The following is a 57671-nucleotide window of genomic DNA, read 5'->3' on the forward strand; positions in this document are numbered from 1 at the left end:
TGCGCAGCATGCCATCGACCCGCTCATAGAAATAATCCCACAGGTCGGCCGTCGATTCGAGGTGTTCGCGGGCCATCATGGCGCGGCTGGCCGGGGATTGTTCCCAGGCGCCATTGGGCAGTTCGTCGCCGCCCATGTGGATCGTGTGCAGCGGCGCACCGGCTTCGCGGTGCAGCTTCACCACTTCGTCCACCACGTGCTGGACGAACGTGAAGCTCGACTCCAGGCCCGGATTCAGTACGTGATCGTTGTACAGCTGCGGCGACTTGTAGACCGAGCGATCGGCAAAATCATTGAGCAGGTACTTGGCCGCGTCCTTGTCGCCCGCTGCCTTCAGGCGGTGATAGCGCGCTTCCATCGCCTGCACGGCGGCGCGCGCGTGGCCCGGCATTTCGAGCTCGGGGATCACTTCGATGTGACGCGCCGCCGCGTAGCGCAGGATCTCGATGTAGTCGGCGCGCGTGTAGTAGCCGCTGCCGCCCGGATCGCGCGGATCGGGCCCGGAGCCATAGGCCGGCTGCAGGCGCACGCCCGGCCTGGCGCTGTGGCCGCGCACGGCGCCGATCGATGTCAGTTCGGGCAGGCCGGCGATCTCGAGGCGCCAGCCTTCGTCTTCGGTCAGGTGGAAGTGGAACTTGTTCATCTTGTAGCGCGCCATCAGGTCGAGCCACTTGAACACGGTTTCCTTGGTGTGGAAGTTGCGCGATACGTCGAGCATGAAACCACGGTAGGCAAAACGCGGCGCATCGACGATCGTCACTTCGGGCACCGACTGGTCGGCGGCGCCGGGCAACGGCAGCAGGTCGCGCAGGGTCTGCAAGCCATACGCCACGCCGGCCGGGCTGTTGCCGACGATCGTGATGCCGCCGCCGCTGCCGGCGCGCACCGCAAGGCTGTACGCTTCGGGCGAGGTCTGTCCTTCGACCTTGCCCACGCTCAGGCGCAGCGCCGGTCCGCTGCCCTGCAGCGCTGCGGGAAACAGCGAGCGCGCCAGATCGGCTTCGCCTGCCAGCGCCCCTGATGCGGTCACCGCCGGCTTGCCCGTCAGGCGCAACTTGCCGCTGCCCTGCGTCAGTTGCAGGGGCGTCGGCAGCACAAGGGGCACGGCGCTCGCGGGCAGCAGGTCGGCACGCTGGTTGCTGCGGTAGGTATCGGCAGCGGTGACCACGGGCCGGGCGCCCGTATCGCCCTTGTCCAGCTGCTCGGGGCGCGTCACCGGCAGCAGCGCGAAGTCGCTGATCGCCACGCCGACCTCGGGCTGCGCGTCGTACACCAGGTATGGCCCGATGGGCGCGCGCGCCATCTTGATGATCACCTGCGGGTGGTAGTAATCAATGTCGAGCGACTGCCCCGGCGCCAGGCCCGCAAAGTTTGCCTGCGGGCGCAGGCGGTACAGATTGCCGGCAACCTGCTCCATGCGCAGATTGCCCGTCACCGCCCCCGGCACGACACCGTCCATGCTGTTGAAGTACAGCGTCCAGCCCTTGGCCGGCAGGCGCTGGCTGTCGTTGTTGGTCAGGGTCATGCGCGCCTTGGCGCGGCCCTCGGGCATCTGCGGCGTGTACTCGTTGCGCAGCAGTTCCCAGCGCATCTGCAGCCGGGCGCCGCTGGCGACGCCCTCCATGCTGGCCGCAGCGGATGCTGCCAGCGGGGTAGCCGGTGCAGCAGCCATGCCGGCCAGCGGCGTGGCCAGCAGCAGCGACGCCAGGGCGCAGCGTCGAACCAGGTGTGTGGTATGCAAAAGTGTCTCCAATCCAGCCAAAAGTGGGTTCGTCGTTCAGGGTTGCGGGGGCTTGTACCACCGGTCGAAATCACGTTGCAGCCTGGCGGCCGCAGGTTCGGGCGCCAGCGTCCCTTTCAGCACGTCGGCGTTGACACGCCACAGCACGCTTTCCATGCTGGGTTGGCCGCGATGCAGCACCTGCGCATTCAGGCGCACGGTCGACGCGCAGCTGTTGCGCCATTCGACCATCTGCTTGGCCACCGGATCGCGCATCGCAATCAGGTGATTCGACAGCGTGAAAAAGCCGGTCAGCCGGTTGCTGTAGATGTCGGCAAATTCCTGCGAGCCGACCCAGGCCAGGAACTTGAAAGCGTCCTGCTTGTTCTTCGATGCGCGGTTCACGCCCAGCCCCAGGTCCATGTGGTCCGAGATAAAGCAGGCATCGCCCCGCCGTTTCACCGGTGCGGCAAACACGCCCAGCTCCAGGCCGGGTGCGCTGCTGAAACGCGCGATATCCCAGGACCCGGCCGGATAGATCGCCGCGCGGCCCGTGGCGAACATCGCCTGGCTCTGGCCATACGTTTGCGTGGCGGCGCCCGCGGGCAGATAGGCGCCCATGCGCGCACCGAAGCGCAGCGCCTCCACGAACGGCGGATCGGTCAGGCGTGCACGCCCGTCGGCCAGCGCCTTTTGACCGGCTTCGCCGCGCCAGAAATTGGGCCCGATATTGGTAAATACCAGCTGGCTCGCTTCCCAGCCGTCGGCCATGCCGAGCGCCAGCGGCGCGACGCCGTTCTTCTTCAGCACATCGAGCACGCGAAAGAATTCATCCACCGTGCGCGGCGCCTGCAGGTCGTACTTGCGGAAGATGGCCTTGTTGTACATGAAGCCGTGGATCACCGACGCCACCGGCATGCAGAAGGCCTCCTTGCCGCCGGCCGTCTGCCAGGCCACCATCGCGCCCGGCTCGAAATACTGCATGCCGGGTTTGCCATCCAGGCGCTCCAGATGCCCCTGCGCGTACAGGCTCAAAGACGCGTCGAACGGGCGGCACGCGATCAGGTCACCGGCGCTGCCATCGGCCAGGCGCGCCGCGAGGCGGCCATCGTAGTCGGTGGGCGGGGTCGGCGCGAACTTGACGTCGATGCCGGGATGGCTGCGCTGGAACGCGGGGATCAGCACCTTTTCCCACAGCGCCTTGTCATCCACGCGCCAGCTCTCGATCACGAGCGTGCCGGCGTGCGCGAGCGGCGCCACCAGGGTCAAGAGTGCGCAGAGCAGCCATCCGGCAAAGTGCATCGACCTGCCCTTCTCAGTAGTGCGCGTACGGATTCTTGTTCCGGTTCGCGTAGTACAACCAGGCAGTGCCTGCCACGCTGCCCGAACTGGTGAAGTCCGCATTGGTATTGCGCGTTGCATACGGTATGCTGCCCAGCTTGTCGATCATGTAGTTCAGCGACTCGAGTATCTGGCTGGCCCCGTTGCCCGCGCACTCCATCGTGGGCGCGCCCTGGCGCATCGCCATGATCGCGCCCAGGCTGCCCTCGCTCCAGACGAACGGCGCGCTCGATGGCGCGTTGTCGTAGATGACGTCGTAGAAGCCGACAATGCCGCTCACCTTGCGTGATGGGTAATCGAGCTGCCCGGCGGTATTGAAATAATCGCACATCCCTGGCAGTGCGGCGGCAAAGTTCTGCCCGGCGCTGCCCGTGTTCCCCAGCGCCAGCACCGACCACGAATAGGTATCGAGATAGCGCTCGCTCGTATTCAGGGTGCCGGTATTGGCGTCGTAGCCACCCAAAAAGCGCGTGCCGTTCCACAGGCTTTCGGCCGTCTGCCGCAACTGCGTGGCGGCGGTCAGGTACTGGCTGCCGCCATTGAGCGCGTGGTACTGGTGCAGGCTGGCGTAGGCGTCTAGCTGGTGCTCCAGCGCGAAGATGCCGGTGCGTCCCGCCACGTAGTTGGTTGGCGCGAAGCGCAAGCCGCGGCGGCCCACGCCATTGATCGTCACGGCCACGGTTTCGGCGCGCAGGTAGTCGTGCAGGCGGGTCGACATGGTCAGGTACTTCGTGCTGCCAAAGGCTTTCTGGTAGGCGTTGAGCGCCATGCCGAACCAGGCGTTGGCGCCGGCGATGCGCATGTCCACGCCGGGATTGGCGTCGGCGCCGTCGGCCAGATAGGCAAACACCCACGCGCCCGACGCTGTCTGCGATCTGGCCAGCGCATTGATGATCTGCTCGGCGCTGGCCTGCTCGCCGGCCAGGCTGAAGGCGATCACGGCCAGCGCCTGGTCATACAGGAAGGCCGAGTCCATGTCGTGGAAGCTGCGGATCAGGCGCCCTGCGCCATACGGCCCGCCCGTGACCTGCGGCGTATTCATCATGCGCTGCAGTGCGGCGATCTGCGCGTTGGCAGACGTTGCCGGCGCCGGGAAATAAGCGGCGGTGTAGGCCGTGAGCGCCGCCGGATCGATTGGCAGCGACAGCTTGGTCGTGCCCGTGATCTGGCCGCTGCAAAAGCCGCCGGCCACATTGCAGTTGGGGCCCGAGAGCGGATCGTACGATGCCGGATGCAGCACCAGCACGGCGCGGTCGGCGCTGCCCACCGAACGTGGCAGGGTCAGCGTGAACGTGCCGTCGGCATTGATGACGGCACTTGCGTCAGCCTGGTAATAGAACACGTCGTGGTGGATGAACAGGCCGAGCCGATAGTTCTGCACGCTGCCCGCCGGTAGCGCATGCGCGCCACGGAACACGGTCTGCGTGGCCGACTGCGTCAGTTGCGAGATGCCGAACGCCACCGCCGGCGCACTGGCGAGGGGCGGTTCGTTGTACGGAAAATCCCACCCCGACCAGACGGGCCACGGCGACGCGGCGGCCACGGCGACGGGCGCCGCCGACAACTGCCGCGATATCCCTGCCTGCACGCCACCATCGGCGGCGTTACCGCCACAACCGGCGAGCACCAGCGCCGTTGCTACCGCCGTTGCTACCGCCGTCGCTTTCACACCCAGACCATTGTTCGCACCACGCATCGCATTCTCCTGAAGGACACACTGCTGACAAGTTGCTGTCCGGCCGCCGGGCGGCGACCGGATGATCACCGCATTACCAGTCCACGCCCACGCGCACACCGAACATGCGCGGCTCGTTGTACTGGCCAATGACATACCCCGGGTCGACGATGCGCGCATTGTTCTTGGCAAGCACGTCGTTCAGGTTGTTCACGTACACCTCGGCGCGCCAGTTGCCGCCTGGTGCGGTCAAGCGCAGCGACGCGTCATACGTTGCGTAGGCGCCCTGCTGGTTGCCGACGTGGGCGTTGTCCAGGTTCTGGATGCTGAAGTACATCTTGTCCTGCCAGCGCGCCGACAGACGCGGCGTGAGTTCGTAGTCGCCAGCCAGCATGAAGCGCTGCGAGACTTCGATCCGCGCTGAATTGCGCGGCGCGTTCGGCAAGTCATTCCCCACCACGTTTGCCGGGAAGCGGCCGACCAGCGCCTGGTTCGGGCCCGTGTAGCGCACGCACGGCTCGACGCCGTAAGTGGCGCGGAACGGTCCGCACGGCACGTCACGCCAGGTCTGCGTGTAGTCCGGGTACGACACCACCTTGGCACGCAGGTGCGAGTACTGGAAATTGACTTCGGCGCCCGCCCATGGACGGTATTTGCCTTCCAGTTCGAGGCCCGAGATCTTCGCTTCGGCCGCATTCGTGGTGCCGTACAACACCGCCGAATCGCACGATGGATTGGCTGCAGTGCACGGGATCGCCGGGATGATCTTGCCCATCTCGACCGCGCCGGTCATCTGCATGTCCTTGTAGCGGCTGTGGAAGGCGGTGGCCGAGAACGACAGGCGGTTATCCAGCATGCGGCCCTTGTAACCGACCTCGAAATTGGTCAGCGTTTCAGGCTTCCATGGCAGGAAGGTGTAGTGCGGGCCCGGCTCGCGGTCGGCGCAGTTGCCGCCAAGGCCGCGCGCGCAGATGTTCTGCTTGTCGCTGAAGCCGCCGGCCTTGTAGCCGGTCGAGAGCGAACCGAACACGAAGTCGTCCGGCGTGACCTGGTAGCTCAGGCCCAGGCGCCAGGTGAACTTGTTCCACGAATCGCGGTTGCTGCTCACGTCGGGCGTGATGCCGGCCATGCCGGCCACGCCGTAGTACGAACCCATGCCGGGTTTCAGGTCGCTGCTGTTGAAGAAGCGGCCCGGGATCGGCGTGTACTGGCCCTGGAAGTACGAGTACGGATCGCCCGTGGTGCCCGAATCGTAGAACTTGCCGTTCTTGTCTTCGCGCTCGTCGCGCGTCATGCGCCCGCCGACCGTCAGGTTCCATTTCGGCGCGAAGGCCCAGTCGACCTGGCCGAAGGCGGCCATCGATTCGGACTGGCGGTCGGTCTGGTCGTACAGCGCGTAGTACGGCGCGCCCGGTGCGTTGACCATCGCCGAGATCGAGTCTTCGCCGAACTCGATCGCGTTCTTTTCGTGCATCCAGAACAGGCCGGTGACGTAGCGCAGATTGCCCTGCTCGCCGCGCAGCTGCAGTTCCTGGACCGTGGTCTTGAACTTGGACGAATTGGTAAAGCCGGCCGAATCGTTGACGAAGCCGCCGTAGATATTGATGTCTTCGGCCAGTGGCTGGTAGCCCGAGTCGCCGTCGCGGATCTGGCGCCGGTTCTGCTCCGAGTACGATACGTTGTATTCGACGGTCGTGTGGTCGTTCACGCTCCAGGTCAGGCGGTTGCGGAAGGTGTCGATGTTCCAGTCGAGTTCACCCGGCCGGTTGATCTTGACGTCCCACTGCCCGCCCGGGCAGGCGTGGGCCGTGCCGGCCGCCATCGTGCAATCCTTGAGCGCGATGTCGCCGGCGCCCTTGTTGGTGTAGCGCTCGTAGGCGCCGAGCCATTCGAGATCGTTGCGGATCTTCCAGCGGCCCTGCAAACGCGCCGCCCATTCGTCCTTGTTGCCGTAGGCGTCACTGGCGCCGACCTTGCGGTTGTAGCGCTGGTCGACATCGGGAATGACGTTGCCGGCCGCATCGCGCGCCGGCGTCACGCCGAATTCCGGGAAGTTCGCGGCGTAGAAATCCTGCTCCTGGTTCAGGTAGCTGTCGCGCTTGATGACCATCATCGTGGCGCGCATCGCGAAGGTGTCGCTGACCGGGATGTTCTGCACGGCCGTCACCTGGCGCAGGTTGTAGCGCCCGAGCGTCAGGCCCGCATTGCCCTCGGTCGAATTGAACTGCGGCTTGTTCGGGATGATGTTGATGCTGCCGCCCGTCGCATTGCGGCCAAACAGCGTGCCCTGCGGGCCGCGCAGCACTTCGACCTGCTCCAGGTCGAACAGCAGCGCCAGCGCCGACTGCGGGCGCGGCGTGTAGATGCCGTCGACGTTCAGGCTGACTGCCGGATTGCCGATCTCGGTGAAGTCGTTGCTGCTCACGCCGCGCACCGAAATCTTCACGCCCGAGCTGCCATCGGTCGCACTGCCCAGTTGCAGGTTAGGCACTTCGCCACTCAGGCCGCGCACGTCGGTGATGCCCTTGCGGGTCAGTTCTTCCTGGCCGACGGCGGTCACCGACACCGGGGTGCGCAGGAGCGACGTCGAATGGCGGGTGGCCGTCACCCGCACCTCGGCGATCGCTTCACCGGTGTTCTGGCGGGGCGTCGCTGACTGTGCAGCGTCCTGCGCCAGGGCCGGCATGGCGATGCAGGCGCTGGCGACAGCCGCGCTGATCAGCGTTGTATGTGGTTTCAGTAGAGACATCCGGTGCTCCTGGTATGAAATGAAAAACGATGGACCGCGCAGCAGCGCCGTGCGGACAAGTCCTGTGGGGTGGAAATCAGGGTCGGGCGGATGCGCCCGGATTGCGCCAGCGGCGGATCTTGTGGCCGTAGGCCGCGTACCAGAGAATCAGGCCGTAGCACGGCAACAGCATCCAGTAGGCACTGCGCGAGGTGTTCAGGTCGGCGAAGTGGCCGTACAGCAGCGGCAGCACCGCGCCGCCGGAAATCGCCATGACCAGCAGCGCCGAGCCGCTTGCCGTGTAGCGGCCCAGGCCCTGCAGGGCCAGCGGCCAGATGGCCGGCCATACCATGGCATTGGCCAGGCCCAGCAGCGCCAGGTACATGACGGTGTCGGGCACCGTCGGCACGCCGGCCCAGCCGATCAGGGCTTGCGAGACGCCGCTGTCGGTGGGCGAGCCGGTGGCCACGCCGATCGTCAGCAGCAGGCCGGCCACGGCCGACAGCAGCAAGGCGCGCTGCTGCGACAGGTAGCGCGGGATCGCGACCACGCCGATCAGGTAGCCAAGCACCATGCACATCATCGTGTAGGACGTCAGCACGCCGAAATTGGCCACGTTCAGTTCATGCCCATACAGGCCGATGGTGTCGCCGGCGATGACTTCCACGCCGACGTAGGCAAACAGCGCCATGGCGCCCAGCACCAGTTGCGGGAACTGCAGCACGCCGGTGCGCTCGACGCCAGATTCTGGCGTGTCGGCCTCGGGTTCGATATCGCGCAGGTTCGAAAAATGGATGAAGACCATGATCACGAACAGCACCACGGCCATGCAGATATACGGCAGCACCAGGCGCTCGGACAGGCCGGCCCGCGCGGCGCTGCGGGCGACCGGGTCGAGCGCTTCGAGCGCCGTGTGCGAGAAGCTGTCGATGTCGGCCAGCATCAGCGTGGAGAACACCAGCGGCACCACCACGCCGGCGCCCTTGTTGAACAGGCCCATGATGCTGATGCGCATGGCGGCGCTCTCGCGCGGGCCAAGGCAGACGATGTAGGGATTGATCGCGGTCTGCATCAGCGTCATGCCGCTGGCGAGGGTGAACAGCGCGACCAGGAACAGTTCATAGCGCGCGCTTTGCGCGGCCGGGATGAACAGCAGCGCGCCCGCGCACATGATGCCCAGACCGATCGTCATGCCCTTCTTGTAGCCGGTGCGCACCAGCACTGCAGCCGATGGCAGGGCCATGGCCGTGTAGGCGATGTAGAACGCAAAGGTCACCCACAGGGCCTGGAAATTGTTCAGACCGCAGACGATCTTCAAAAAGGGAACCAGCGAGCCATTGAGCCAGGTGACGAACCCGAGGATGAAGAACAGCAGGCCGACGAATGCCATGCCGAGGACAACGTCGCGCCTGGAATTGCCGGCAACCGGCGCGCTGGCGAGGGTCACAGCCATGGTGCGCCGCCTGCGTCGATGGCGGCCAACAGTGCGCACGACAAACGGTGCGGAAGCGTTTTGAACTGTTGCATGAATGTCCTCGTGTTATCGATGATTCATGCTAGCAGTGGCGCCAGCAGGCGACTACCAGCTGCCAGGAAACGCATAACCTCATGATTTCATTGGTTTGTTGCTTGCTCGATCACACCCGGCGCTCACACTTCTTTACAAACGGGGCCTCATTACGCCTCCCCGTATGGGAAAGGCCTCGCCCTTGCTTGCAAAACTTTACAAAACGACGCGAGAAATTACAGGAGTGTGACGCCAGCGCCACATGAAGACGGTGTTAATGCCAATGACGTCTGGTGTCGGCCTGCTTTACATCACGTCCGCGCCATATGCAGCAGGCATCCATAACTGACTGATTATTCAGTAATATCTGTTATCGGCATGCGACTTGCTTGACTGTCAGAACGCTGCAACCTTTGCGCGCCAACAAAAAAACATACTGGAGACTTTGATGACAATCCCTTGCAGCCTGCGCCGTTACGGCACGGCACTCTTCGCCGCAGTCGCACTGACCGGCCTGGCCCTGCCAGCGTCCGCCACGACCATCCTCTTCGTCGGCAACAGCTTTACCTATGGCGATCCGGCCGGCGCCAAGCCGCCACTCGTGCAGAACTACCGTCCCGATACCGTGACCGACCTGAACGGCCTAGGGATCGGTGGCGTACCGGCGTTGTTCAAGGCCATGACGATGCAGGCCGGCCTGAACTACCAGGTGAGCCTGGAAACCGAGCCCGGTTCGGGCCTGGATTTTCACTACAACAACCGCTTCAACACGATCGTCAAACCGTTCGACATGGTGCTGCTGCAAAGCTACAGCACGCTCGACGGCGCCAAGCCAGGCAACCCGGAAACGCTGATCCGCTATTCCGGCCTGCTGGCCAACGCGTTTCGCGAGCAGAATCCGGATGTCGACGTGCGCCTGACGTCCACCTGGTCGCGCGCCGACCTGACGTACCAGAACGCCAATAGTCCGTGGTATGGCAAGTCGATCTACGCGATGGCGCAGGACGTGCGCGCCGGCTACGACGCCGCCGATTCGGCATCAAGCATCATCAACGGCGTGATCCCGGTGGGCCAGGCCTGGAACCAGGCCATCGCAGGCGGCCTGGCCGACGCCAACCCGTACGACGGCATCGGCGCCGGCCAGATCAATCTGTGGGCGCCGGACTCCTACCACGGCAGCAACTATGGCTACTACCTGGAAGCGCTGACCATCTTCGGCAACGTCACCGGCCTCGATCCACGCTCGCTGGGCGCCGACGATTACGTCGCCCGCGACCTCGGCATCAATGTGGCGACTGCGCTGGCCCTGCAAGGCTTTGCCGCGGCGCAGCTGGAGGCAGAAGAAGTGCCGGAGCCCGGCATGCTGGCCATGTTCGCGACCGTCGGCGGCTTGCTGGTCGCAGTGCGCCGCCGTCGTGGCAATGCAAAGGCGCCTGACGGCGCACACGCCTGATATCGCGCATTCCCGCGTAGACGTTCTCGATTATTGACCGTCGTCACCCGGACCTGGCAGCACACGATTGCAACACCTGCTGCCATGTCTGTACGAATTGCCATAATTTCTGGCCGATTAGCACGATCGGTCGGTTATACGTCCCAACACTGCAGATTATGCGAAATTTCTTTGCAGAAATAATCACGCTTTCTCACTTCGATCATCATATTTGCCGATCCTGGCGCGACCAGTCGATCCAGGCATGAAAAGATAGCGTAAAACCGGTATCGGATTCATGATTAGAAGATATTGAACGTCTCCAACCGTTTCCTCTCGTCTATATTTTTCAGGTTAAATAGTGAAAATACTCACTTCACGAGACACTGATGCCGACCCAACCCAACCTGCTGCCTGTCTACCGCCATGCCGACCGCCTGCTCATCATTGTGCTATGGGCGATGCTGGGCTTTTCGCTGGCATTGACCGGCATGCACGACACCATGACATGGTCGCTGCTGGTCGGCCTGCCGATCGTGGCGATCGCAAGCGGCGTCACGTTCCTGGCCAGCGGCACGCTCACGAGCCGGCTGGTCAATGCCGGCGCACTGATGGCCATGTGCGCGCTGCACATCCATCAAGGTAATGGCCGGGAAGAACTGCACTTCGGGATCTTTGTCTCGCTGGCGATCCTGCTCTGCTACCGCGACTGGCGCGTGATCCTGTTCGCGGCGGGTCTGACCGCCGTGCACCACTTCAGCTTCAACTACCTGCAAGAACTCGGCTACGGCGTCATTTGCCTGACCCGGCCAGGACTGGCGATCGTCTTCATCCACGCCGGCTACGTCATCGTCGAAACGATGGTGCTGTGCTACATCGCGCTGGTACTGCAACGCGAAGCGCTGCGCTCGGCCGAACTGCGCGCCAGCGTCTCGATGCTGCAGGCCCAGCATGGGATCATCGACCTGCGCTCGCTGGCGCCGGTGACCAGCAGCAGCGGCCGCGCCCTGCGCGACGTGCTGCACACGCTGCAAACGGCGATTGGCCAGGTGCGCGACACGGTCGAGACCACCCGCGGCGCCGCCAGTGACATTGCCGAAGGCAGCGCGCTGCTGTTCGAACACTCGCGGGACCAGACCGAGGCCTTCGGCCGCGCCGCCGCCTCCATCGACGAACTGGGCGACATCATCCGCGCCAATGCCGGGCACGCCCGGCAAGCCAATGCACTGGCGACACAGGCGTCGGGGATTGCCGTCGTCGGCGGGCGCCAGGTCGGCGCGGTCGTGGAGCGCATGGGCCTGATCGACACGTCGTCGCGCCAGATCGCCGAGATTACCGCCGTCATCGACGGCATTGCGTTCCAGACCAATATCCTGGCCCTCAACGCTGCGGTGGAAGCCGCCCGTGCCGGCGAACAGGGACGCGGTTTCGCGGTCGTCGCTGCCGAAGTGCGGCAACTGGCCCAGCGCTCGGGCGCGGCCGCCCGAGAAATCAAGGGCCTGATCGAGGAGTCGGTGCGTCAGGTCAGCGCCGGCAGCGCGCTGGCCCAGGAAGCCGGACGCACGATGGACAGCATCGTGCAAAGCGTGACCGACGTGACCGGCATGGTCGGCCGGATCAGCGCGGCTGGCGACGATCAGGCCGTGCGTGTGGAAGCGGTGGTCGACGCCATCGGCGCCATGGACAGGTCCTTGCAGCACAATACGCAGATGGTCAGCAAGACCGCCGCCGCGGCCGATTCGCTGCAGCAGCGGGCCCACGGTCTGGCGCAGATCGTGCGCATCTTCCGGCTCGACACGCCAGGCACGGCGCAGATGGGACTATCCTGAGCGCACTACAATGACGACGTCATGGCATCCATGTTGAACATTCCGGCGGCGCGTGGCGTCGCCCCCGTCGCCCTGCTGCTATGCCTATTGGCCGGGCCGCAGGGCGATGCGCGCGCGCAGGCAACGTGGAACGTGACCGGGTTCGGCACCGTCGCCGCCGTCCATGCCACGCAAGACTATGGCGACTACACGGTCAACCCCAACTCGCCCGGTCAGGCGGGCTACTCCAAAGCGTGGGCGTTCGACGTCGATAGCCGCGCCGGTGCGCAGCTCGATGTCCGGTTCGACAAGCGCTGGTCGGCCGTGGTGCAGGCGACGCAGGAAAAAAGCATCGAGAATTCGTACAAGACCTACCTTACCTGGGCCAACGTGAAGTTCCAGGCAACGCCGGAGCTGTCGCTGCGCGCCGGACGCATTGCGCTGCCGCTGTTCCTGGCCGCCGACTATCGCAAGGTAGGCTACGCCCTGCCCTGGATGCGCGCGCCCGTCGAGCTGTACAGCCTGATACCGATTTCCTACAGCGACGGCGTCGACGCCTCGTACCGCTGGCATACCGGGCAGGTCAAGCACGAAACCACGCTCTCGCTCGGCCATGCGGCCGCGCGCCTGAACAAGGACCTCACCGGCAAAGCCCGCAACATCGTCGGCCTCACCGAGAGCGCGACCGCCGGCGCACTGACGGTGCGCTTCACGGCGGCCCAGGCGCTGCTGGTGGTGCCGGGTGCAGAGGCGCTGTTCGACGGCTTGCGCGCCTTCGGCCCGCCGGGCGAGGCGCTGGCAGACCGCTACGACATCGCCAAGCGCCATGTGCGCGTGTTCAGTGCCGGCTTCAACTACGATCCGGGCGACTGGTTCATCACCGGCGAGAGCGGACGCATCAACACCGGCTCGCTGCTGGGCGACCAGACCGCCTCGTATCTGTCGGCCGGCCGGCGCTTCGGCAATCTGGCGCCCTATGTTACCTATGCGCGCCTGGTCGCCAACCTCGCCACGCAAACGGCCGGGCTGCCGCTGGACGGCTTGCCGCCTGAAGCGGCGGCAGTGGCGGGCTTGTTGAACAATGCATTGAATGACCAGCTGCGCCAGATTGGTGTGCAGGATACGGCCAGCGTCGGCGTGCGCTGGGACGTCGCGCCGAACATTGCCCTCAAGGGGCAGTTCGACCGCGTCAAGCCGCGCGGCGGCTCGATCGGCACCCTGATCAACGTCCAGCCGGGGTTCCGTTCCGGCCAGGCGTTCAACGTCATCAGCCTTGGCATGGACGTCGTTTTCTGACCATGATGAACCGTTCGCTTCCCACACTGTTGCTGGCCCTGTGCCTGGGTCCGGCACTTGCACTGGCGCCAGGCGCCGCTTTGGCAGCCGAACTCGCCGTGATCGTCTCGGCGCGCAGCAACATCAGTATGCTCAGTGCCGACCAGGTTGCCGAGATCTTCCTGTTCCAGACCAACCGCTTCCCGAATGGCAGCGAAGTGGTGCCCATCGACCAGGATCTGGGCTCGCCGCTACGTGACGAGTTTTACAGCAAGGTCACGCACCGCACCCCGGCGCTGGTGAAAGCGCACTGGGCCAGACTGATCTTCACTGGCCGCGGCCAGCCACCGGCCGAGGTCGATGGCAACGCCGCCATGCGCAGGATGATCGCCGAGAATCCGGGGATGATCGGCTATGTCGAGCGCACGGCGCTGGATCCGAGCGTGCGCGCGGTGCTGATCGTGCGCTGACAGGGCGCCAGCGCCATCCGCCTGTCAGCGAGGGTCAGCGAGCTTCAGCGGTTTTCGGGATCGGCACGCCGCTCCGGCGGGTCGCCCTCTTCGAAGCCGGCGACAAACACCAGCAGCACATCATTCAGGATTTTTTCCTGGCCTGCTTCGAGCAGCGCATTGGCCACCCGCGACAGTTCGACCGGATCGGCCTTGCCATAACTGCCATCGATTGCTCTGCGCGTTACCTTGCCAAGTTCAAACGCCAACTCGGCGACTGCAGTATTTTCCGTCGTTCTCATATCACCCTTTTTTTAGCGAGCGCCCGCCGCATGAAGATCGTTATCGGTGGCGGGCACGATTCGGCACATGATACCGGCGAACGGCAGTGGAGGTGCGCCCCGGTGCCGCCTCGCCTTCAGTCGAACTTGCTGAAATCCGGCTTGCGCTTCTCGAAGAACGCCGTGAAGGCTTCCTTCGCTTCGGCGCCGCCCAGCATCGCGCTGAACTGTTCGTTTTCAGCCGCGATGGTGTCCCTGACGTGCGCGGTGCGTGCGCGGCGCATCAGCGCCTTGGTCGTGCGGATCGAGGCTGGGGGCAGCTTGACCAGTTTGGCCGCCTGCGCCTGCGCGAACGCGAGCAGTTCCGTTGCCGGCAGCACGCGCGCGACGATGCCCATCTCCAGCGCTTCCTGGGCCAGGAACGGCTCGCCCAGCATCAGCTTTTCGGCGGCGCGCGTATAGCCGGCCGACTGGGCGACCAGCAGCGACGACGCAAATTCAGGGCACAGGCCCAGCTGCGAGAACGGCATCGAGAATTTGGCGTTGTCGGCCGCGTAGACCAGGTCGCAATGCATCAGGAGCGTGGTGCCGATGCCAACCGCGGCGCCAGCCACGGCCGCGACCACCGGCTTGGTGCAGCCTTCCAGCGCCAGCATGAACTGGAACACCGGACGCTCCGGCGTCATCGCGCCTTCGCCGGTGTTGTTCAGGAAGTCGTCGAGGTCATTGCCGGCGGTGAAAATCTCGGGCTGGCCGGCGATCAGGATGGCGCGGACCGTCGTGTCCTGCTCGGCGGCGCGCAAGGCGTCAGCCATCGTCTGGTACATCGCGCCGGTGATCGCGTTCTTGCGTTCGAGGCGGTTGAAGGTGATCGTGAGGATGCCGTCGGCGGTGGTGGTGAGGATGCTCATGGTGGTTGTCTCCCGTCTGTTCTTGGGCTGGTTGGACGCGTGGGCGGGAGACCCGCCCACCCTACATAGTCGATTGTAGGGTGGCCCGGTCTCCCGCCCACGCGGTGATCGTACTGGCTGGCTTAGACGCGTTCGATAATGCCTGCAGCGCCCATGCCGGCGCCGACGCACATCGTCACCATGCCGTACTTCAGGTTATTGCGACGCAGCGCGTGCACGACGGTCGCGGCGCGGATCGCACCGGTTGCGCCCAGCGGGTGGCCCAGGGCAATGGCGCCGCCCAGCGGGTTGACCTTGCTGGTGTCCAAGCCCAGGTCGCGGATCACGGCCAGCGCCTGCGCGGCGAAGGCTTCGTTCAGCTCGATCCAGTCCAGCTGGTCCTGCGTGATGCCGGCGGCGGCCAGCGCTGCAGGAATCGCAAACTTCGGACCGATGCCCATGATTTCCGGTGGCACGCCGCGCACGGCGAACGACGAGAACTTGGCCAGCGGCGTGAGGTTGTGCTCGCGCAGGATTTTTTCGCTGACGACGATCAGGGCGCCAGCACCATCGGACATCTGCGACGACGTGGCCGCGGTGACCGAACCCTTGGCGGCGAACACAGGCTTGAGTTTGCCCATGCTTTCCATGCTGGCGTCGGCGCGCGGGCCTTCGTCGGTGTCGACCGTGCGGGTCTTGACGTCGATCTGGCCGGTGCCCAGGTTCGGCGTGCGGGTGATGACCTCGACCGGCGTGATCTCGTCCTTGAAGTGGCCGGCCTGCTGCGCGGCGATGGCGCGGCGGTGCGATTCCAGGCCGAAAGCGTCCTGGTCTTCGCGCGAAATCTTCCACTGGTTCGCGACGTTCTCGGCCGTCAGGCCCATGCCGTAGGCCAGGCCCACGTTCTCGTCCTTGAACGTGTCCATATTGATCGATGGGTGGTGGCCCATCATCGGGACCATCGACATCGATTCGACGCCGCCGGCGATCATCACGTCGGCTTCGCCTACGCGGATGCGGTCAGCGGCCATCGCCAGTGCGGTGATGCCCGAGGCGCAGTAGCGGTTGACCGTCACGCCGCCTACGGTGTTCGGCAGGCCGGCCAGCACCACCGAGTTACGGGCGATGTTGAAGCCCTGCTCGGCTTCCGGGAACGAGCAGCCGATGATCGCATCGATGATCAGCGCAGGGTCCAGGTTCGGCACGGCCGCCATGGCGCCGCGGATCGCGTGCACCAGCAGGTCGTCCGGGCGGGTCTTGTTGAACATGCCGCGCGGCGCCTTGCCGATCGGGGTGCGGGTCGCTGCGACGATGTATGCGTCTTGAAGTTGTTTGCTCATGTCAGTGTCCTGTTCTGTCGACGCTTAGTTGCGCACTGGCTTGCCGGTCTGCATCATTCCCATGATGCGTTCCTGCGTTTTCGGATTGTTCAGCAGCGCCACGAAGGCCTTGCGCTCCAGGTCGAGGATCCACTGCTCGCTGACCACACTGCCCTGGTCGATGTCGCCGCCAGTGACGATCTCAGCGATGGTGTCGCCCAGCTGGTAGTCATAGGCCGAGATGAAGCCGCCGTCGCGCATATTGACCATCTGGCCGCGGATCGTGCCCCAGCCGTAACGGCCGGTGACCGGGAACGTGCGGCGCGCCGGTGCGCGGTAGCCAGCATCGGCCATGGCGCGCGCCGTGGTTTTCGCCACGTGCAGCAGTTCGTAGGCGTTGAAGACAATCACGTCGTCTTCTTTCAGGTAACCCATGGCCTTGGCTTCCAGCGCCGACTTCGACACTTGCGCGGTGGCCGCGTTCATGAAACCGTTCTTCAGGAATTGCAGGATGTCGTTGCCCTTGGCTTCGGTTGCAGCGCGCAGCGCTGCTTCCTTCAGACCGCCGCCGGCAGGCACCAGGCCCACGCCCACTTCGACCAGGCCGATGTACGACTCGATCGACGCGACACGCTTGCTGGCATGCAGCGCCAGCTCGCAGCCGCCGCCCAGCGCCAGGCCCGCCACTGCGGCGACGACCGGCACGTTCGAGTACTTGAGCGCCATGAAGGTGTCCTGCAACTCGCGCACGATCGGCTCCATCGCCTTCGCGCCGCCGGCCATGAAGGCTGGCAGGGCCGATTGCAGGTCGGCGCCGGCCGAGAACGCGCCGCCTTCGGCTGCGTCGGTGTTCCAGATTACGATGCCCTTGAAGCCGGTTTCGGCTTCTTTCAGTGCGCGCTGCAGGCCCTTGATGACGCCATCGCCGATGACGTGCATCTTGGTCTTGAGCGAGACGACCAGCACTTCGTCGTCCGAGTGCCACAGGCGCACGGATTCGTCCTCGAACACCGTGGTGCCAGCAGTCTTAGGATCGGCGCCGCCCAGGCCCACGACCGGTGCGCGGAACTGCTGGCGCTTGTACACCGGCAGGTCCGACAGCGGCACATAGCCGCTCTTGGTGACCGAGTACGAACCTTCAGGGGTGTGCACGCCCTTTTCGGCGACCGAACCCTCGAACACCCAGGCTGGCAACGGTGCAGTCGACAGCGCCTTGCCGGCGTCGATGTCTTCCTTGACCCACTGCGCGATCTGCGTCCAGCCGGCGCCCTGCCACGTTTCGAACGGGCCGACGCTCCAGCCGAAGCCCCAGCGCATCGCGAAGTCGATGTCGCGCGCGTTGTCGGCGATCGATTCGAGGTGGAACGCGATGTAGTGGAAGGCGTCGCGGAAGATCGCCCACAGGAACTGCGCCTGCGGGTTGGTCGATTCGCGCATGGCCTTGAACTTCTTGACCGGGTCTTTTTCTTTCAGGATGCGTCCAACGATGTCGGCGGCCTTGGCGCCGCCCGTGACGTATTCACCCGTGGCGAAGTCCAGGCGCTGGATCTCCTTGCCGACCTTCTTGTAGAAGCCGGCGCCGGATTTCTGGCCCAGCGCGCCTTTTTCGATCAGCTTGGCCAGGATGTCCGGCGTCTTGTAGACGCTGAAGAACGGGTCGTCCTTCAGGTTGTCCTGCATCGTCTTGATCACATGGCCCATCGTGTCCAGGCCGACCACGTCCGCGGTGCGGAAGGTGCCCGACTTGGCGCGGCCCAGCTTGGCGCCGGTCAGGTCATCGACCACGTCCACCGACAGGCCGAATTTCTCGGCTTCGACGATCGTGGCCAGCATGCCGAAGATGCCGACACGGTTGGCGATGAAGTTCGGCGTGTCTTTCGCGCGCACGACGCCCTTGCCCAGGGTCGACGTCAGGAACGTCTCGAGCTGGTCCAGGATGTCAGGACGCGTGTCCGTGGTCGGGATCAGTTCGACCAGGTGCATGTAGCGCGGCGGGTTGAAGAAGTGCACGCCGCAGAAACGGGCCTTGAGCTCCGAATCGAAGCCTTCGGCCAGCTTGTTGATCGACAGGCCCGACGTGTTCGACGCGAAGATCGCGTTTGGCGCAATGTGCGGCGCGACCTTGGCGTACAGGTCGTGTTTCCAGTCCATGCGCTCGGCGATGGCTTCGATGATCAGGTCGCAACCGGCCAGCACGTCGAGGTTGTCTTCGTAGTTGGCCACTTCGATCAGGGCCGCGTCATCCTTGTTGCCCAGCGGGGCTGGCGAGAGCTTTTTCAGGTTCTCGATGGCGCGCAGGACGATGCCGTTCTTCGGGCCCTCTTTTGCAGGCAGGTCGAACAGCACGACTGGCACCTTGGCGTTCACGCAGTGGGCGGCGATTTGCGCGCCCATCACGCCGGCGCCCAGCACGGCGACTTTCTTGACGATGAAATTGGACATGTAAGATTTCCTTGTTGGGTTGGGCGTGAGTGCTTAGAACAGGTCGGCGTCCAGCGCCGTCAGGTTCGCGGCGCCCGAACGTGCCTGGCGGATCAGCATCGCGGTTTCCGGATACAGACGTGCGAAGTAGAAGCGGATCGTCGCCAGCTTCGATTCATAGAAGCGGTCGCCCGAATCAAGCTTGGCCAGTGCGATCTTGGCTTGCTGCGCGAACAGGTAGCTGTAGACCAGGTGACCGGCCACGCGCAGGTAAGGCACGGCGGCAGCGCCCACTTCGTCCGGATTCTGGAAGGCCTTCATGCCGATTTCCATCGTCAGCTTGGTGACCTTGTCGCCCAGCTCGCCCAGCGGCGTGACGAATTCGGACATGTTCTCGTCCAGGCCATTGTCTTCGACAAAGTTTTTGATCTTCTCGCCGAACTTGCGCAGCTTGGCGCCGTTGTCCATCAGGATCTTGCGGCCCAGCAGGTCCAGCGACTGGATGGTGTTGGTGCCTTCGTAGATCATGTTGATGCGCGCGTCGCGCACGTACTGCTCCATGCCCCATTCGGCGATGTAGCCATGGCCGCCGTAGACCTGCATCGCTTCGGAGGTCGCGATCCAGCCGTTGTCGGTGATGAAGGCCTTGATGATTGGCGTGAGCAGCGCGACTTCGTCAGCGGCTTCCTTGCGCACGTCTTCGTCGGTGTGGTTCAGTTCGCGGTCGATCTGCAGCGCGACGTACGACGAGAACGCGCGGCCGCCTTCAGCGAAGGCTTTTGCGGTCAACAGCATGCGGCGCACGTCCGGGTGCACGATGATCGGATCGGCTGGCTTGTCCGGTGCTTTCACGCCCGACAGGCTGCGCATCTGGATGCGGTCTTTTGCATACGCCAGCGCGTTCTGGTACGCCACTTCGGTCAGGCCGAGCGACTGCATGCCCACGCCCAGGCGGGCCGCGTTCATGAACACGAACATCGCCTGCAGGCCCTTGTGTGGCTGGCCGATCAGCGTGGCGCGTGCATTGTCCAGGTTCATCTGGCAGGTCGAGTTGCCGTGGATGCCCATTTTTTCTTCGATGGCGCCGCAGGCGATGCCGTTGCGCTCGCCGATCGAGCCGTCTTCGTTCGGCATGAACTTCGGCACCAGGAACAGCGAGATGCCTTTCGAGCCTTCCGGTGCATCCGGCAGACGTGCCAGCACCAGGTGGACGATGTTGTCCGAGATATCGTGTTCGCCGGCCGAGATGAAGATCTTCGAGCCGGTGATCAGGTAGGTGCCGTCGCCTTGCGGTTCGGCTTTCGAACGCAACAGGCCCAGGTCGGTGCCGCAGTGCGCTTCGGTCAGGCACATGGTACCGGTCCATTCACCCGAGACGAGCTTTGGCAGGTACAGGCGTTTCTGGTCGTCGGTGCCGTGCTCGAGCAGGCACTCGTAGGCGCCGTGCGACAGGCCCGGGTACATCGACCAGGCCTGGTTCGACGAATTGAGCATCTCGTAGAACGAGTTGTTCAGCGTGATCGGCAGGCCCTGGCCGCCGTATTCCGGATCGCATGCCAGCGCAGCCCAGCCGCCTTCGACATACTGTTTATACGCCTGCTTGAAGCCCTTCGGCGTGGTCACGCTCTTGTCGGCAGCATTGAAGGTGCAGCCTTCGCGGTCGCCCGAGTGGTTCAGCGGGAACAGCACTTCCTGGGTGAATTTTGCACCTTCTTCGAGTACCTGGTTGATGATGTCGGTATCGATTTCCTGGTATTTCGGCAGATTCTTGAATTCTTCGGTGACATTGAGGAACTCGTGCAGAACGAACTGCATATCCCGGATTGGCGCGACGTACTGACCCATGGTTTTCTCCTGAAGAGGTGTGACGATTGTTGGACGTGACAGATGGCCTTATGCCGCCTGGTGGTCTTGCGATTGTTGGGAATTGCGGTAATTTTCGATCAGGCGTTCAAAGCCGGCCCGGGCCCGTTCGACGGCGCCCGGATTGCGCAGGAAACGCGCATCGTGGTGCAGCGCCAGGATCAGGCCGTGCATTTCAAACACCAGCTGTTCGGCATCGAAACCGGTGTGCAGATGCTTCAGTTCCATTGCCTGCTCCACGCTGCGCAGCAAGGCGCCCTGCCACGCACGCACCATCGACACCAGCTCTTCGCGGATCGGGCCTTCGCGGTCGTCGTATTCGACGGCGCCACTGATATAGATGCACCCGGACGCGATTTCGACCGACACCCGCTTGACCCAGCGCGTGTACATCGCCACCAGGCGCGGCAGGCCGCGGGTTTCCTTGATGCTCGGGTAAAAGACCTCTTGCTCGAAGCGGTGGTGGTACAGCTTGACCACCTCGAGCTGCAGATCTTCGCGCGAACCGAAGTGCGCGAACACGCCGGACTTGCTCATGCTCATCCGGTCAGCCAGTAGGCCGATCGTCAAGCCTTCAAGGCCGTTGCGGCTGGCGAGCTCAAGCGCGACGTCGAGAATTGCCGCCCGCGTCTGCTCGCCCTTGCGCATGAATTTTGCTGAAGTACTGATAGCTTCCCCTGGTCTCGAAAAAATCCGAACGCTCGTACTATTATCTATCGGGCCTGGAATGTCAAACGGGAACTTAGAGGTGCGGTTCTATTGATGAAAAACAACCCGTGACACCCGGAGAAAGCGCCTTTTGCTGACGGCTCGGCTTGCAAGCGAGCGGCAGAAAATTGTTGTTTCATCTGCTAAAGGTACAGCATTTTCGGGGTGACCGGTGCGTCATTTACCAGCACGGCGCACCCGTTTGCAGCTTGACTGTTACCATTAATAATCAAGCAACAAACCCGGCAACATCCAGCGCGCAGACGAAAGGTCCACAGCATGAGCAGCAACGATCAGCATCAACAAGTCGTCGAACCGGACGACAGCGCGCTGCAGCTGGCCATTCGCGCCTTCTCGCTGCAGGAAGGCAGCGCCCAGCCTGCTCAGGCAGCAACGAGCGGCGCGGATTCGATGCAGCACTTTCTGGTGCTGATCGGCCACGCCAGTGCACGACTGAACAGCGGTGCAACGGCGGACGACGCGATTGCCGATCTGGTCCGGCGTGGCCTGGATCGGGACACGGCGCAGGTCGTCGTCGACAAGGCCGTCGATGTCGTCGCGTCGAACCGGGCGCTGGAGAGCGCGCCACCGGCGCAGCAGCTGCGCGCCCGATCCGGCAAGAGCATCCGGGTATTCGCCATCGTGCTGGTGGTCGTCGCGCTGGTCGTGGCCTTGCTGGTCATGCGCTAACGCCCACCACGTCTATTCGCCCGCCTGCTCCATCGCGCGGCGATCGCGCTTGGTCGGCCGTCCCTTGATTTCCAGGCTCGGTTCCGGATACAAACGCCGCGCCACTTTATCGTTCTCGCGCTTGGCGATGCTCTCGTCGGTTTCGAAATACAGCGTGCGCGCCACCGGCGCGCCGCCGCGCGCACCCGAAATGGCGGCGACGATGATTTCCCAGCGGTCCGAGCCGTTATCGATCAGCATCTTGTCGTTGATCTTGACGGTGCGCGCCGGCTTGACCGGCTCGCCGTCGATCCTCACCCGGCCCCGCTCGACGGCATCCTGGGCCAGGGAGCGTGTCTTGAAAAACCGCGCTGCCCACAGCCATTTGTCCAGCCGGACGTTTTCTTTGTCTTTATCCATCGTTATCCTTGATTACGCATACCCGATGGCGCACACGCGCATCACCAGTTTGTAGCCGACATACGCGCAGCCATTGACGGCGCGCCGCAGCCAGCCGATGTCGGCAAATTCCTGCGGACAGACTTCGACCCCGTCCGCGATACCCCGTTCGATGTGCGCGCGCATTGACGCGGCAAACACCGGATCGTCCACGACGATATTGGCTTCCTGGTTCACGAACAGCGACAGGCCGTCGCAGTTGCTCGAGCCCACCGTGGCCCAGTGATCGTCCACCACGGCCACCTTCGCATGCAATTGCGTCCTGCGGTACTCGACCACACGGATGCCATCGGCCAGCAGTTTCGGATAGAACGATTGCGCGACCGCGTCCTGGATCGCGAACTCCCCCACCCCGATCAGGAGCGTGACGGCAACACCGCGCTGCGCCGCATGCGCGAGCGCCTTGCGAAACTTGCGGCCCGGCGCGAAGTATGGCGTGGCCAGCAGCACACTGTGGCGCGCATGGCCCAGTGCCTGCAGATAGGCGCGCTGGATCGTCGTGCGGTTGCGCAGGTTGTCGCGCACGACAAAGGCAGCGCGCGCCGGACTGGCGCACGATGGCAAAGGCTGCTTGCGCATTTCGCGAAACAGTTCCAGGCGCTTGCGCAGCCGCAGGCGACCGGTGCGGGTCCACTGGCCCTGCGCCTCGTGGTGGATCTGCGCAACGATCGGCCCGCGCAGCCGCGCCGTGAAATCCCAGCGCGGCGCCGGCAGGCGATGGCCGTCGGCGTGGTCGCACAGCCAGTCGTCATTGACGTTGATGCCGCCGACAAACGCGACCTCGCGGTCGATCACGGTGATCTTGCGGTGCGAGCGCGCAATGCCACGCTTGCACAGCGGATTGAAGACGCGGTACTGGGCGCCGGCCTCGGCCAGCACCAGCCCCAGCCGCGACGTGACGCGGTGGCCGGTGCCGAACCAGTCGACCAGCACCCGCACCTTGACGCCGCGCCTGGCGGCGCGCGCAAGCGCATCGCGCACGGCGTCGCCGGTCTCGTCTTCGGCAAAAATATAGGTTTCGAACAAGACCTCGTGGCGGGCGGCGTCGAGCGCGGCAATCAGCGCCGGGAAGAACGCGACGCCGCTCTCCAGCAACGTGATGTCGTTATCGTCGACGAAGGTAACGCTGCGCATGGCCTCAGGCCAGCTCGAGTTCCGCCACGATCGGTGCGTGGTCGGACAGCTTGGCCCACAACGGACCGTGCATCACTTGCGCCGAATTGACCTTGAAGCCGCGCACATAGATGCGGTCAAGACGGAACCACGGCAGCATGGCCGGGAACGTGCGCGCCGGCGCCAGGCGCGGCTTGCGCCCGGCCCAGCCGCGCACCATGTCGCCCATCGGCGAGCGCGGGCCCAGCTCGTCGAAGACTTCGCACACGCCCAGGCCGGCACGCAGCTTGTCGCTCAGGGTGTTGCGCCAGTCGTTGAAGTCGCCGGCGATGATGACCGGCTCGCCGTTCGGCGCCGACGAATTGACGGCGTCGATCAGCGACTGGGTCTGGCGTCCGCGCCCGCCTTCGAACAGGCCCAGGTGCACCACATAGCAGTGCACCGGACACTCGGGCGTACCCAGCACGCAGTGCAGGATGCCGCGCTGCTCGTACGCATGGTCCGAGACATCGTGGTTGTGCGAGTTTTCGATGGGATACGTACTGAGCAGCGCATTGCCGTGGTGACCGTGGTCGTAGACCGCGTTCATGCCATAGGCCGTGTGGTGCAGTTCAGAGGCGAAGTAGTCGTACTGGGCCGTTTCAGGCCAGTGGCGATGGCCACGGTCTTCCTTGCCGAAGCGTGCCTGGTGCCGGTCGTGCCGACCCTGGACTTCTTGCAGGAAGACGACGTTGGCGTCGAATTCAGCGATCGCTTTCTTCAGTGCGATCACGCGGGGCGTGCTGCGCAGCGAAGAGACGCCCTTGTGAATGTTGTAGGTAGCCACACGAATTTTCATGGGAACATTCTACCCGGATCGGACCGCCGTTCTCGTGAAACGGACCCAATCGTGCGCCTCGTGGGGCGCTGGCGCGTTCGGCAGGTTGCTGACCATCGCACTCTTTTTCGAAACCAACAGTGACAAATGACTTTCAGGCGATGGCGTGCGCCTGGTCGTACACCGCTTCGTGGCCCGAAACGATCATGCGGCGCGGACGGTGCGCAGCTGCCTCGTCCTTTTGCGAGCGTGGCGCCATCGGGCCGCACAGGCGCAGACCATCCATCAGGTCGATATAGATGCAATCGTCACCGAGAGTGATTGCTTTTACTTTCTTGTCGCTATTCAGTTTGAAGTTATCCATTTTTCTCTCAGAATCATCCACTTAAAAGTTGCAAATCAAAAATTCACACTGGGTGAATTGATGACCTTAGTCTACTGAATTATGACTGTCAACCGTGGAATATATGGTGCCTTTGCCTGGTCAACCATATTTAATTCATTCCTGAAACATGGCGTCACATGTCTTCAAATGTATCTTCATAGGAGGAAGTCTACTTTTTCGCGTGTATGTGAGTGCCAGCGAACAGAGCGAAATTAAAAAAAGCACTTACGTACTTTTGCTGCAAAACGTCATTTTATTGCTTTAAAGGAGCAATTTTCAATGATGATTTACTGCAAAAATGCTTCTTATGAGAAATTTTATTTTCTTTCAGAAATCATCGTGCCAACTGGCGAGGCAGTTGAAGAATGGCTTCTGCGTTCGAGGCCGAGAAGCAGCGATCGGCCGCTTCCAGGTAGGGCAGCCAGGCGTGGGCAATGTGCTCGCGCGGACTGAGGATGATGGAGGTGTCGCGTGGCACGCAGACGGAAAACACGTGCTCGGTGTTCTGCGTGACGCCAGGGGCGTAGCGGTGGCGCCAGAGGGGGTAGATCTCGTAAATATTGGATAACTGCCAGTCACACAGGACGATCTGTTCGCCGTCAGCCCGTATGCCGGTCTCTTCGAACAGTTCGCGCGCTGCCGTCTCCAGCAGCGGCTCGTCGAGACGGTCAAGCGAGCCGGTGACCGATTGCCAGAAACCCGGCTGACCGGCGCGTTCGATCACCAGCACGTCCAGCTCGGACGTGTGGATGACGACCAGCACCGATTCAGGGATCTTGTAGGCTTGCATGGGTATGCGAAGGAGGAAGGCGGGGTCGGCAGCCAGGCCACCTTCCCCGCCGACCATTACGCGACCTTTGGCTCGTTACGCAGGCGGATGTGCAGCTCTTTCAATTGCTTCTCGTCGACTTCGGACGGTGCATTGGTCAGCAAGCACTGCGCGCGCTGGGTTTTCGGGAACGCGATCACGTCGCGGATCGACTCGGAACCCGTCATCAGCGTGATCAGGCGATCCAGACCGAAGGCCAGGCCACCGTGCGGCGGCGCGCCGTATTGCAGTGCATCCAGCAGGAAGCCGAACTTGAGCTGCGCTTCTTCGGCATCGATCTTCAGCGCACGGAACACCTTGCTCTGAACTTCTTCGCGGTGGATACGGATCGAACCGCCGCCCAGTTCCCAGCCGTTCAGGACCATGTCGTAGGCCTTGGCGATGCAGGCGCCCGGATTGGTCTCGAGCATGTCTTCGTGGCCGTCTTTCGGGGCCGTGAACGGGTGGTGGGTCGCGGTCCAGCGATCGCCGTCTTCGTCGTACTCGAACATCGGGAAGTCGATCACCCACAGCGGCGACCAGACATCGTCGAACAGGCCGGCTTTCTTGCCGAACTCCGAGTGGCCGATTTTCACGCGCAGCGCGCCCAGGGCGTCGTTGACGACCTTGGCCTTGTCGGCGCCGAAGAAGATCAGGTCGCCGTCCTGCGCGCCCGTCAGTTCCAGGATTTGGGCCAGCACCTCGTCGGACAGGTTCTTGACGATCGGCGACTGCAGGCCGTCACGGCCCTTGGCTTTCTCGTTGACCTTGATGTACGCCAGGCCACGGGCGCCGTAGATCGCAACGAACTGGGTGTAGGCGTCGATTTCCGAGCGTGGCATCGAGCCGCCCTGCGGCACGCGCATGCCGACCACACGGCCGTTTGGCAGGTTGGCGGCGCTGTTGAACACCTTGAACTCGACCGTCTTCATCAGCTCGGTCAGTTCAGTGAATTCGAGCTTGACGCGCATGTCCGGCTTGTCGGAACCGTACATGGCCATCGCGGTGGCGAAGTCCATCACCGGGAACGGGTTCGGCAGTTCGATGCCGGTCGTGTTCTTGAACACGACGCGCATCATTTCTTCGAACATGTCGCGGATCTCTTGTTCGGTCAGGAACGAGGTTTCGCAGTCGATCTGGGTGAATTCCGGCTGGCGGTCAGCGCGCAGGTCTTCGTCGCGGAAGCACTTGGTGATCTGGTAGTAACGGTCGAAGTTGGCGACCATCAGCAGCTGCTTGAACAGCTGCGGCGACTGCGGCAGCGCGAAGAAGTTGCCCGCGTTGACACGCGACGGCACCAGGTAGTCGCGCGCGCCTTCCGGGGTCGACTTGGTCAGCATCGGGGTTTCGATGTCGATGAAGCCCAGGTTGTCGAGGTACTTGCGCACTTCCATCGAGACCTTGTAACGCAGCTTCAGGTTGTGCTGCATCTGGCCGCGGCGCAGGTCGAGCACGCGGTGCGTCAGGCGGGTGGTTTCCGACAGGTTGTCGTCGTCCAGCTGGAACGGCACCGGCACCGAGGCGTTGAGCACTTCGACTTCGGTCGCGATCACTTCGATCTTGCCCGAGGCCAGGTTGGCGTTGACGGTACCGGCCAGGCGGTTGGTCACGGTGCCGACGATGCGCAGGCAATACTCATTACGCACGTGCTCGGCTGCCTTGAAGACGGCGGCGTTGTCCGGATGGCAGACCACCTGCACCAGGCCTTCGCGGTCGCGTAGGTCGATGAAGATCACCCCGCCGTGGTCGCGGCGGCGGTGCACCCAGCCGCACAGGCTGACGGTTTGGCCCAGCAGTTCCTCGGTGACGAGGCCGCAGTAATTGGTACGCATGGTGGACATAGTTTTCGTTCCAGGTTGATTGATTTGTCGGCGCCGCCATCGCAGGCGGCCCAGATTCTGTGATGCGTTATTTGGCGGCCGCGGTATTGGCGGCGCTGCCCGGTACGTGGTTCGGCGCGACCACGCCCATCGAGACGATGTACTTGAGCGCCGCGTCGACGGTCATGTCGAGTTCTTTCACGCGGCTGCGTTCCATCATCAGGAAAAAGCCCGAGGTGGGGTTTGGCGTCGTGGGCACATACACGCTCACGAAGTCGCCCACCAGGTGGTTGGTCACGTCGCCGCCCGGCACGCCGGTCAGAAATGCGATCGTATACGAGTCGGCATGCGGATACGGAATCAGCACCGCTTGGCGGAACGCATTGCCGGACGACGAGAACAGCGTGTCGGACACCTGCTTGACGCTGCCATACAGCGAGCTGACGACCGGCACGCGCTTGAGCAGGCGCTCGCCCACGCGCACGATGTACTTTCCCACCAGGTTGTTGGTGAGCAGGCCCGTGACGAACACGATGGCCAGCGTCAGCACTGCGCCGATGCCCGGCACGTCCATGCCGATGAACTGACGCGGCTGCCAAGCGGCCGGCACGAACATCAGCGACTGGTCGAGCGTGCTGATGATGATGCTCAGTACCCACGCCGTGATGGCCAGGGGCACCAGCACCAGCAGGCCGGTGATGAAATATTTACGCATCGGTTATCCCGTTATTCTTGTTGGCGCGGCGCAGGGACGCGCCAGGCTCAGGTGCTGCTTTTGTCGCCGCCGCTGCTGGTGCTGCTGCCACCGCTGTTGCCACCATTGCTGCTGCCCGTAGCAGGTGCAGCAGGCGCTGGCGTGGCCGGTGCAGCTGCTGCGGCCGGCGCGGCCGCAGCGCCCGTGTCAGCACTACCCGTGCCAGCTGCCGTGCCAGTGGCAGGCGGCGTGCCGCCACGGAAATCGGTCACGTACCAGCCCGAGCCCTTGAGCTGGAAACCGGCGGCAGTCACCTGCTTCTTGAACGATGGCTTGGCGCAGGACGGGCAGACGGTCAAGACCGGATCCGATATCTTTTGCAGTACATCTTTGGAAAAACCGCATTCTTCGCAGCGATAGGCATAAATCGGCATTCTGGTGCTCCGCAAAAATCTTCAAAACCCTGAATTATAAAGCTTTTGCCGCCGCATTTACGGCATTGCGGCGGCCCGGGGACAAGACAGCACCGCGATCGGCAAACGCGGGCATCATCGTGTTGTTTTTCACCACGTCAGCAGGCGAACTGTTTGCTCGTGCGCAGCATCGGTGATTTAATACGGCTTCTTTACCGGATGTTGGTCGCAGGAAAGTTCTGCCACCGCGAGAACACAAGAAACAGAAGGCTGCGAGATGTTCGTATCAGCGCAGCCCATAAAAGAACACAGCTTATCAAGCCCGCTCACGCGGGCTTTTTTCTTGGGCGCGCGTCAGAGGAAGTACAGCGCGGCCAGCGCGGTGCAGGCGCCCGTCGCCAGCAAGGTCAGGAACGTGAGCATACGATTCGTGCGGCGCTGCTCCACGACCAGCATCGCCATCATCTCGCTGTTCGCGATGTGCGGATGGTGCCCTTTCGACTCGCGCTCCAGCGCCTGGTGCACGAGGCGCGGCAATTGCGGGAAGATCTGGGCGTAGCGCGGCGCTTCGGCCTTCAGGCGCTCGACCAGCCCCTGCCAGCCCACCTGCTCGGCCATCCATCGCTCCAGATACGGCTTGGCCGTCTTCCACAAGTCGAGGTCCGGGTCGAGCTGGCGGCCCAGGCCTTCAATATTGAGCAGCGTCTTTTGCAGCAGCACCAGTTGCGGCTGCACTTCGACATTGAAGCGGCGCGAGGTCTGGAACAGGCGCAGCAGGATCTGGCCGAACGAAATGTCCTTCAGGGGCCGGTCGAAGATCGGTTCGCAGCAGGCGCGCACGGCCGATTCGAGTTCATCGACGCGCGTGCTCGGCGGCGCCCAGCCCGACTCGATGTGGGCTTCGGCCACGCGCTTGTAGTCGCGCTGGAAGAAGGCCAGGAAGTTCTGCGACAGGTAATCCTTGTCGAAGTCGGTCAGCGTGCCGACGATGCCGAAGTCGAGCGCAATATAGCGGCCCAGTGTTTCCGGTGCGGTCGAGACCAGGATATTTCCGGGGTGCATGTCGGCGTGGAAGAAACCGTCACGAAACACTTGCGTGAAGAAAATCTCCACGCCATCGCGCGACAGCTTCTTGAGGTCGACGCCGGCGGCGGCCAGGCGATCGATCTGCGACACCGGCAAGCCGTGCATGCGCTCCATGACGATCACGCTGCTCGAGCAATAGTCCCAGTACATCTCGGGCACCATCAGCAGCGTCGAATCGGCGAAGTTGCGGCGCAGCTGGCTGGCGTTGGCGGCCTCGCGCATCAGGTCGAGCTCGTCGTGCAGGTATTTGTCGAATTCGGCCACGACTTCGCGCGGCTTCAGGCGCCGCGCTTCGCTCCAGACCTTTTCGATCAGGTTCGCGGCCATGCGCATCAGCGCCATGTCCTCGTCGATCAGCTTCTTCATGCCCGGCCGCAGCACCTTGACGGCGACTTCCTTGCCGTTCTTGAGCGTGGCGAAGTGGACCTGGGCGATCGACGCCGAGGCAATCGGCTCGCGCTCGAAGTGGGCGAACAGCTGGTCGGGATGGGTGCCGAGCGAGCGCGTGATCTGCGCCACCGCCAGGTCGGAGCCAAACGGCGGCACCCGATCCTGCAGCATGGCCAGTTCATCGGCGATATCGGGCGGCACCAGGTCGCGCCGGGTCGACAGCACCTGACCGAACTTCACGAAGATCGGGCCCAGTTCTTCGAGCGCCTGGCGCAGGCGCACGGCGCGCGGCGACGTGATCGTGCGCCAGAAGAAGAACGTGTTCATCAGGCGCGCGGTGCGCGGGGCGTTGATGCTGGTGACGGCGATTTCGTCCAGGCCGTACTTGGTGAAAACGGTAAGGATGCGCAGCAGGCGCAGGAATTTCAATATCATCGACGATCCAGGTTCTGGTCTGCGCTTGAAGCAAGTGGGGAAGAAGGTTTGGCAGCGCTGCGCTGGGCCAGCGCCTGCTCGAGCCGCGCGATGCGCTTGGCGCTGCGCTCGACGTCGTCGCGCAGACGCACGACATCGGCGGCAAAGGCATCGCGCTGGACCGGCCGCACCAGCACCGGCCGCTCGTCGGCCAGGAATTCAGCGATGTTTTCGGCCAGGCGGCGCCCTGCTTCGCCCAGGCCATTCACGGTGCGGCGTGCCCCCTGGTGCAGGCGGTAGGCGGCGACAGGCCCGACGACGCGCTCGAGGTCGTATTCGGCATCCCAGCGCAGGCCGTTGGCCAGTTGCGAAATCACGTTGGCAAATTCGGCATCGCCCTCGATCTTCACGTACGACAGCGCGCGCGTGCGGTCCTGCGCGATCAGCGGCAGGTCGGCCGGTTTGATGCGGATGGTGACGTTGGCCGGCGCTGCATCCTGGCTGGCCTCGAACAGGCCGTCAGGCGCCACCAGCACGCGCAGCTGCGCCACGCCGGCATCGATGCACGCCTGCTTGCCGACATGGCGCGCGAGCGCGGCCCGGGCCCAGGCTTCCTGGGCCAGCAGGTGATTGATCGCGGCAACCGCAGGCACGGTCAGCGCATGCTGGGGTGACAAGGTCGACAGGGATGGAAGATTCGGAAACATGGCGGGACTACCCTTAAAAAACAAAACCGCCCGGAGTGATTCGGGCGGTTTTGATCTTACCAGTTCGCCGGGCATGCACCCGGTGTTACGGAATCGGCAAACAAAATAATTCCGGTTCGTCTGCAGCGTACTTAGTTCGGCTGCTGGATGCCGGCCAGCACCCAACCACCCGCGCCCGACAGCGGCTTGGACATGTTCCAGACCTCGACGAACGGCTCTGGCAATGCGTCTTTCGCGCTGCGGATCATGGCGTTGAACTGCACGCTCGCCAGGTAGTCGGTGGCCGTCTGCTCGATGCCCAGCAACTGCGCATCGACATTGACGACGTCGGTAAAATCAGCGACCGCGCCGCGTTCCTGGATCTGCAGCTTGAGTTCGGCGAACACTTCGGGCGACGTGAATTCGCGCAAGTCGTTCGTGTCGCCGCGATCCCAGGCCGCCTGCATGCGGATGAACGACGACTTGGCATGACGCAGGAAGCTCTCGCTGTCGAAGTCGGCCGGCACGCCCCATTGCTGGTGCGCTGCCGGGCTAGCGGCATTGCCGAAATTCGCTGCATTCAGGCCGCCGCGGTCCTTTTCCAGTGCCACGCCGCCCTGGAATGCGGTCGGCTGCGGACGCAGACCCGAACCGATTTCAGGCGTGCCGACGCCACCAGCCGCCTGCGGCTTGAAGCCGCCGCTGAAACCGGCTGCGGATGGATTGGCCGGCGTGTCCTTGCGGCGGAACATACGCACCAGGAACAGGATGATGACGCCGAACAGCGCGAACATCAGGATGCCCGCGATGATGCTGGCCATCGCGCCGCCAATGCCCAGATGCGACAGCAGCATGCCCAGGCCAAGGCCCAGCAGTGCGCCGCCAAGGATGTTGCGCATCATGCTTGGTTTCTTGACGGCGGCACCTGCGGCACCGGCAGCTGCGCCAGCGGCCGGCGCGGCCTGATTCGGGGTCTGGCGCTGCATGCTCTGTGCGGGCGCCGGTGCCGGGGCCGGCATCTGGCGCACGGCCTGCGACTGGCGGCCGACCGAGCGCTTGCCGCCCATCGGGCGTGCATAGGCCTCGGCCACCATCGAGAATGCGGTGACTGCGAGAAGCGTCGTGACCAGGAATTTTTTCATTGTCTCCGTCCTTGATTGGAACTACCGTTAAAACTACAGCTTGATACCGGTGTGTAAGGCTGCCACACCCGCCGTCAGGTTGAAATACTGGACCCGCTCCAGTCCTGCGTCTTCCAGCATGCCCTTCAGGGTGTCCTGATCGGGGTGCATGCGGATCGATTCGGCCAGGTAGCGATAGCTTTCAGCGTCGCCGGCAATCCGCTGGCCCAGCCACGGCAACACCGAGAACGAATACACGTCATACGGCTTTTGCAGTGGCGCGATCACTTTCGAAAATTCGAGCACCAGCAGTTTGCCGCCCGGCTTGAGCACGCGGCGCATTTCGGCCAGCGCCTGATCCTTGTGCGTCATGTTGCGCAGGCCAAAGGCCACGCTGACCCGGTCGAAGTAATTGTCCGGGAACGGCAACTTTTCGGCGTTACACAACATGGTTGGGGTGACAAGGCCTTTATTCAAGAGACGGTCACGACCAACGCGCAGCATCGACTCGTTGATGTCGGTGAGCCAGACTTCGCCTGTTTTGCCGGCCTGCCTGGCGAAGGCCTTGGCCAGATCGCCCGTGCCGCCGGCGATATCGAGCACCTTGAAGCCGGGCCGCACGCCCGCCTGCGCGATCGTGAAAAGTTTCCAGGCGCGGTGCAGACCGGCTGACATCAGATCGTTCATGACATCGTACTTCGCGGCGACCGAGTGGAAGACCTTGGCGACTTCCTGGACCTTCTGGTCCTCGGCGACGGTCTTGTAGCCGAAGTGGGTGGTGTTTGTCATAGTGGCATGCAGGTTGGGGGTTGCCACATTATACAAGGACCCGGCGGGAGGGCCGCGCTGCTGACCCGGTCATCCCCGATGGCCGCGGACGGGCCCGCCCATCGTGTCGCTTACGCGCTGCGGGCGTGTTTGGATTCAACTTTTCCCTCTTGTTGGATACCCGCAACGCATCTGAGCGATGGTGTGCGATTAGAAGAAAATCAACGCACGCGCCCCTTTCCGAAGCTGCTCGCCGCGACTAAGATCAGTGGCAATAGACAAACTCTATTTTCATTTTGCTATGTGCAAAATCAAACCTTTGATTCGAAAGTGCACTTTTTCTTAGACTTTTATCAACGTTTGTGCGACGTGTTCGCCATGTTTCTGGTGTAATTACACTGCCTAGCCGGCAAGCGTCGGCCGTTGCTCCCATTGACGTTGCATGGTCCCCGTGGTGTGTCGGGATGCATCACAGCGTTACGGGTGCCAACCAGTCTTGATGAGGATTCCGGTGCCTGTAAAACGTCTTATCTGTATTTCGAGTGACGGCAGTGCGCATGCCCGCGCCTGCCATGGCGCCCTGCCTGGCTGGGATGTATGCGTGGTCGAGCATCTGGCTGCAGCACGCAAGGTCTTGTCTCAGCAACACTACGGCGTGGGTTTATTGCTCGACAGTAGCGGCGGCGCCGATGATGTCGAGCTCGAACGTTTCCTGCACCAGCACCACCATATGCGCTGGGTCGGCGTGTTCGACGGATACCGGCTGGTCCAGCCGGCGCTGCGCGAACTGATCGCGGCACATCTGGTCGATTTTCATACACTGCCGGTCGACACGCTACGGCTACAGCATTCGCTGGGGCACGCCCACGGCATGGCAAGCATGGCCCGGCGTTCCGCACCGCCCGAGAGCGCAATGCGCGTGAGCCACATCGACGGCACGTCGGCCGCGATCGCCCGCCTGCGCTCGCACATCGACAAGATCGCTGCCGTCGACGCACCGGTCCTGATCTGCGGTGAGAGCGGCAGCGGCAAGGAATTGGCAGCGCAGGAAATCCACCTGCGTTCCCCGCGCGCCGCAGGCCCGTTTATCGCCATCAATTGCGCAGCCATGGCACCGGCGCTGATCCACTCGGAACTGTTCGGCCACGAACGGGGCGCCTTCACCGGCGCCATGCGTGACAAGCAAGGCTTGCTCGAAGCGGCATCGGGCGGCAGCATTTTCCTCGACGAAATCGGCGACCTGCCCCTCGACCTCCAGGCAAGCTTGCTGCGCTTCCTGCAAGAACGTGTGATCTACCGCGTCGGCGGCACCCGCACTATCGCGGTTGATGCGCGCGTCATCACTGCCACCCACGTTGACCTGCCGCAGGCGGTGGCCGACGGACGCTTTCGCGAAGACTTGTACTACCGCCTCAGCGTGTTTCCGATCCGCGTTCCGGCCCTGCGCGAACGCAAGGAAGACCTGCCCCTGCTGACCGATCTCATCTTCAACAAGTTCGCCAGCGAACGCAGCCCCCAACTCAAGGGCGTGAGCCGCGAAGCCTTGCAGGCCATGACGCGCTATGACTGGCCAGGCAATGTACGCGAACTGATCAACCGCGTGCGCCGCGCAATGGTCTTGGCCGAACACCGGCTGGTGACGCCGGAAGACCTCGATCTGCCAGGCGTCGGCCCCATCTGCCCGAACGGGGTTGGTCTGGGCACATCACGACTGAGCGCCGAACGCGTGGCCATCGGCGAGAGTCTGGCCCGCAGCGGCAACAACATCAGCCAGGCAGCGCGCGAACTGGGTGTATCGCGCATGACGCTGTATCGCCTGATGGCCAAGCACGAAATTTCGGTGTAGGCGTCGTTCTTCGTCGCGCGTCGGCCTCGTCCTACCGCGCTTGTCCTTGAATTCACAGCGTTTTTACCCGGCGTGCTTGCCAGATGGCAGCACGCTGGCGTGGCGCGTGCGCTATGAAAAGCGCGTCCCGCAGTTGCAAATTGATACAGTTTCTTGATCGATTCTGCAACAGTGTAACAACACAGAGACACTTGTCGTTTCAGCTATTGGCATGCTTCATTGTTCTGCTGCCTGCCTTGTTAGCTCATCAAATTAGTCCTACAAAATCAATGACTTGTGGAACCGGCCTGAGCTGGCACGAGACCTGCTATTACAAAAGTGGACCGGGCGTCAGGAGACCTCGGGAAACTTAAACCGTGATATTAGGGGAGCAACAATGAAGCGCACTATTCTGGCTACCGCGATCGCCCTGGCTTTCAGCATGGCCCACGCACAAGAGAACACCGTGAACGACGTCCGTGGCGGCAATACCCAAACGTCGACGATGACTAACACGACCAACACGGACAGCAGCTCCCTGACGGATTCCCGAAACAGCAACAACACCGCGACCAATACCAACAACAGCCAGGCCGACAGCAACAACACGGCAACCAGCACCAACACCAACAACAGCCAGACGGACAGCAACAACACGGCGACCAATACGAACTCCAACGCGCAGACTGACAACAGCCAGCGTACCAACACGAACACCACCAACACCACGAGCACCACCAACAACCAGGTGGACAATTCGGACAACCGCGTCTCGAACAATACGACGAACAACAGCAACAGCCAGACCAGCAACCAGTCCGATACCCGCAACATGCAGGTCGACAGTAACGACACCACGGACATCGCCACCACGACCACCAGCAACAGCGACAGCAGCCAGAACAGCTCGGGCCAGAACAACAGCTCGGGCGACGCCAATGCCGAAGTGGCCGGCGCTGCGGCAGCCAACAATGGCGGCAGCGCCAGCTCGTCGGTGGCGAATTCGTTCAACACCTCGTCGGCAACATCGACCAGCGCCCTGACCGGCAACGTCAGCGGCAATACCATCAGCAATATCGGCAACACCGCACAGAACAACGGCGGCGCCAACGGTGCCAGCGGCTCCGGCGCCGCAGGCGGCATGGGTAATGGCGGCACGGCCAGCGGCATGGGTGCAGCCGGCGGCGCAGCCTCGGGCGCGGCAGGTGCGGCTGGCGGCGCAGGCGGCTACGCTGCTGCCGGCACGGCCTCGACCGGTGCATCGACCGTCGGCAACGCCGCCGGCGGCGCAGGCGGCTCCTCGGGTGCTGCAGGCGCCACGGGTGGCGCAGGCGCAGCGGGCGCCATGGGCGGCTACGCTGCCGGCGGCAATGGCGCAGCAGGCGGCGCCGGGCTGGGTGGCGCGGGCGCATCGGGTGGCGCGGCCAATGGCGGCTCGGGCGCGGCAGGCGGCTCGGCCATGGGCGGTGCAGGCGGCTCGACCGGCTCGCTGGCTGGCGGCAATGGCGGCGGCAGCGGCGCTGCAACCGGCGGCGCGGGCGGCGCGGGTGGCAACACCGGCTCGGCATGGGGCGGTGCAGGCGCAGCAGGCGGCACGGGCGGCGCAGGCGGCATGGGCGGCACCTCGGCCGGTTCGAGCCTGACGGCCTCGAACGGCGCAAGCGGTGGCGGCGCCGGCATCGGCGACGCCACGGCAACTTCGGGCGCAGGCGGCATGCCGGGCAGCGAAACGGCCGGCACCGGCGGCGCCAGCGGCGCACCGAGCAATACCGGCGGCACCAGCACGGCCGGCAGCCCGACCAGCGGCGCCAGCACCAACGGTGCAGGTGACTCGACGGCAGGCCTGGGCGGCGCCGGTGCAGCCGGCGGCGCGGGCGGCTCGGGCGCCGCATCGTCCAACACTTCGGGAAGCGGCGCAGCAGGTGGCGCCTCGACCGGCGGTACCGGCGGCGCTGGCGCGGCACTGGCCGGCACGGGCGGCGCAGGTGCCAGCGGCACGGCAGGTACCGGCGGTTCCGGCGCAGCAGGTACGGCTGGCATGGGCGGCAACGGTGCGACCGGCACTGGCGGCGCAGGCGGCGCAGGCCAGGGCGGCACGGCAGGTACTGGCGGCATGGGCGGTTCCGGCGCGGAAGCGACCGCATCGACCGGCGCCAGCGGTGCCGGCGGCGCGGCCACCAACGGCGGCGCCACGGGCGGCTCGGCCACCTCGGGTGATGCAAGCTCGGGTGCCGGTGGCAGCGGCGGTGCAGGTGGTGCGACCACGTCCGGCGCGGGCGGCTCGGGCGGCGAAATGACGGCCGGTGCAGGTACCGGCGGCTTCGGTGGCTCGGGCACTGGCGGCAACGGCGGCACCAACAACGTCAGCTCGGGCTCGTTCGACATGTCGAACTCGATGAACAACATCGCCCAGTCGGCAGCCGGCATCTCGATCATCAGCCAGAACAACGGCTTCTCCTCGCTGATCCAGCAAAGCGTCAACGTGCAGTCGAACATGAACGTCGGCGGCGCAGGCCAGTAATCAGGCACTGGGTGCAGGACGCGCAGCGCTCAAGCTGCGTGCCCTGCACTCCCGCCATGCGGCGCTTTGCCCGCATGGCGGTCCTTTCGAGCGAGGCATCATGAAACGACTACACCAGATCGGATTTCTCTTGCTGACGGCAGGCGCTGCTCTGCCAGCGGCAGCGCAGGTGACCGAGCCGGCCCGACTGCCGGTGGTGGTGAGCTTTCTGTCGACAGTGAACGTGGCGCCGGCCAACAGCGACGATCTCGCGAGCGGTTGGGGCAAGACCACTGACGCTGCGGTCCTGGGCGACCTGCGCGGCGGCACCGACATCATCACCACCGAAGCGACGCTGGGCGGCACGGTCGGCAACAACACGGCCACCAACGTGACCACCGGCATGAACGTAATCAGCGGCGGCTCATTCGCCAATTCATCGGGCTTGCCGGTGGTAATCCAGAATTCCGGCGCGAACGTCCTGATCCAGAACGCGACCGTCATCAACCTGCAACTGCAATAAGCATGACACCAGGCCCTTACTTGCTGATGCTCCTCGCACTCTGCAGCGCCCTGCTGGCGCCGCAGCGTGCGAAGGCACTTGATCTGGCCGGGGTCGGGCGCGTCAACGTGCCGGTGACCAGTCTCAAGGACATCAAATTCCAGCGCACGCTGCGCCAGCAATATGACTACAGCTGCGGCGCCGCCGCGCTGGCCACCTTGCTGTCGCACCACTATCAGACGCCCACGCCCGAACAGGACGTGTTCCAGCAGATGTACGCCAGCGGCGACCAGGCCAAGATTCACAAGGAAGGTTTTTCGCTGCTCGACATGCAGCGCTTTCTTGCTACGCGCGGCTTTCGCGCCGACGGCTTCAAGCTGCCCATCGAAAAACTGATCGCTGAAAAACTGCCCGCCATCGTCCTGATCACCGACCGCGGCTTCAACCATTTCGTGGTGATCAAGGGTGCCGAAGACGGCCGCATCCTGATTGGCGACCCGTCCACCGGCAACCGCGTCGTGAGCATGGAACGATTCCAGGAAATCTGGCGCAACAAGATCCTGTTCGTGATCCACAGCCACAAGGACCAGGTTGCCTTCAACACGCCGGAAGACTGGCGCGGCGCGCCGCGTGCGCCGCTGGGTACCGGCATGCACCAGGACCAGCTCAGCGCGACGTTGCCCAAGTTCGGGCCGGGCGATTTTTAACGGGGACCGACGATGCGCCTTCTACCCTCTCCTTTGCAGATTGCCCTGACGGGCATGCTGGCGAGCGCCCTGCCGCTTGTCCAGGCCGCCGAGCCGCCGGTACCGGTGCTCGGCACCCCGGTTGCAGCTGCCGCCCTGGATGCCGCCCGTGGCGGCTTCGAGGTGGCCGGCGGCCTGTCGCTCTCTCTCGGCATCGAGCGCGTGGTATCGGTCAACGGCGAAATCATGGCGCGCACGAATATCGCCATCCCCGACCTGGCGGCCATGACGGCCGAGCAGGCGCGCCTGACCCAGGATGCGCTGGGCGCCGCGCGGATGATCCAGATCGGCGGCAACAATGTCGCCGCCGCCGACCTCAACCTGCCCAATGGCGCAACGCTGGTCCAGAACACGCTCAGTGGCCAGGATATCCGCACCGCGACCACCATTTCGTCGACGGTCAACAGCATGTCCCTGATCAAGGACATCAATTTCCAGTCGACGATTCGTGACGCCGTCGTGCGTTCCCCGGGCGGACCATGAATTTTCGACACCACCAACAATAACTCTGGAGAATCTGGATGTATCCACACGTCGCGCGGCTCGGCGCTGCGGGCCTGGCGGCTGCCTTTCTGGCACCGCCCGTACTCGCTCAACAGGTTGCCACCCTGTCGAACCATGGCACACCGCCATCCCATACCGAACTGTCGCAGCTGAAGGACGAACTGGCGCAGCAGCGCGCGCTGGTCAATCGGCTGCTGCTGGAAGTGCAGGCGCAGCGCGAGCAGTTGCAGCGTCTGGGAACCGCCACGGATGGCATGCTGCTGTCGCAGCAACGCGGCATGGGCGGGTCGATGAGCGGCCAGGCCCCGGTGGCCGAGCCGCCCGTGTTGCCGCCGGCGGTAACGGGCGTGCCGGCGCCGCTGCCACCGCAACCGCGCCCGGACCAACCCGGCGTGCCTGCCCCTGCACCGGTCCAGCCCGCCGCGCCGGCGCAGGCGCAAAACAGCAGCCGCCAACAACCGAACCGGCCGCCGGAAGTCGCACCGATCGGCGACCAGCCGGGCGTGCTCACGGCGCCCGGCACCTACGTGCTCGAGCCATCGATGCAGTATGGCTACTCGTCGAGCAACCGCGTGGCCCTGGTCGGCTACACGGTGATTCCGGCCCTGCTGATCGGCCTGGTGGACGTGCGTGAAATCAAACGCAATACCTTCACCACCGCGATCACCGGCCGCACCGGCATCAGCAACCGGATGGAAGTCGAGGTCAAGGTGCCGTATGTGTACCGCTCGGACGCCACCGTCAGCCGCGAAATATTCACCGGCACGGCCGTTGAGCGCGTGTTCGACACGACCGGCAAGGGCATGGGCGACGTCGAAGTCGCCGGCCGCTACCAGCTCAATAACGGCGGCGCCGACAAGGGCTATTACATCGCCGGCCTGCGCTACAAGAGCCGCACCGGGCGGGACCCGTTCGAAGTCATTACCGACTGCGAACGCCGCTGCATCGGCGAGAACGTCACCGGCACCGGCCTGCCGCTGGACTTGCCGACCGGCTCGGGCTTCCATTCGTTGCAGGGCACGCTGACCTGGCTGTATCCATCCGATCCCGCCGTGTTCTTCGGTAACCTGAGCTACGTGCACAACTTCAAGCGCGACGACGTGACGCGCCTGGTGCGCAATGGCGAACGCGAGCCGCTCGGCTCGCTGCAACCGGGCGCCGTGCTGGGCTTTAACTTCGGCATGGGCCTGGCGCTGAACGACAAGGCGTCGCTGAGCCTGGGCTACGACCACAGCACGATCGGGCGCATGCGTCAGAACGGCGCGACCTCGATCGGCTCGGTACGCACGCAGCTGGGCACCCTGCTGCTTGGGTACTCCTACCGCCTGAGTCCGCAACGCTCGCTCAACATCGCGGTCGGTGCCGGCGTCACGCGTGACACGCCGGACGTGACGCTGACGCTGCGTCTTCCAATGACTTTCTGAGCAGAAATTTATTCTCTAAATCAGTCATGCAAACCGAATGACTTGTGGTAAATACGGGGACGATTGAAAAATCTTGCTTCCGTTTTAAGAGTTTGCCCTATAATCAGATTCGCAATGTAAGGCGTCACCCTGGTTTTTGTCCTAGGTACGCAAACAGGGCATCAACGTAAAATTAATTTTTGAGGGAATAAAAATGGCGACTGGCATTGTTAAGTGGTTCAATGACGCAAAAGGTTTCGGTTTCATCACGCCTGACGGCGGCGGCGAAGATCTGTTCGCGCACTTCTCGGCGATCAACGCCAACGGCTTCAAGTCGCTGCAAGAAAACCAGCGCGTGACGTTCGACGTCACCACCGGTCCTAAAGGCAAGCAGGCTTCGAACATCCAGCCGCAAGCTTAAGTTCCGCTGGCCCGCTACGGCGGGCACGCAACGCAAAAGAGCACATCTTCGGATGTGCTCTTTGTCTTTGCGGCAACCGAAAAGCTGGGGTCAGGTCTGACATTCGGACACGATCTCGACAGTCGACTACTTGGAACTAGCTGGCGCCGGGCCATGCTAATAATGGGCAAGAAACCATTGGAAGTGGCCAAGGTTAAGGCTGAGCTCGTGTCTGAATGTCAGACCTGACCCCGGCTGTATGACCCCGGCTGTAAGAAACCGTTGAAAGTGGCTAAGGTTAAGGATGAGCTCGTGTCTAAATGTCAGACCTGACCCCGGCTGTTAGCGCGCGCTTGCGTGCTTCACGAAAAAAAACCTCCCGCTGGGGAGGTTTTTCAATCCGGCATCAGCAAGGTCATTTGCTGATGCGGCGACGTGCCAGGCCGAGCCCCGCCAGGCCAAGTCCGAGCAATGCGAGCGAGGCCGGCTCGGGGACCTGCGCAACGTTGTAGCCAACCACCAGGTTATCGACCTCGAACGCACGGGCGGTGGTTCTGAAGCTGAACGACGTGAACTCTTCTTGCGGCGTGAAGAACAGATTGACGTAGATGTTCGAGCTCTCTGCATCCTGGTTACCTGGTTCGCCATGGAACATGTCGATGAGCGAAGCACCCGTCACCGTCTGGATGACGGCGCCGACAGCGTTGTAGAAGATCAGGTCGTTGTACATATCGATCGATCCGTAATACAGGCCGAAATAATTCAGACTTGCTCCGTTGCCGAGAGAGTTCAGCAGGCCAGCATAGTTGAAATTGATTTCGGAACTGTTCGTGCCGCTGCCAGCGCTTGGGCCGTAGGCAAAATAGGTCGTGTCGTGCGCGGGCGCAGCATACACGCCCGGCAGATGCCCTTGCGCATAGCCCAGCGCGCCGCCGGATACGGTCGAGATAGCGACCATATCGGCAGCCATCGTCGCCCCCCCACCCGGCGCATCGAATGTTTCGACAAACACGTTGGTCGTTTGCAGACTGGTCTTGCCGGACCCGTCCGCTGCAGCTGCCGAGGCGTACGTGATTTCTACAGCCTGTGTCACGGACGCCGACATCAGCAATATCGATGCCAGACAAGGAACCAATGCTTTTTTCATAATAGGTCTCCGGTGGGTTGAGACTTGGTGATTAGCACTAACCATGCCACCGGAAAAAACCTATATCAAACAACTACTTGGCAATAAATCTTTGCGGAAACGTAATTGTTATCGACAGTATATTACTGTTACTTACCATGTGTTACGTCGGTGTCGCTGCGAGTCAGTCCGACAGCCAGTCAGCGGCCGCAATCAGCAGCCGCAGCTGCCCGAACCGCAACCGCCGCCGCCGGATTTCTTCGGCGCTGCAGCCAGCTGGATGCCAGGCGCGCGACCACTCTCTTCATCGTAGCCAGCGGCCTGCAGGCGCGCCACATACTGCTTCCACAGCGACTCTTGGCTTTGGCCCAGCTCATACAGATAATCCCAGCTGAAGATGCCGGAATCGTGGCCATCCGAGAAGGTCGGCTTGATCGCGTAGTTGCCGACCTGCTCGACGTCGGCAATGCCGACTTCGCGCTTGCCAAGTTGCAGTACTTCCTGGCCCGGGCCATGGCCCTTCACTTCGGCCGATGGCGAATACACGCGCAGATATTCAAACGGGAGCGAAAACGCGCTGCCGTCGTCGTAGGCGACGTCGAGCACGCGCGATTTCTGGTGGACAGTCAATTCGGTTGGATGTGGCATGGGACTCTCTATATCAGGAAAAACGGCGCGCGATGGCAGCGCCCAATTGGTCGTGCAGCGCGCGACGCGCCGCGAGGATAGCAGGTTCCGTCGCACGCACCGCCTGCGCCCACACGGGCGCCGGGAAATGCGCATCGTCGGCGTAGCGCGGGATGATGTGCCAGTGCAGGTGCGGCACCACGTTGCCGAGGCTGGCCACATTGACCTTCAATGGCTGCATCACCTCGCGCACCGCCGTCTCCACCTGGAACACGGCGTCGTTGATGAGCAAGCGGTCATCCGCCGACAGATCACTCATCTCGCGCACATGGTCGTGCCAGATCACGCGGCAAAAGCCGGGATAGCTGGCGTCGTCGACGACAATGACGCTGAACTTTTCGCCGGCCCAGACAGCAGGCAGCGTCAGGTCGCACAGCTCACAACCCGGTTCGCGCAGCGCCGTCATACCAGCACCCGCTCGATGCCGCCCGCATTGGCGCGCGCGACATACTCGGGCAGCCAGTTCTCGCCCAGCAGGTGCTTGGCGATTTCGACGACGATGTAGTCGGCGGTGGTGCCCGAATCGTCGTTGTAACGGCTCAGGCCCTGCAGGCACGATGGGCAGCTGGTCAGGATCTTGACGTCGCCCTTGAAGCCGTCTTCGCGCAGCTTGTCGGCGCCCTTGACCATCTCGCCTTCCTTGCGCGAGCGGACCTGGGTCGCGATGTCCGGGCGCGAAACGGCAAACGTGCCCGACTCGCCGCAGCAGCGGTCGTTCTTCTCGATCTTCACGTTGTCCACCGTCGACACCAGCGCATTGACCGTCTTGATCGAATCCTGCAGCTTCATCGGCGTGTGGCACGGCTCGTGGTACATGTAGCGGGTACCGTTCACGCCTTCGAGCTTGACGCCTTTTTCGAGCAGGTATTCATGGATGTCCATGATGCGGCAGCCCGGGAAGATCTTCTCGAACTGGTACGTCGCCAGCTGGTCGTAGCAGGTGCCGCACGAGACCAGCACCGTCTTGATGTCGAGATAGTTGAGCGTGTTGGCCATCCGGTGGAACAGCACGCGGTTGTCCGTCACCATTTTCTCGGCCTTGTCGAACTGGCCGGCGCCGCGCTGCGGATAACCGCAGCACAGGTAACCCGGCGGCAGCACGGTCTGCACGCCCACTTCCCACAGCATCGCCTGCGTGGCCAGGCCCACCTGCGAGAACAGGCGCTCCGACCCACAGCCCGGGAAGTAGAACACGGCCTCGGTGTCGGCATTGGTCTTCTTGGGGTTGCGGATGATCGGGACGATCTTGTCGTCTTCGATGTCCAGCAGGGCGCGCGCCGTTTTCTTGGGCAGGTTCCCCGGCATCTTCTTGTTGATGAAGTGGATGACCTGCTCGCGCACGGGCGCCTTGCCGGTGGTCGGTGCGGGCGCGGCCAGCTGCGGCTTGGCAAAGCCCTTGAGCATGCGGTTGCCGAAGCGCTGCGCCTTGAAGCCAAAATCGACCATCACCTTGCGCGTGGCATTGATGGTGGTCGGATCGGTCGCGTTCAGGAAGAACATCGCCGCGCGGTTGGCCGGCTTGAAGCTGCGCTTGTCCATCTTGCGCAGCAGGTTACGCATGTTCATCGACACATCGCCGAAGTCGATGTTCACCGGGCATGGCGTGACACACTTGTGGCACACGGTGCAGTGGTCCGAGACGTCCTCGAATTCTTCCCAGTGCCGGATCGAGACGCCGCGGCGGGTCTGCTCTTCGTACAGGAACGCTTCGATCAGCGCCGACGTGGCCAGGATCTTGTCGCGCGGCGAATACAGCAGGTTCGCCTGCGGCACGTGGGTCGTGCAGACCGGCTTGCACTTGCCGCAGCGCAGGCAGTCCTTGATGCTGTGGGCGATCTCGCCGATATCGCTTTGCTGCATGATCAGCGACTCGTGGCCCATCAGGCCGAACGACGGCGTGTAGGCGTTGCGCAGGTCGGCGTGGGCGCCTTCCAGATTGAGCAGCTTGCCCTTGTTGAAGCGCCCTTCCGGATCGACGCGGATTTTATAGTCGCGGAACTCCTGGATTTCTTCGTCCTTCAGGAATTCGAGCTTGGTGATGCCGATCCCGTGTTCGCCCGAGATCACGCCGTCAAGCGAGCGCGCCAGCTTCATGATGCGCTCGACCGCCTTGTGCGCATCCTGCAGCATGTCGTAGTCGTCCGAGTTCACCGGCAGATTGGTGTGGACGTTGCCGTCGCCGGCGTGCATGTGCAGTGCGACGAACACGCGCGAACGCAGGATGCGCTTGTGGATTGCCGTGCTCTCGTCGAGGATGCAGGTGTAGGCGCTGCCGTTGAAGATCTGGCGCAGCGGCGCACGCAGCTCTGCTTTCCACGAGATGCGCACCGTGTGGTCCTGCACCAGGTCGAACAGGCGTGCATCGGGCTGGATCGCCAGGCGCGCATCGAAGGCGGCCGACAGATGATCGAGCCCGAGCGATTCCAGCTGCTCTCGCACGTCGACCAGGGGCGCATCCAGATTGGCCAGGATGAAGCTCCAGCGTTTGGTCACCAGGTCGACCAGCGCGCGTGCCTGCAGCGGGCGATCGCCCATGATTTCGTCGCGCTCGACGCCTTCGCCGCTGCTGGCGTCATCACTCTTGGCCAGCGGCAGATGGTCGCTCGCCAGGTAGTCGCGCAGGCCATCGGCCAGCTGCAGCTTGTTCTTGATCGACAGCTCGACGTTGATGCGCTCGATGCCGTCGGTGTATTCGCCCATGCGCGGCAGCGGAATGACCACGTCTTCGTTGATCTTGAAGGCGTTGGTGTGGCGCGCGATGGCCGCCGTGCGGGCGCGGTCGAGCCAGAACTTCTTGCGCGCTTCGGGGCTGACGGCGACAAAGCCTTCACCCACGCGGGTGTTCGCAATGCGCACCACTTCAGAGGCAGCCAGCGCCACCGCGTTCTCGTCGTCGCCGACGATGTCGCCGAACAGCGCCATCTTGGGCAGCACGCCACGCTTGGATTTGGTGGCGTAACCGACCGCGCGCAGATAGCGCTCGTCCAGGTGCTCCAGGCCCGCCAGGCGCAGCGTGGAAAACGCCGCGTCGCCGTTCTTCGGCAAGCCGTTGAGGTAATTGGTGATCTCGACGATCGACGGAATCGCATCGCGCGCCTGGCCAAAGAATTCGAGGGCCACGGTACGCGTGAACTTCGGCATCTTGTGCAGGATCCAGCGGCCCGACGTGATCAGGCCATCGGTGCCCTCTTTCTGGATGCCCGGCAGGCCGGAGAGGAATTTGTCGGTAACGTCCTTGCCCAGGCCTTCCTTGCGAAAACGCTTGCCGTCGATGATCAAGGTCTCGGTGCGGAACGGCGCGCCTTTCGGTGCGCCCTTGACCGATGGATGCGTCCATTCAAGCAAAAATTCAGCCTTCGGCGCATCGTGGATCTTGCCCAGGTTGTGGGCAATGCGCGTGACATCGAGCCAGTCGCCGTTGGGGTCGACCATGCGCCACGAGGCCAGGTTGTCGAGCGCAGTGCCCCACAACACGGCCTTCTTGCCGCCCGCGTTCATCGCGATATTGCCGCCCACGCAGGATGCGTGCGCCGACGTCGGATCGACCGCGAACACGAAGCCCGCCTTCTCGGCCGCCTGCGACACGCGCTGCGTGACCACGCCCGCATAGGTGTGGATGGTCGCGTAATCCTGTTCCAGGCCCGGCATGGCAGTCATTTCGACTTCGCCGATGCCGATCAGTTTTTCGGTGTTGATCACGGCCGACATGGGCGTGAGCGGAATCGCGCCGCCCGTGTAGCCGGTGCCGCCGCCGCGCGGGATGATGGTCAGCCCGAGCTCGATGCAGCCCTTGACCAGGCCAGCCATCTCGTCTTCGGTGTCGGGCACCAGCACCAGGAATGGATATTCGACGCGCCAGTCGGTGGCGTCGGTCACGTGCGAGATGCGGTGCATGCCGTCGAAGCGGATATTGCGCTTGTCGGTGTATGCGCCCAGCACCTTCAGCGCGCGCTTGCGCAGGTCGTAGGTCTCGGAAAACTCGCGGCCGAAGTCGTCGACCGCGCGGCGCGCGGCCGCCAGCAACTGCTCGACGGCGCTGCTGCGCGCTGCGACTACGGCCGGGTCGCCGTCATCCTGCGCGTCGACGGTCGTGCGGCGCTTGTCGACTTCGGCCAGGCGGTGGTGCAGCGCCTCGATCAGGTTGGCCCGGCGCTTCGGGTTGTCCAGCATATCGTCCTGCAGGTACGGGTTGCGCCGCACGACCCAGATGTCGCCCAGCACCTCGTACAGCATGCGCGCCGAGCGGCCGGTCTGGCGGGCGCCGCGCAAGCTGCCCAGCAACTCCCACGACGACTCACCGAGCAGCCGGATCACGATTTCGCGGTCCGAGAACGAGGTGTAGTTGTACGGAATCTCGCGCAGGCGCGCGGGGGCGTTATCGGCTAGCAGGGTATGGATGTGTGCGGGGGCGTTCATGAATACTCGTCGACAGTCGGACAGGCCCGAAGGACGTTCATTCTATCGTATTGCGTTGCACCACGCTTGGGGCGGCCCCGTCCGCCGTTGCGCGCGACGCAACAAAATTTTCATACTGTGCACGGTATGCAAACATTATTCACCCGCAGACGTCGGTACACGGCATTTATCAAGCACGATGCCCGGAATGACATACGTCGTCCGGCCTGGTTTGCACCGTTATCGTGGACTGTCCGGCACCTCGAAGGCCTCGCCGGTCTCGAAGAAATGGCCGCCGGCCACATAGTGAATGCTTTTCTTGCCGCCCGCTGCCATATTCCAGTGGCCATCGGCAAACACCGCCGGGTCGGCCCAAGCCGCCACGACCTCGCCCAGGAACAGGTCATACATGTTCTGGATATGCGGTTCGGGGAGGACGCGGCACTCGAGCCAGGCCAGGCAGCCGTCGAGCAGCGGCGCACCGACCTGTTCGCCGGTCCAGGCGCCCGCATTGAAAGCCGCGAACTTGCCCACCTCGCGGCCCGACGTCGACCCCACCTGCAGGGTCAGACGCGCCAGCTCGCGCGATGGGATGTTCAGCGCGAATTCGCCGGACGCCTCGATCATGCTGCGGGTGAGTGTGTTCTTGTCGATCACCACCGCCATCTTGGGCGGATCGAAGTCGAGCGGCATCGACCAGGCGGCCGCCATCACATTGACGGCGTCACCGTGACGACTGGACACGAGGACGGTCGGGCCATGGTTCATCAGGCGGTAGGCTTTGGCCAGGGGTACGGGAACGCGGTTGGTCATGCAAGTATCCTTGAGGTGATGGTGCCGTCAGGATGCCCACCTGTTCAGGCATGGCCTCCCCGGGTCTAACCGGTAATGCGCGTCAGCATGTCGCCGAGCGATTTCCAGAAACTGTCCGGCACGTACAGCAGCGCGATCGTCATGGTCAGGTAGCGCGCAAACTTGCCGATCGCCATATACATCAGGCTCGGCCAGAACGGCAGGTGCAGCCAGCCGGCCAGTGTGCACAACGGATCGCCCACACCTGGCAGCCACGACAGCAGCATCGTCTTGGCGCCGTAACGCTTGAGCCAGCCAAACCAGCGGCTCTGACGCTCCTTGGCAAACGCCACCTTGGCGCGGTAGCCGAGGAAGTAATCGACCGCGCCGCCCAGCGTATTGCCCAGGGTCGCGACCAGGATCGCCGGCCAGAACAGCGCGGGATTGGCCTTGATCACCGCGAACACGGCCGGCTCGGAACCGAGCGGCAGCAGCGTGGCAGAAATAAAACTGATGATGAAGACGGAAGCCAGCCCGACAGTCGGCGCCGCAACGAGGTCAAGCAGCCATTGGACAGCGGTTTCGATCATGCGAGCTTAGGCGAGGGAAATAGGCGTCCATTATAATGGTCTGGAACTTTCGTCACGACACGATACGATCGCCTGTCACCCAGCGCGCCGGATCGTACTGCGCGCCACGGTCACCCACCCTAGCGGAACAGTTTGCGTCGTCCGTCCCGCCAGCCGCATTGGCCTGACCCTTGTGTTTCGACCATGACTACCGACTATCTCAAAAAAATCCTGACCGCGCGCGTCTATGACGTTGCCGAACAAACGCCGCTCGACCTCGCCCCCACGCTGTCCGCGCGCATGGGCAACCGCATCTATTTCAAGCGCGAAGACATGCAGAGCGTGTTCAGCTTCAAGCTGCGCGGCGCCTATAACAAGATGGCCAACCTGACGCCCGAGCAGCGCGCCCGCGGCGTGATCTGCGCCTCGGCCGGCAACCATGCCCAGGGCGTGGCCCTGTCGGCTTGCCGCCTCGGCTGCCGCGCACTGATCGTGATGCCCACGACCACGCCGGGCGTCAAGATCGACGCCGTCAAGGCGCGCGGCGGCGCCAGCGTCGAGATCGTGCTGCATGGCGACTCGTACACCGACGCCTACAACCACGCCTTGCTGCTGGAAAAAGAACAGCGCATGACCTTCGTGCACCCGTTCGACGATCCGGACGTGATCGCCGGCCAGGGCACGATCGGCATGGAAATCCTGCGCCAGCATTCCGGCCCGATCCACGCGATCTTCGTTGCCATCGGCGGTGGCGGCCTGATCGCGGGCATCGGCGCCTACGTCAAGGAAATTCGTCCGGACATCAAGATCATCGGCGTACAGACGCTCGATTCGGACGCAATGGCGCGCAGCCTGAAGGCCGGGCACCGCGTGACGCTGAACGATGTCGGCCTGTTCTCCGACGGCACCGCCGTGCGCCTGGTGGGCGAAGAAACCTTCCGCGTCGCGCAGATGGTGGTCGACGAGATCATCCTGGTCGACACCGACGCGATCTGCGCCGCGATCCAGGACGTGTTCCAGGACACGCGCAGCATTCTCGAGCCGGCCGGCGCGCTGGCCATCGCCGGCGCCAAGGCGTATATCGAACGCTCCCAGATGGACCGCGAGCCGGTCAAGGGTGAAACGCTGGTGGCCGTGGCCTGCGGCGCCAACATGAACTTCGACCGCCTGCGCTTCGTTGCCGAGCGCGCCGAGCTGGGCGAGTCGCGCGAAGCGGTGTTTGCCGTGACCGTTCCCGAGCAGCGCGGCAGCTTCCGCCGTTTTTGCGGGCTGGTCGGGCCACGCAACGTGACCGAATTCAATTACCGCATCAGCGATGCCAGCGAAGCGCATGTGTTCGTCGGCGTGCAGGTGGGCAGCCGCAGCGAGTCCGGGCTGCTGGCACGCACGTTCGAAGAGCATGGCTACAAGACGCTAGACCTGACCGGCGACGAGCTGGCCAAGCTGCATATCCGGCATCTGGTGGGCGGCAAAAGTTCGCTGGCCCATGATGAATTGCTGTATCGTTTCGAGTTCCCTGAACGGCCGGGCGCGCTGATGCGCTTCCTGGACAGCATGGCGCCGAACTGGAATATCTCGCTGTTTCACTACCGCAACCAGGGTGGCGATGTAGGCCGCATTCTCGTGGGGCTGCAAGTGCCGCCGACGGAAATGGCCGAGTTCCGGCAATTCCTGGCGTCGCTCGGTTACCGTTACTGGGACGAAAGCAGCAATCCCGTCTATAAATTGTTTTTGGGCGCCTGACGCCCCACTCCTATGAATACCCCTGACCAATCGCCCCTCGGCAAATCCTCCGCCTACCAGAGCCAATACGCGCCCGAGCTGCTGTTCCCGATCGCGCGCCAGCAAAAGCGCGATGAGCTCGGCCTGTTCGCGGATGCCGGCACCATGCCGTTCTTCGGTGTCGACATCTGGAACGCCTATGAACTGTCGTGGCTGAACATGCGCGGCAAGCCGCAGGTGGCGATTGCGACGATCACGGTCCCAGCCGATTCACCGAACATCGTCGAATCGAAATCGTTCAAGCTGTATCTGAACTCGTTCAACCAGACCCGCCTGGCCGGTCCGGAAGCCCTGCTGGCCCTGCTGCGCGACGATCTGTCGGACGGCTTCGGTGCGCCGGTCCACGTCACGCTGACCAGCCCGGACGCGTTCGGTGCGATCAAGATGGGCGAGCTCGATGGTGTGCTGCTGGACCGCCTCGACGTCGAGATCGACGGCTATTCGCCGTCCCCGGAACTGCTCAGCGCGGACCACGAGAATGGCCAGGTCGAAGAAACGCTTGTGTCGCACCTGCTCAAGTCGAACTGCCTGGTCACGGGTCAGCCGGACTGGGGCACGGTGCAGATCCGTTATGTCGGCCCGCAGATCGATCAGGAAGGCTTGCTGAAATACTTGATCGGCTTTCGCGAACACAACGAGTTTCACGAGCAATGTGTCGAGCGCATCTTCATGGACGTGCTGCGCCAGTGCAAGCCGACCAAACTGGCCGTGTATGCCCGCTACACGCGGCGCGGCGGTCTGGATATCAACCCGTGGCGCGCCAACTTCTCCACCGGCAAACCGCCCAATCTGCGTGGCGCGCGCCAGTAAATATCGCGTTTCTGACAGGATGCGACTCGCACGCCTGTACGTTTTTGGCGACAGCCGCGCACCGGGTCTGGCATCAAGCCCGGGTTTAGCGCTCTGCTGGAACTGCTTGTTTTTTCAGCAGATCGTGTGCAAAAATCGGCCAATCTCAGCGCAAGCATGTATTTACTGGTTGCGTTCTGCGATTTGTTAAAAAAATTGCGTGGTGGCGTTAACATGAATCAACGCCGCTGTTGCCCTGTTTCGATGGGTATCGTGCGACCGTCCCGCCATCTGGCCTGACGCTCGCGATTTCGAGTGTCCCGGCCATAAAACAGGCCTATAATCCGTGCTCGCAAGCACGCCACTTGTGCTGCGCACTTGTGCCACGCACCCCACGTTATGACCAATTTAAGCAAAATCCTCTCGCTCGAAAACGTCCAGCTCGACATCGAAGTGTCGAGCAAGAAGCGCGCCTTCGAACAAGCCGGCCTGATCTTCGAGAACAATTGCGGTATTGCCCGTTCGATTGTGTCCGACAACCTGTTCGCACGCGAGCGTCTCGGCTCCACCGGCCTTGGGCACGGCGTGGCCGTTCCGCATGGCCGCATCAAGGGCAGCAAGAGCCTGAAGGCGCCAATGGCCGCGTTCGTGCGCCTGAAGGAGCCGATTCCGTTCGAGTCGCCCGATGGCCAGCCGGTGAGTCTGCTGTTCTTCCTGCTGATTCCTGACCACGTCACGCAGCAGCACCTCGAGATCCTGTCGGAAATCGCCGAGCTGTTCTCGGACGAAGCGATCCGCACGGCGCTGGCGACCGATGCCGACCCGAAGGCCGTCCACGAGCGCATTATCAACTGGCAACCCAGCCTGCAAGCTCTGGGTTAAACTTCACGTCACTGCGAACGCGCGGCAATGATGTCGCGCGCCTTTTTTTGTGACGAAGACGATGCCCATGCTGCAGTCCCCGCTGACCATTCAACGGCTGTACGACGATAACCGCGACAGCCTGCAGCTCGGCTGGTTCGCGGGCTTTCCCGGCGGCGAACGCCAGATCGCCGGCGACGCCGCCTCGGCCGCCGACCAGGTTGGCCACCTGAACCTGATCCACCCGGGCCGCATCCAGGTCTTCGGGCACCAGGAACTCAATTACTACCACCGCCTGAAAGCCAATTCGCGCACCCACGTAATTGGCGAACTGATCGGCGGCGGGCCGCCGGCGCTGATCATCGCGCAGGGGCTGGAAACGCCGCCCGACATCCTCGCGATCTGCGACGAGCAGAACATCCCGCTGTTTTCCACGCCGCTGCCGGCGGCGCAGGTGATCGACTTCCTGCGCGTGTACCTGTCCAAGAAGCTGGCACAGCGCGTGATCATGCATGGCGTGTTCATGGACGTGCTGGGTGTGGGCGTCCTGATCACCGGCGAGTCGGGCCTGGGCAAGAGCGAGCTGGGCCTGGAACTGATTTCGCGTTCGCACGGCCTAGTGGCCGACGATGCGGTGGAATTCTCGCGCATCGCACCGAACATGATCGAGGGCCGCTGCCCGCCGCTGCTGCAAAACCTGCTCGAAGTGCGCGGCCTGGGCCTCTTGGACATCAAGGCGATCTTCGGCGAGACGGCAGTGCGCCGCAAGATGCGCCTGAAGCTGATCGTCCACCTGGTCAAACGCGGCGCGCAGGACGAAGAAGTCGAGCGCCTGCCCTTCCACTTCCCGACCGAAGACGTGCTGGGCCTGCCGATCCGCAAGGTCGTGATCCCGGTGGCGGCCGGTCGCAACATCGCCGTGCTGCTGGAGGCCGCCGTGCGCAATACGATCCTGCAACTGCGCGGCATCGACACGCTGCAGGAATTCATGGAGCGCCAGCGCCAGGCCATGAGCGCCGACTGACCCGTTGCGCATGGCCCGCGGGTGTACGACCGACCGGCGCTTGCGGTATCATCGCCCCATGCACATCGTCCTCATCACCGGAATTTCCGGCTCGGGCAAATCCGTGGCCCTGAATGTCCTGGAAGACGCCGGTTACTACTGCGTCGACAACCTGCCGCCAGCCCTGCTGACGGCCCTCGTCAATACCGTCAGCGAAAGCGGCGGCGGCAAGATCGCTGTCGCGGTCGATGCGCGCAGCGCCGAATCGCTGGCCGAACTGCCCGTGAGCGTGGGGCGGCTGCGGGACGACGGCCACTCGGTCAAGGTCATGTTCCTGACCGCGAGCACCCATTCGCTGGTAGCGCGCTTCTCCGAGACGCGCCGCAGCCATCCGCTGTCGCACGAACTGCGTCCAGGCGAAAACCCGGCCTCGCGTCTTACGCTGATCGAATGCATCGCTGAAGAACGCGAGCGCCTGTCGTCGATCGAGAATCTGGGCCATGTGATCGACACGTCCGAGCTCTCGTCGAACAAGCTGCGCGGCTGGATCAAGGAACTGGCCGAGATCGACCATGCACCGCTGACGCTGTTCTTTGAATCGTTCGCCTTCAAGGTCGGCGTGCCGCTCGACGCCGACTTCGTGTTCGACGTGCGCGCAATCCCGAATCCGTATTACGACCTGTCCCTTCGCCCGCTCACCGGCAAGGATGCGCCCGTGATCGCGTTCCTCGATGCGCAACCGAGCGCCGTCGAGATGCTGTCCGACATCCAGAACTTCGTCGCCAAATGGCTGCCGTCGTTCAAGACCGACAACCGCAGCTACCTGACGGTGGCGGTCGGCTGCACGGGTGGCCAGCATCGCTCGGTGTACATGGCAGAACACCTGGGCGCGCACTTTGGCGCGACCGAGCGCGTGATTGTCAGGCATCGCGAGCAGCCGAAGCATCGGGCGGCGTAGGCCTGCTGCCCGCTTGCAGCAGGTTGCCGATTGACGCAGAATGATTGCATCTCTGATGCGGGGAACATTATGCGAACGACTGTGACGATTGACGATGAGCTGTATGCGAAGGCGCTCGAGATGGCTGACCCCGGGATGGACAAGGCAGACCTGTTCCGGGAAGCGGTCAAGACTTTTGTTCGGGTGCAGGCAGCCAAACGCCTCGCGGCTCTAGGCGGTGCGGCGCCTGATATGCCGGAGGTCCCGCGCAGGCATCTTGATGTGATGCGATGAACGCTGTTCTGGTCGATACGTCAGTGTGGGTCGATCACTTCCAGCATCATAACGAAACGCTGGTGGATCTGTTGTCCCTGGATTTGGCGCTGTCTCACCCTATGGTGGTCGCAGAACTGGCATGCGGTACGCCCCCTGCCCCGCGCTTGCGTACTCTGGCCGATATCGCGATCCTGCGACAAGCACGACAGGCCAGCCTGAATGAAGTCAGGGAACTCATCGAGCGGGAAAAGCTGTATGGGTTTGGATGCGGACTGGTCGATCTTGCATTGCTTACGTCGACTTTGCTAACGCCTGGTTCACAACTATGGACGCGGGACAAAAGACTGGCGCAGCTCGCGTCGCGCTTCACCGTCATCTATACGCCCGCATAACATTAGAGTGCGCCATGTGCATTGTCGGCGCGGTACATGGCCAGCATGCCTTCGGCTTCGGTCTACATGCCCGAACACCTGGGCGCGCACTTCGGCGCGACTGAGCGCGTGATCATCAGGCATCGCGAGCAGCCGAAGCAGCGGGCGGCGCAGGCTTGCTGCCCGCCCTGTCACACGTCTGACGCTGCCGACGAAATTCCATCGTCCAGTTGGTTTCCCATGTATCTCCCGCATCGGCAGAAAAAGCCTGGTCCCAGTGCAGCAAGTTTTGATCGATCTGGCGCCAGATGAATCTGACGATAATCGGGATTTCCTGGAAAGTATCGTTGGCGAAGAACGTACCAACGCCATCAATGAATTCGCCTACCACTGGAACGTCGATCTGACTCGGAAGACGACCGTCAAGCCACCAGATCGACCATTTCTTCGTGCTCTGATCGTAGGAGCGTAACGCGATAGCGCGAAAGATCTCGTCATTCAGGCGCAAGATGTTGTCTTCAAGGTTACCGAAGCCACCCAGAATTTTTTGGGTCGACATTTCACCATCAAATTCAACCCATTCATTGCAGTTTGACAGGCGTTCCTTGAGCCGCCGATGCCTGACAACCCAATCCCCAATAACAAAATCGAAGTCAGTCGGTGCTGAACTCATCAGTTCCAGTGCCATGCCACTCCCTGAATGATAGATGGTCTGTCGGCCTGCACACTCATCGCCACCGACCACGGATAACCGCCGCCGACATCAACATGGCGCCTCATCACCTCAGCACCAGCCCCGCATCCACGACCCGCACATCATGCATCTGGTGCAGATACGATTCCAGATACCCCTTGTGCGACGCGCCGACGATAACCAGCATGCGCTGACCGGGCCGCATCCCCAGCACGTCCCGGATATTGGCCGCCATGCGCAGGTTGCGCGTTTCCCAGTAACCCACGTACTGGCGGCCGAAGCGCTGTGCTGACGGCTCGTTGAGCGCCGCGCCGAAGTCACTGCGGTAGACCAGAGACCCCTGGCCAGGTGCATTGTCGGCGCGGTACAAGGCCAGCACGCCTTCGGCACTGGCCAGCAAGCCCTCCTGCGCCTTGTCCACCGCCGCGCGCTGCTTCGTGGCAGGGTTGTCCCACGCTTTCATCAGCGCATTGCCAAACGCCTTCTGGTCTTCAGACGCGCTGTCGGCGGTATGGTCGTCCATCGCGTACAGGCGCTCAAGGCCGAGCCGGACAGCCAGACGCGCACCGATCATGATGCTTTCGTCGCGCCTGGTTTCCAGCTTCACGAGTACGCCGACCAGTGCGGCGTCCAGACCATCACCGGCACGGCGCTGGGCCTCGGGCAGGCGCAGCCACTGGACCAGCGCCGATGCCTCCTCGCCGCCTGCGAGGAACAACCCCGCCAGGCGCCGGCGCTGCGCGGGTGTGGGCGCAGCGGGCCATGCAGCCAGCAAGGCCTCGGCGGCCTCGGTCGCCGCTGCGACATCCAGCCCTGTGGCCAGCCGCGCCGGTGCAGTATCCCGGCAATAGGAATCGATCGAGTCCTTGTAGCGGACCGGGTAGCGTCGCATGACGTCGCACTGCGGCCCGGATACCGCCTCGATCGCGATCGCCTGCGGCTTCCATGCGGCCAGGCGCTCGTTCAATAGCGTCAGGCTGGCGGCCTGGAAGGTTTTGGGCAATTGCGACAGATGGGGCGACCCCAATACCAGCACCTCGTTGGCAGCACCGGAGGCCGGCCCCTTGAATGCGCTCGCATTGAAGTCAGGCTGCCAGGCCTGGGCGGCGGCGCTGCCGCACAAGGTCATCGACAGCAGCAAGGCGGTCATGCGCATCGGGGCTCCTCATCGGTTCATGAAGCCACGATGTTTGCACCGCCTGCGCGAAAAGTCACGCGCAAACGGATATGCATGAAGAAGCTTATGCGAGATGGCGCAGCGGATGCGCATGCGCCGGCCACACCGGCGCGAAGAAGCGCGCGACCATCGCCTCGGTTACGAGGTCGAGCGATGGCGGATTCCATTGCGGCGCATTGTCCTTGTCGATCACGAGCGCGCGCACGCCTTCGAGCACCTCGCCGTGCTCGAAGTTGCGGCGCACGAGCGAGCGCTCCAGGCGCAGGCAGTCGGCGACATCGAGCGACGCGCCGCGCAGCAGCAGCTCGCGCGTCACGCACATCATCAGCGGCGAACGCTGACGCATCGCATTCAATGCCTTCTGCGCGAATGGCGCGTCGTCCCCCGCGAGCGACGCCATGATTGCTGCCACCGAGTCCGCACCGAAGTGCGCATCGATGCGCGCGCGATTGGCCTGCAATTCACTTTCGCCGGCGTGCGCCGTGGCGAACGCGCGGATTGCCGCCGGCAGATGCGCGCCCGGCGTCGCTTCGATCAGCGCCTGCAAGGCCGCCAGGTCGCTGACTGCCACGAACACGTCGGCCAGGCCCACGTACAGTGCGTCGGCCGCGCCGATCGTCAGGCCGGTCAAGCCCAAAAACATCCCCAACTGCCCCGGCGCGTGCGACAAAAAATGGCTGCCGCCGACATCGGGGAACAAACCGATATTCACCTCGGGCATCGCCATCTTGGTGCGCTCGGTGACGATGCGCAGGCCGCAATCGGGCCCGCCCTGCGCGATGCCCATGCCGCCGCCCATGACCACGCCATCCATCAGCGCGATGTACGGTTTCGGATAAAAGTGGATCAGGTGGTTCAGCGCGTATTCTTCGGTGAAGAAATCTTCGAGCAGTGCGCTGCCGCCTTGTGGCGAGGCGTTGCCGACCTCGTGAAAGAAGCGGATATCGCCGCCCGCGCACAGTGCTTTTTCGCTGCTGCTGGTGATCACGACCGCATCGACGGCGGCGTCACGCTGCCAGTCGAGCAGAATCGCGGTCAGTGCGCGCACCATGTCCAGCGACAGCGAATTGAGCGCCTTGGGACGGTCGAGGGTGATGATGCCGGTGCGGTTGGCGATGCGGGTCAGGACGTGTTCGGACATGGCGTGATCCATCGAAAGGAAACACGTATTTTACCGGCAGCGGGATGCAAAAAGGGCGTCCCGAAAAGACGCCCCTGGCGGTGGTGACCTGCGCTCGATCAGGCGGCAGCGACGTCTGCTTCGTCGACGTC

52 protein-coding genes (2 of these 52 running past the window's edge) are annotated in these 57671 nt (G+C 63.4%); 19 read left to right on the plus strand and 33 right to left on the minus strand.

Going from position 1 to position 57671, the window contains the following annotated elements:
• The 5 genes from AC56LH_RS18955 to AC56LH_RS18975 form a co-directional block, all read right to left on the minus strand.
• Nucleotides 1–1741 carry the 5' portion of a family 20 glycosylhydrolase gene (locus AC56LH_RS18955; protein WP_499648802.1) on the minus strand. The gene continues 836 nt to the left of window position 1, outside the view, so 1741 of the gene's 2577 nt are visible here — the first part of the coding sequence; the start codon lies at nt 1739–1741; the stop codon falls past the left edge of the window.
• 36 nt (nt 1742–1777) lie between these two features.
• Nucleotides 1778–3022, minus strand: a complete 1245-nt coding sequence (locus tag AC56LH_RS18960; protein ID WP_499648804.1) for an ABC transporter substrate-binding protein — start codon at nt 3020–3022, stop codon at nt 1778–1780.
• Between the two features lie 13 nt (nt 3023–3035).
• The gene (locus AC56LH_RS18965; RefSeq protein ID WP_499648806.1) at nt 3036–4757 is read right to left on the minus strand and encodes a hypothetical protein; all 1722 of its coding nucleotides are present in this window, start codon (nt 4755–4757) and stop codon (nt 3036–3038) included.
• Between the two features lie 73 nt (nt 4758–4830).
• Nucleotides 4831–7485, minus strand: a complete 2655-nt coding sequence (locus tag AC56LH_RS18970; RefSeq protein ID WP_499648808.1) for a TonB-dependent receptor — start codon at nt 7483–7485, stop codon at nt 4831–4833.
• 76 nt (nt 7486–7561) lie between these two features.
• Entirely contained in the window at nt 7562–8917 is a 1356-nt protein-coding gene (locus AC56LH_RS18975; RefSeq protein WP_499648810.1) for a sugar MFS transporter, read from the minus strand.
• Nucleotides 8918–9419: 502 nt separating this feature from the next.
• Between AC56LH_RS18975 and AC56LH_RS18980 the strand changes: the two genes are divergently transcribed.
• The 4 genes from AC56LH_RS18980 to AC56LH_RS18995 all read left to right on the plus strand — a co-directional run bounded on the left by AC56LH_RS18980 (nt 9420) and on the right by AC56LH_RS18995 (nt 13956).
• Nucleotides 9420–10424, plus strand: coding sequence for a PEP-CTERM sorting domain-containing protein (locus AC56LH_RS18980; protein ID WP_499648812.1), 1005 nt, complete (start codon nt 9420–9422; stop codon nt 10422–10424).
• 368 nt (nt 10425–10792) lie between these two features.
• Entirely contained in the window at nt 10793–12232 is a 1440-nt protein-coding gene (locus tag AC56LH_RS18985; protein ID WP_499648814.1) for a methyl-accepting chemotaxis protein, read from the plus strand.
• A 21-nt stretch (nt 12233–12253) separates the two neighbouring features.
• Nucleotides 12254–13507 (plus strand): hypothetical protein, encoded by a 1254-nt coding sequence (locus AC56LH_RS18990; RefSeq protein ID WP_499648816.1) that lies wholly within the window; start codon nt 12254–12256, stop codon nt 13505–13507.
• 2 nt (nt 13508–13509) lie between these two features.
• A complete protein-coding gene (locus AC56LH_RS18995; protein ID WP_499648818.1) occupies nt 13510–13956 on the plus strand; it encodes a type 2 periplasmic-binding domain-containing protein in 447 nt (148 codons plus the stop codon).
• 44 nt (nt 13957–14000) lie between these two features.
• Here the strand turns inward: AC56LH_RS18995 and AC56LH_RS19000 are convergent, their stop codons facing one another.
• From AC56LH_RS19000 to AC56LH_RS19025, 6 genes are all read right to left on the minus strand, one after another.
• Nucleotides 14001–14237: a hypothetical protein gene (locus AC56LH_RS19000; RefSeq protein WP_183554058.1), complete on the minus strand. Its 237-nt coding sequence runs from the start codon at nt 14235–14237 to the stop codon at nt 14001–14003.
• A gap of 116 nt (nt 14238–14353) precedes the next feature.
• The gene (locus AC56LH_RS19005) at nt 14354–15127 is read right to left on the minus strand and encodes an enoyl-CoA hydratase (protein ID WP_499648820.1); all 774 of its coding nucleotides are present in this window, start codon (nt 15125–15127) and stop codon (nt 14354–14356) included.
• A gap of 122 nt (nt 15128–15249) precedes the next feature.
• A complete protein-coding gene (locus AC56LH_RS19010) occupies nt 15250–16446 on the minus strand; it encodes an acetyl-CoA C-acyltransferase (RefSeq protein WP_499648821.1) in 1197 nt (398 codons plus the stop codon).
• Between the two features lie 24 nt (nt 16447–16470).
• The gene (locus AC56LH_RS19015; RefSeq protein ID WP_499648822.1) at nt 16471–18867 is read right to left on the minus strand and encodes a 3-hydroxyacyl-CoA dehydrogenase/enoyl-CoA hydratase family protein; all 2397 of its coding nucleotides are present in this window, start codon (nt 18865–18867) and stop codon (nt 16471–16473) included.
• Nucleotides 18868–18900: 33 nt separating this feature from the next.
• Nucleotides 18901–20691 (minus strand): acyl-CoA dehydrogenase C-terminal domain-containing protein, encoded by a 1791-nt coding sequence (locus AC56LH_RS19020; protein WP_499500572.1) that lies wholly within the window; start codon nt 20689–20691, stop codon nt 18901–18903.
• Nucleotides 20692–20739: 48 nt separating this feature from the next.
• Nucleotides 20740–21357: a TetR/AcrR family transcriptional regulator gene (locus AC56LH_RS19025; RefSeq protein ID WP_258837252.1), complete on the minus strand. Its 618-nt coding sequence runs from the start codon at nt 21355–21357 to the stop codon at nt 20740–20742.
• 339 nt (nt 21358–21696) lie between these two features.
• Between AC56LH_RS19025 and AC56LH_RS19030 the strand changes: the two genes are divergently transcribed.
• Nucleotides 21697–22107, plus strand: coding sequence for a hypothetical protein (locus AC56LH_RS19030; RefSeq protein WP_499648824.1), 411 nt, complete (start codon nt 21697–21699; stop codon nt 22105–22107).
• 12 nt (nt 22108–22119) lie between these two features.
• Here the strand turns inward: AC56LH_RS19030 and AC56LH_RS19035 are convergent, their stop codons facing one another.
• From AC56LH_RS19035 to ubiE, 12 genes are all read right to left on the minus strand, one after another.
• Nucleotides 22120–22506, minus strand: coding sequence for an RNA-binding S4 domain-containing protein (locus tag AC56LH_RS19035; RefSeq protein WP_258837250.1), 387 nt, complete (start codon nt 22504–22506; stop codon nt 22120–22122).
• Nucleotides 22507–22518: 12 nt separating this feature from the next.
• Nucleotides 22519–23679, minus strand: coding sequence for a cardiolipin synthase ClsB (clsB, locus tag AC56LH_RS19040; protein WP_499648826.1), 1161 nt, complete (start codon nt 23677–23679; stop codon nt 22519–22521).
• Nucleotides 23680–23683: 4 nt separating this feature from the next.
• Nucleotides 23684–24496, minus strand: coding sequence for an endonuclease/exonuclease/phosphatase family protein (locus AC56LH_RS19045; RefSeq protein WP_499583257.1), 813 nt, complete (start codon nt 24494–24496; stop codon nt 23684–23686).
• A gap of 133 nt (nt 24497–24629) precedes the next feature.
• On the minus strand, nt 24630–24839 hold the full coding sequence (locus AC56LH_RS19050; protein WP_499574160.1) for a hypothetical protein: 210 nt from the start codon (nt 24837–24839) through the stop codon (nt 24630–24632).
• A gap of 355 nt (nt 24840–25194) precedes the next feature.
• Entirely contained in the window at nt 25195–25650 is a 456-nt protein-coding gene (gene nudB / locus AC56LH_RS19055) for a dihydroneopterin triphosphate diphosphatase (protein WP_499648828.1), read from the minus strand.
• 56 nt (nt 25651–25706) lie between these two features.
• Entirely contained in the window at nt 25707–27509 is a 1803-nt protein-coding gene (gene aspS / locus AC56LH_RS19060; protein WP_499648830.1) for an aspartate--tRNA ligase, read from the minus strand.
• Nucleotides 27510–27576: 67 nt separating this feature from the next.
• Complete coding sequence (locus AC56LH_RS19065; protein ID WP_499648832.1) at nt 27577–28203, minus strand: DUF502 domain-containing protein; 627 nt, start codon at nt 28201–28203, stop codon at nt 27577–27579.
• Nucleotides 28204–28250: 47 nt separating this feature from the next.
• On the minus strand, nt 28251–28616 hold the full coding sequence (locus AC56LH_RS19070; protein WP_499648834.1) for an FmdB family zinc ribbon protein: 366 nt from the start codon (nt 28614–28616) through the stop codon (nt 28251–28253).
• A 333-nt stretch (nt 28617–28949) separates the two neighbouring features.
• Complete coding sequence (ubiB, locus tag AC56LH_RS19075) at nt 28950–30506, minus strand: ubiquinone biosynthesis regulatory protein kinase UbiB (RefSeq protein WP_183554085.1); 1557 nt, start codon at nt 30504–30506, stop codon at nt 28950–28952.
• Nucleotides 30503–31192, minus strand: coding sequence for a ubiquinone biosynthesis accessory factor UbiJ (locus tag AC56LH_RS19080; RefSeq protein ID WP_499648836.1), 690 nt, complete (start codon nt 31190–31192; stop codon nt 30503–30505). The genes ubiB and AC56LH_RS19080 overlap by 4 nt, the downstream gene beginning before the upstream one ends.
• Nucleotides 31193–31323: 131 nt before the next feature.
• On the minus strand, nt 31324–32313 hold the full coding sequence (locus AC56LH_RS19085) for a Tim44 domain-containing protein (protein ID WP_499648838.1): 990 nt from the start codon (nt 32311–32313) through the stop codon (nt 31324–31326).
• 33 nt (nt 32314–32346) lie between these two features.
• Complete coding sequence (gene ubiE, locus AC56LH_RS19090; protein WP_499648840.1) at nt 32347–33081, minus strand: bifunctional demethylmenaquinone methyltransferase/2-methoxy-6-polyprenyl-1,4-benzoquinol methylase UbiE; 735 nt, start codon at nt 33079–33081, stop codon at nt 32347–32349.
• 478 nt (nt 33082–33559) lie between these two features.
• On the opposite strand from ubiE, the gene AC56LH_RS19095 reads away from it, so the two are divergent.
• From AC56LH_RS19095 to AC56LH_RS19125, 7 genes are all read left to right on the plus strand, one after another.
• Nucleotides 33560–34906, plus strand: coding sequence for a sigma-54 dependent transcriptional regulator (locus AC56LH_RS19095; protein ID WP_499648842.1), 1347 nt, complete (start codon nt 33560–33562; stop codon nt 34904–34906).
• Nucleotides 34907–35282: 376 nt separating this feature from the next.
• Nucleotides 35283–37406 carry a hypothetical protein gene (locus AC56LH_RS19100; protein ID WP_499648843.1) on the plus strand — a complete coding sequence of 708 codons (2124 nt, stop codon included), beginning with the start codon at nt 35283–35285 and terminating at the stop codon, nt 37404–37406.
• Between the two features lie 100 nt (nt 37407–37506).
• Nucleotides 37507–37908 (plus strand): hypothetical protein, encoded by a 402-nt coding sequence (locus tag AC56LH_RS19105; protein ID WP_499648845.1) that lies wholly within the window; start codon nt 37507–37509, stop codon nt 37906–37908.
• Between the two features lie 2 nt (nt 37909–37910).
• Nucleotides 37911–38594, plus strand: coding sequence for a C39 family peptidase (locus tag AC56LH_RS19110; protein ID WP_499648847.1), 684 nt, complete (start codon nt 37911–37913; stop codon nt 38592–38594).
• A 12-nt stretch (nt 38595–38606) separates the two neighbouring features.
• Nucleotides 38607–39116, plus strand: coding sequence for a hypothetical protein (locus AC56LH_RS19115; RefSeq protein WP_499648848.1), 510 nt, complete (start codon nt 38607–38609; stop codon nt 39114–39116).
• Nucleotides 39117–39154: 38 nt separating this feature from the next.
• Nucleotides 39155–40561, plus strand: coding sequence for a hypothetical protein (locus tag AC56LH_RS19120; protein ID WP_499648850.1), 1407 nt, complete (start codon nt 39155–39157; stop codon nt 40559–40561).
• A 193-nt stretch (nt 40562–40754) separates the two neighbouring features.
• The gene (locus tag AC56LH_RS19125; protein ID WP_183554103.1) at nt 40755–40961 is read left to right on the plus strand and encodes a cold-shock protein; all 207 of its coding nucleotides are present in this window, start codon (nt 40755–40757) and stop codon (nt 40959–40961) included.
• 394 nt (nt 40962–41355) lie between these two features.
• On the opposite strand, the gene AC56LH_RS19130 is transcribed toward AC56LH_RS19125, so the two are convergent.
• The 6 genes from AC56LH_RS19130 to AC56LH_RS19155 form a co-directional block, all read right to left on the minus strand.
• The gene (locus tag AC56LH_RS19130) at nt 41356–42087 is read right to left on the minus strand and encodes an Npun_F0296 family exosortase-dependent surface protein (protein ID WP_499648852.1); all 732 of its coding nucleotides are present in this window, start codon (nt 42085–42087) and stop codon (nt 41356–41358) included.
• Between the two features lie 192 nt (nt 42088–42279).
• The gene (locus AC56LH_RS19135) at nt 42280–42714 is read right to left on the minus strand and encodes a gamma-butyrobetaine hydroxylase family protein (protein WP_499648853.1); all 435 of its coding nucleotides are present in this window, start codon (nt 42712–42714) and stop codon (nt 42280–42282) included.
• A gap of 13 nt (nt 42715–42727) precedes the next feature.
• Nucleotides 42728–43159 (minus strand): HIT family protein, encoded by a 432-nt coding sequence (locus AC56LH_RS19140; protein ID WP_499648855.1) that lies wholly within the window; start codon nt 43157–43159, stop codon nt 42728–42730.
• Nucleotides 43156–47169 carry a DUF3683 domain-containing protein gene (locus tag AC56LH_RS19145; RefSeq protein WP_499648857.1) on the minus strand — a complete coding sequence of 1338 codons (4014 nt, stop codon included), beginning with the start codon at nt 47167–47169 and terminating at the stop codon, nt 43156–43158. Before AC56LH_RS19145 ends, AC56LH_RS19140 begins: the two co-directional genes overlap by 4 nt.
• Nucleotides 47170–47388: 219 nt before the next feature.
• Nucleotides 47389–47961 carry a flavin reductase family protein gene (locus tag AC56LH_RS19150; protein ID WP_499648859.1) on the minus strand — a complete coding sequence of 191 codons (573 nt, stop codon included), beginning with the start codon at nt 47959–47961 and terminating at the stop codon, nt 47389–47391.
• Nucleotides 47962–48026: 65 nt separating this feature from the next.
• Nucleotides 48027–48530, minus strand: a complete 504-nt coding sequence (locus AC56LH_RS19155; RefSeq protein ID WP_499648861.1) for a YqaA family protein — start codon at nt 48528–48530, stop codon at nt 48027–48029.
• Nucleotides 48531–48713: 183 nt separating this feature from the next.
• On the opposite strand from AC56LH_RS19155, the gene ilvA reads away from it, so the two are divergent.
• The 7 genes from ilvA to AC56LH_RS19190 all read left to right on the plus strand — a co-directional run bounded on the left by ilvA (nt 48714) and on the right by AC56LH_RS19190 (nt 54549).
• Nucleotides 48714–50252 (plus strand): threonine ammonia-lyase, biosynthetic, encoded by a 1539-nt coding sequence (gene ilvA, locus AC56LH_RS19160; protein ID WP_499500542.1) that lies wholly within the window; start codon nt 48714–48716, stop codon nt 50250–50252.
• A 12-nt stretch (nt 50253–50264) separates the two neighbouring features.
• The gene (gene queF / locus AC56LH_RS19165) at nt 50265–51101 is read left to right on the plus strand and encodes an NADPH-dependent 7-cyano-7-deazaguanine reductase QueF (protein ID WP_499583213.1); all 837 of its coding nucleotides are present in this window, start codon (nt 50265–50267) and stop codon (nt 51099–51101) included.
• Nucleotides 51102–51479: 378 nt separating this feature from the next.
• Nucleotides 51480–51962, plus strand: coding sequence for a PTS sugar transporter subunit IIA (locus AC56LH_RS19170; protein WP_499648863.1), 483 nt, complete (start codon nt 51480–51482; stop codon nt 51960–51962).
• Nucleotides 51963–52029: 67 nt separating this feature from the next.
• On the plus strand, nt 52030–52965 hold the full coding sequence (gene hprK, locus AC56LH_RS19175; protein ID WP_343026507.1) for an HPr(Ser) kinase/phosphatase: 936 nt from the start codon (nt 52030–52032) through the stop codon (nt 52963–52965).
• A gap of 58 nt (nt 52966–53023) precedes the next feature.
• Nucleotides 53024–53902 carry an RNase adapter RapZ gene (gene rapZ, locus AC56LH_RS19180; protein ID WP_499648865.1) on the plus strand — a complete coding sequence of 293 codons (879 nt, stop codon included), beginning with the start codon at nt 53024–53026 and terminating at the stop codon, nt 53900–53902.
• Between the two features lie 69 nt (nt 53903–53971).
• Nucleotides 53972–54175 carry a type II toxin-antitoxin system VapB family antitoxin gene (locus AC56LH_RS19185; RefSeq protein ID WP_499648866.1) on the plus strand — a complete coding sequence of 68 codons (204 nt, stop codon included), beginning with the start codon at nt 53972–53974 and terminating at the stop codon, nt 54173–54175.
• The gene (locus AC56LH_RS19190) at nt 54172–54549 is read left to right on the plus strand and encodes a VapC toxin family PIN domain ribonuclease (protein ID WP_499648869.1); all 378 of its coding nucleotides are present in this window, start codon (nt 54172–54174) and stop codon (nt 54547–54549) included. Before AC56LH_RS19185 ends, AC56LH_RS19190 begins: the two co-directional genes overlap by 4 nt.
• A gap of 115 nt (nt 54550–54664) precedes the next feature.
• Here AC56LH_RS19190 and AC56LH_RS19195 read toward each other — a convergent pair whose 3' ends face one another.
• The 4 genes from AC56LH_RS19195 to hpf form a co-directional block, all read right to left on the minus strand.
• Nucleotides 54665–55216, minus strand: coding sequence for a DUF1579 domain-containing protein (locus AC56LH_RS19195; RefSeq protein ID WP_499648871.1), 552 nt, complete (start codon nt 55214–55216; stop codon nt 54665–54667).
• Nucleotides 55217–55307: 91 nt separating this feature from the next.
• Entirely contained in the window at nt 55308–56378 is a 1071-nt protein-coding gene (locus AC56LH_RS19200; protein ID WP_499648873.1) for a DUF5694 domain-containing protein, read from the minus strand.
• An 85-nt stretch (nt 56379–56463) separates the two neighbouring features.
• Nucleotides 56464–57540, minus strand: coding sequence for an enoyl-CoA hydratase/isomerase family protein (locus tag AC56LH_RS19205; protein ID WP_499648875.1), 1077 nt, complete (start codon nt 57538–57540; stop codon nt 56464–56466).
• Between the two features lie 98 nt (nt 57541–57638).
• Nucleotides 57639–57671: the final stretch of a ribosome hibernation-promoting factor, HPF/YfiA family gene (hpf, locus tag AC56LH_RS19210; RefSeq protein WP_183554132.1), read on the minus strand. Its footprint extends 324 nt past the window's final position; the window shows 33 of its 357 coding nt (coding positions 325–357); the start codon falls outside the window, past its right edge; it ends in the stop codon at nt 57639–57641.

It is taken from the genome of Telluria sp. LT1R51-2, from assembly GCF_059685775.1.

Coding starts and splice junctions, on each gene's coding strand:
- AC56LH_RS18980 (WP_499648812.1), top strand. CDS start 9,420: ATGACAATCCCTTGCAGCCTGCGCCGTTACGGCACGGCACTCTTCGCC.
- AC56LH_RS19095 (WP_499648842.1), top strand. CDS start 33,560: ATGAGGATTCCGGTGCCTGTAAAACGTCTTATCTGTATTTCGAGTGAC.
- AC56LH_RS18960 (WP_499648804.1), bottom strand. CDS start 3,022: ATGCACTTTGCCGGATGGCTGCTCTGCGCACTCTTGACCCTGGTGGCG.
- AC56LH_RS19110 (WP_499648847.1), top strand. CDS start 37,911: ATGACACCAGGCCCTTACTTGCTGATGCTCCTCGCACTCTGCAGCGCC.
- AC56LH_RS18965 (WP_499648806.1), bottom strand. CDS start 4,757: ATGCGTGGTGCGAACAATGGTCTGGGTGTGAAAGCGACGGCGGTAGCA.
- AC56LH_RS19190 (WP_499648869.1), top strand. CDS start 54,172: ATGAACGCTGTTCTGGTCGATACGTCAGTGTGGGTCGATCACTTCCAG.
- AC56LH_RS19120 (WP_499648850.1), top strand. CDS start 39,155: ATGTATCCACACGTCGCGCGGCTCGGCGCTGCGGGCCTGGCGGCTGCC.
- AC56LH_RS19105 (WP_499648845.1), top strand. CDS start 37,507: ATGAAACGACTACACCAGATCGGATTTCTCTTGCTGACGGCAGGCGCT.
- AC56LH_RS19205 (WP_499648875.1), bottom strand. CDS start 57,540: ATGTCCGAACACGTCCTGACCCGCATCGCCAACCGCACCGGCATCATC.
- AC56LH_RS19080 (WP_499648836.1), bottom strand. CDS start 31,192: ATGTTTCCGAATCTTCCATCCCTGTCGACCTTGTCACCCCAGCATGCG.
- AC56LH_RS19130 (WP_499648852.1), bottom strand. CDS start 42,087: ATGAAAAAAGCATTGGTTCCTTGTCTGGCATCGATATTGCTGATGTCG.
- AC56LH_RS19170 (WP_499648863.1), top strand. CDS start 51,480: ATGACCAATTTAAGCAAAATCCTCTCGCTCGAAAACGTCCAGCTCGAC.
- AC56LH_RS19195 (WP_499648871.1), bottom strand. CDS start 55,216: ATGGCACTGGAACTGATGAGTTCAGCACCGACTGACTTCGATTTTGTT.
- AC56LH_RS19030 (WP_499648824.1), top strand. CDS start 21,697: ATGAGCAGCAACGATCAGCATCAACAAGTCGTCGAACCGGACGACAGC.
- AC56LH_RS19100 (WP_499648843.1), top strand. CDS start 35,283: ATGAAGCGCACTATTCTGGCTACCGCGATCGCCCTGGCTTTCAGCATG.
- AC56LH_RS19150 (WP_499648859.1), bottom strand. CDS start 47,961: ATGACCAACCGCGTTCCCGTACCCCTGGCCAAAGCCTACCGCCTGATG.
- ubiE (WP_499648840.1), bottom strand. CDS start 33,081: ATGACAAACACCACCCACTTCGGCTACAAGACCGTCGCCGAGGACCAG.
- ilvA (WP_499500542.1), top strand. CDS start 48,714: ATGACTACCGACTATCTCAAAAAAATCCTGACCGCGCGCGTCTATGAC.
- ubiB (WP_183554085.1), bottom strand. CDS start 30,506: ATGATATTGAAATTCCTGCGCCTGCTGCGCATCCTTACCGTTTTCACC.
- rapZ (WP_499648865.1), top strand. CDS start 53,024: ATGCACATCGTCCTCATCACCGGAATTTCCGGCTCGGGCAAATCCGTG.
- AC56LH_RS19045 (WP_499583257.1), bottom strand. CDS start 24,496: ATGAAAATTCGTGTGGCTACCTACAACATTCACAAGGGCGTCTCTTCG.
- AC56LH_RS18975 (WP_499648810.1), bottom strand. CDS start 8,917: ATGGCTGTGACCCTCGCCAGCGCGCCGGTTGCCGGCAATTCCAGGCGC.
- AC56LH_RS19125 (WP_183554103.1), top strand. CDS start 40,755: ATGGCGACTGGCATTGTTAAGTGGTTCAATGACGCAAAAGGTTTCGGT.
- AC56LH_RS19005 (WP_499648820.1), bottom strand. CDS start 15,127: ATGAGCATCCTCACCACCACCGCCGACGGCATCCTCACGATCACCTTC.
- AC56LH_RS19015 (WP_499648822.1), bottom strand. CDS start 18,867: ATGTCCAATTTCATCGTCAAGAAAGTCGCCGTGCTGGGCGCCGGCGTG.
- AC56LH_RS18985 (WP_499648814.1), top strand. CDS start 10,793: ATGCCGACCCAACCCAACCTGCTGCCTGTCTACCGCCATGCCGACCGC.
- AC56LH_RS19085 (WP_499648838.1), bottom strand. CDS start 32,313: ATGAAAAAATTCCTGGTCACGACGCTTCTCGCAGTCACCGCATTCTCG.
- AC56LH_RS19155 (WP_499648861.1), bottom strand. CDS start 48,530: ATGATCGAAACCGCTGTCCAATGGCTGCTTGACCTCGTTGCGGCGCCG.
- queF (WP_499583213.1), top strand. CDS start 50,265: ATGAATACCCCTGACCAATCGCCCCTCGGCAAATCCTCCGCCTACCAG.
- AC56LH_RS19185 (WP_499648866.1), top strand. CDS start 53,972: ATGCGAACGACTGTGACGATTGACGATGAGCTGTATGCGAAGGCGCTC.
- AC56LH_RS18995 (WP_499648818.1), top strand. CDS start 13,510: ATGATGAACCGTTCGCTTCCCACACTGTTGCTGGCCCTGTGCCTGGGT.
- hprK (WP_343026507.1), top strand. CDS start 52,030: ATGCTGCAGTCCCCGCTGACCATTCAACGGCTGTACGACGATAACCGC.
- AC56LH_RS18990 (WP_499648816.1), top strand. CDS start 12,254: ATGGCATCCATGTTGAACATTCCGGCGGCGCGTGGCGTCGCCCCCGTC.
- clsB (WP_499648826.1), bottom strand. CDS start 23,679: ATGCGCAGCGTTACCTTCGTCGACGATAACGACATCACGTTGCTGGAG.
- AC56LH_RS19025 (WP_258837252.1), bottom strand. CDS start 21,357: ATGCGCAAGGGCGAGCAGACGCGGGCGGCAATTCTCGACGTCGCGCTT.
- AC56LH_RS19035 (WP_258837250.1), bottom strand. CDS start 22,506: ATGGATAAAGACAAAGAAAACGTCCGGCTGGACAAATGGCTGTGGGCA.
- AC56LH_RS19070 (WP_499648834.1), bottom strand. CDS start 28,616: ATGCCGATTTATGCCTATCGCTGCGAAGAATGCGGTTTTTCCAAAGAT.
- AC56LH_RS19020 (WP_499500572.1), bottom strand. CDS start 20,691: ATGGGTCAGTACGTCGCGCCAATCCGGGATATGCAGTTCGTTCTGCAC.
- AC56LH_RS19200 (WP_499648873.1), bottom strand. CDS start 56,378: ATGCGCATGACCGCCTTGCTGCTGTCGATGACCTTGTGCGGCAGCGCC.
- AC56LH_RS19115 (WP_499648848.1), top strand. CDS start 38,607: ATGCGCCTTCTACCCTCTCCTTTGCAGATTGCCCTGACGGGCATGCTG.
- AC56LH_RS19145 (WP_499648857.1), bottom strand. CDS start 47,169: ATGAACGCCCCCGCACACATCCATACCCTGCTAGCCGATAACGCCCCC.
- AC56LH_RS19140 (WP_499648855.1), bottom strand. CDS start 43,159: ATGACGGCGCTGCGCGAACCGGGTTGTGAGCTGTGCGACCTGACGCTG.
- AC56LH_RS19000 (WP_183554058.1), bottom strand. CDS start 14,237: ATGAGAACGACGGAAAATACTGCAGTCGCCGAGTTGGCGTTTGAACTT.
- AC56LH_RS19010 (WP_499648821.1), bottom strand. CDS start 16,446: ATGAGCAAACAACTTCAAGACGCATACATCGTCGCAGCGACCCGCACC.
- AC56LH_RS19135 (WP_499648853.1), bottom strand. CDS start 42,714: ATGCCACATCCAACCGAATTGACTGTCCACCAGAAATCGCGCGTGCTC.
- AC56LH_RS18970 (WP_499648808.1), bottom strand. CDS start 7,485: ATGTCTCTACTGAAACCACATACAACGCTGATCAGCGCGGCTGTCGCC.
- AC56LH_RS19065 (WP_499648832.1), bottom strand. CDS start 28,203: ATGCGTAAATATTTCATCACCGGCCTGCTGGTGCTGGTGCCCCTGGCC.
- nudB (WP_499648828.1), bottom strand. CDS start 25,650: ATGCAAGCCTACAAGATCCCTGAATCGGTGCTGGTCGTCATCCACACG.
- AC56LH_RS19050 (WP_499574160.1), bottom strand. CDS start 24,839: ATGGATAACTTCAAACTGAATAGCGACAAGAAAGTAAAAGCAATCACT.
- aspS (WP_499648830.1), bottom strand. CDS start 27,509: ATGTCCACCATGCGTACCAATTACTGCGGCCTCGTCACCGAGGAACTG.